Annotated in this window: 44 protein-coding genes and 1 CRISPR repeat array (2 of these 45 running past the window's edge); of the genes, 24 read left to right on the top strand and 20 right to left on the bottom strand. The window is 42.5% G+C overall.

Features of this window, described 5'->3' with window-relative positions:
• The 3 genes in view from cas9 to cas2 are tightly spaced (at most 7 nt apart) and all read left to right on the top strand, a layout consistent with a single transcriptional unit that may run on beyond the window.
• Positions 1 to 2,249, top strand: the 3' portion of a protein-coding gene (cas9, locus tag DFQ12_RS09925; RefSeq protein WP_120258765.1) for a type II CRISPR RNA-guided endonuclease Cas9. It extends 2,146 nt beyond the left edge of the window; 2,249 of the gene's 4,395 nt are visible here — the last part of the coding sequence; the start codon falls outside the window, past its left edge; it ends in the stop codon at positions 2,247 to 2,249.
• A complete protein-coding gene (cas1, locus tag DFQ12_RS09920; protein WP_120258764.1) occupies positions 2,246 to 3,148 on the top strand; it encodes a type II CRISPR-associated endonuclease Cas1 in 903 nt (300 codons plus the stop codon). The genes cas9 and cas1 overlap by 4 nt, the downstream gene beginning before the upstream one ends.
• A 7-nt stretch (positions 3,149 to 3,155) precedes the next feature.
• Complete coding sequence (cas2, locus tag DFQ12_RS09915) at positions 3,156 to 3,488, top strand: CRISPR-associated endonuclease Cas2 (RefSeq protein WP_120259302.1); 333 nt, start codon at positions 3,156 to 3,158, stop codon at positions 3,486 to 3,488.
• 116 nt (positions 3,489 to 3,604) lie between these two features.
• Positions 3,605 to 6,078: a CRISPR direct-repeat array (repeat unit 46 nt; unit sequence GCTGTTGTAAATATCGTTATATCAAAGAATGAAAGCAATTCCCAAC).
• A 227-nt stretch (positions 6,079 to 6,305) separates the two neighbouring features.
• Here the strand turns inward: cas2 and DFQ12_RS09910 are convergent.
• Positions 6,306 to 6,752 (bottom strand): helix-turn-helix transcriptional regulator, encoded by a 447-nt coding sequence (locus tag DFQ12_RS09910; protein WP_147420377.1) that lies wholly within the window; start codon positions 6,750 to 6,752, stop codon positions 6,306 to 6,308.
• Positions 6,753 to 7,422: 670 nt separating this feature from the next.
• Here DFQ12_RS09910 and DFQ12_RS09905 point away from each other — a divergent pair.
• From DFQ12_RS09905 to DFQ12_RS09895, 3 genes are read left to right on the top strand one after another with little or no spacing between them, the layout of a single operon-like run.
• Entirely contained in the window at positions 7,423 to 10,770 is a 3,348-nt protein-coding gene (locus DFQ12_RS09905) for a SusC/RagA family TonB-linked outer membrane protein (RefSeq protein WP_120258762.1), read from the top strand.
• 6 nt (positions 10,771 to 10,776) lie between these two features.
• Complete coding sequence (locus DFQ12_RS09900; protein WP_120258761.1) at positions 10,777 to 12,141, top strand: RagB/SusD family nutrient uptake outer membrane protein; 1,365 nt, start codon at positions 10,777 to 10,779, stop codon at positions 12,139 to 12,141.
• 5 nt (positions 12,142 to 12,146) lie between these two features.
• Entirely contained in the window at positions 12,147 to 13,412 is a 1,266-nt protein-coding gene (locus DFQ12_RS09895; protein WP_120258760.1) for a TlpA family protein disulfide reductase, read from the top strand.
• Between the two features lie 98 nt (positions 13,413 to 13,510).
• Here the strand turns inward: DFQ12_RS09895 and DFQ12_RS09890 are convergent, their stop codons facing one another.
• Complete coding sequence (locus DFQ12_RS09890) at positions 13,511 to 13,738, bottom strand: hypothetical protein (protein ID WP_120258759.1); 228 nt, start codon at positions 13,736 to 13,738, stop codon at positions 13,511 to 13,513.
• Positions 13,739 to 14,007: 269 nt separating this feature from the next.
• Positions 14,008 to 14,622 (bottom strand): cyclic nucleotide-binding domain-containing protein, encoded by a 615-nt coding sequence (locus tag DFQ12_RS09885; RefSeq protein WP_120258758.1) that lies wholly within the window; start codon positions 14,620 to 14,622, stop codon positions 14,008 to 14,010.
• 240 nt (positions 14,623 to 14,862) lie between these two features.
• On the opposite strand from DFQ12_RS09885, the gene DFQ12_RS09880 reads away from it, so the two are divergent.
• The 10 genes from DFQ12_RS09880 (at position 14,863) to DFQ12_RS09835 (ending at position 23,803) form a co-directional block, all read left to right on the top strand.
• The gene (locus DFQ12_RS09880; protein ID WP_120258757.1) at positions 14,863 to 15,867 is read left to right on the top strand and encodes a hypothetical protein; all 1,005 of its coding nucleotides are present in this window, start codon (positions 14,863 to 14,865) and stop codon (positions 15,865 to 15,867) included.
• A 170-nt stretch (positions 15,868 to 16,037) separates the two neighbouring features.
• Positions 16,038 to 17,090 (top strand): hypothetical protein, encoded by a 1,053-nt coding sequence (locus tag DFQ12_RS09875; protein ID WP_120258756.1) that lies wholly within the window; start codon positions 16,038 to 16,040, stop codon positions 17,088 to 17,090.
• 108 nt (positions 17,091 to 17,198) lie between these two features.
• Positions 17,199 to 17,540, top strand: a complete 342-nt coding sequence (locus tag DFQ12_RS09870) for a hypothetical protein (RefSeq protein WP_120258755.1) — start codon at positions 17,199 to 17,201, stop codon at positions 17,538 to 17,540.
• A 498-nt stretch (positions 17,541 to 18,038) separates the two neighbouring features.
• Positions 18,039 to 18,683, top strand: coding sequence for a DUF6266 family protein (locus tag DFQ12_RS09865; protein ID WP_120258754.1), 645 nt, complete (start codon positions 18,039 to 18,041; stop codon positions 18,681 to 18,683).
• Positions 18,684 to 18,772: 89 nt separating this feature from the next.
• Entirely contained in the window at positions 18,773 to 19,327 is a 555-nt protein-coding gene (locus DFQ12_RS09860) for a DUF6266 family protein (RefSeq protein ID WP_147420376.1), read from the top strand.
• A gap of 36 nt (positions 19,328 to 19,363) precedes the next feature.
• Positions 19,364 to 19,750 carry a hypothetical protein gene (locus tag DFQ12_RS09855; protein WP_120258752.1) on the top strand — a complete coding sequence of 129 codons (387 nt, stop codon included), beginning with the start codon at positions 19,364 to 19,366 and terminating at the stop codon, positions 19,748 to 19,750.
• Positions 19,669 to 20,259 (top strand): CHAP domain-containing protein, encoded by a 591-nt coding sequence (locus tag DFQ12_RS09850; protein WP_244211707.1) that lies wholly within the window; start codon positions 19,669 to 19,671, stop codon positions 20,257 to 20,259. The genes DFQ12_RS09855 and DFQ12_RS09850 overlap by 82 nt, the downstream gene beginning before the upstream one ends.
• A 37-nt stretch (positions 20,260 to 20,296) precedes the next feature.
• On the top strand, positions 20,297 to 20,719 hold the full coding sequence (locus DFQ12_RS09845) for a hypothetical protein (RefSeq protein ID WP_147420375.1): 423 nt from the start codon (positions 20,297 to 20,299) through the stop codon (positions 20,717 to 20,719).
• A 582-nt stretch (positions 20,720 to 21,301) separates the two neighbouring features.
• On the top strand, positions 21,302 to 22,084 hold the full coding sequence (locus DFQ12_RS09840) for a LuxR family transcriptional regulator (RefSeq protein ID WP_208642497.1): 783 nt from the start codon (positions 21,302 to 21,304) through the stop codon (positions 22,082 to 22,084).
• A 138-nt stretch (positions 22,085 to 22,222) separates the two neighbouring features.
• Complete coding sequence (locus DFQ12_RS09835; RefSeq protein WP_120258750.1) at positions 22,223 to 23,803, top strand: murein L,D-transpeptidase catalytic domain-containing protein; 1,581 nt, start codon at positions 22,223 to 22,225, stop codon at positions 23,801 to 23,803.
• Positions 23,804 to 23,904: 101 nt separating this feature from the next.
• Here the strand turns inward: DFQ12_RS09835 and DFQ12_RS09830 are convergent, their stop codons facing one another.
• A complete protein-coding gene (locus DFQ12_RS09830; RefSeq protein ID WP_120258749.1) occupies positions 23,905 to 25,509 on the bottom strand; it encodes a coiled-coil domain-containing protein in 1,605 nt (534 codons plus the stop codon).
• Positions 25,510 to 26,308: 799 nt separating this feature from the next.
• Between DFQ12_RS09830 and DFQ12_RS09825 the strand changes: the two genes are divergently transcribed.
• Positions 26,309 to 26,500 carry a pinensin family lanthipeptide gene (locus tag DFQ12_RS09825; protein WP_120258748.1) on the top strand — a complete coding sequence of 64 codons (192 nt, stop codon included), beginning with the start codon at positions 26,309 to 26,311 and terminating at the stop codon, positions 26,498 to 26,500.
• 48 nt (positions 26,501 to 26,548) lie between these two features.
• On the opposite strand, the gene DFQ12_RS09820 is transcribed toward DFQ12_RS09825, so the two are convergent.
• Genes DFQ12_RS09820 through DFQ12_RS09805 form a run of 4 tightly spaced genes read right to left on the bottom strand, consistent with a single transcriptional unit; the run spans position 26,549 to position 34,258 of the window.
• Positions 26,549 to 28,495, bottom strand: a complete 1,947-nt coding sequence (locus DFQ12_RS09820) for a lanthionine synthetase LanC family protein (RefSeq protein ID WP_120258747.1) — start codon at positions 28,493 to 28,495, stop codon at positions 26,549 to 26,551.
• Positions 28,492 to 29,337: a thiopeptide-type bacteriocin biosynthesis protein gene (locus tag DFQ12_RS09815; protein ID WP_167457235.1), complete on the bottom strand. Its 846-nt coding sequence runs from the start codon at positions 29,335 to 29,337 to the stop codon at positions 28,492 to 28,494. The genes DFQ12_RS09820 and DFQ12_RS09815 overlap by 4 nt, the downstream gene beginning before the upstream one ends.
• A gap of 8 nt (positions 29,338 to 29,345) precedes the next feature.
• Positions 29,346 to 32,021, bottom strand: coding sequence for a lantibiotic dehydratase (locus DFQ12_RS09810; protein ID WP_120258745.1), 2,676 nt, complete (start codon positions 32,019 to 32,021; stop codon positions 29,346 to 29,348).
• A gap of 32 nt (positions 32,022 to 32,053) precedes the next feature.
• Positions 32,054 to 34,258, bottom strand: coding sequence for a peptidase domain-containing ABC transporter (locus DFQ12_RS09805; RefSeq protein ID WP_120258744.1), 2,205 nt, complete (start codon positions 34,256 to 34,258; stop codon positions 32,054 to 32,056).
• An 86-nt stretch (positions 34,259 to 34,344) separates the two neighbouring features.
• Between DFQ12_RS09805 and DFQ12_RS09800 the strand changes: the two genes are divergently transcribed.
• From DFQ12_RS09800 to DFQ12_RS09785, 4 genes are read left to right on the top strand one after another with little or no spacing between them, the layout of a single operon-like run.
• The gene (locus DFQ12_RS09800) at positions 34,345 to 35,775 is read left to right on the top strand and encodes an ABC transporter permease subunit (protein ID WP_120258743.1); all 1,431 of its coding nucleotides are present in this window, start codon (positions 34,345 to 34,347) and stop codon (positions 35,773 to 35,775) included.
• On the top strand, positions 35,772 to 37,205 hold the full coding sequence (locus tag DFQ12_RS09795) for a DUF3526 domain-containing protein (protein WP_120258742.1): 1,434 nt from the start codon (positions 35,772 to 35,774) through the stop codon (positions 37,203 to 37,205). The genes DFQ12_RS09800 and DFQ12_RS09795 overlap by 4 nt, the downstream gene beginning before the upstream one ends.
• A gap of 27 nt (positions 37,206 to 37,232) precedes the next feature.
• Entirely contained in the window at positions 37,233 to 39,404 is a 2,172-nt protein-coding gene (locus DFQ12_RS09790) for a TonB-dependent siderophore receptor (RefSeq protein WP_120258741.1), read from the top strand.
• A 5-nt stretch (positions 39,405 to 39,409) separates the two neighbouring features.
• Complete coding sequence (locus DFQ12_RS09785) at positions 39,410 to 40,108, top strand: ABC transporter ATP-binding protein (protein ID WP_208642496.1); 699 nt, start codon at positions 39,410 to 39,412, stop codon at positions 40,106 to 40,108.
• A gap of 320 nt (positions 40,109 to 40,428) precedes the next feature.
• On the opposite strand, the gene DFQ12_RS09780 is transcribed toward DFQ12_RS09785, so the two are convergent.
• From DFQ12_RS09780 to DFQ12_RS09760, 6 genes are all read right to left on the bottom strand, one after another.
• On the bottom strand, positions 40,429 to 40,719 hold the full coding sequence (locus DFQ12_RS09780) for a helix-turn-helix domain-containing protein (protein ID WP_120258739.1): 291 nt from the start codon (positions 40,717 to 40,719) through the stop codon (positions 40,429 to 40,431).
• On the bottom strand, positions 40,709 to 41,062 hold the full coding sequence (locus tag DFQ12_RS09775; protein ID WP_120258738.1) for a type II toxin-antitoxin system RelE/ParE family toxin: 354 nt from the start codon (positions 41,060 to 41,062) through the stop codon (positions 40,709 to 40,711). Before DFQ12_RS09775 ends, DFQ12_RS09780 begins: the two co-directional genes overlap by 11 nt.
• Before the next feature lie 104 nt (positions 41,063 to 41,166).
• The gene (locus DFQ12_RS09770; protein WP_120258737.1) at positions 41,167 to 41,511 is read right to left on the bottom strand and encodes an immunity protein YezG family protein; all 345 of its coding nucleotides are present in this window, start codon (positions 41,509 to 41,511) and stop codon (positions 41,167 to 41,169) included.
• Between the two features lie 349 nt (positions 41,512 to 41,860).
• Positions 41,861 to 43,492, bottom strand: a complete 1,632-nt coding sequence (locus DFQ12_RS09765; protein ID WP_120258736.1) for a hypothetical protein — start codon at positions 43,490 to 43,492, stop codon at positions 41,861 to 41,863.
• 142 nt (positions 43,493 to 43,634) lie between these two features.
• Positions 43,635 to 43,808: a hypothetical protein gene (locus tag DFQ12_RS28120; RefSeq protein ID WP_167457234.1), complete on the bottom strand. Its 174-nt coding sequence runs from the start codon at positions 43,806 to 43,808 to the stop codon at positions 43,635 to 43,637.
• A 530-nt stretch (positions 43,809 to 44,338) separates the two neighbouring features.
• The gene (locus tag DFQ12_RS09760) at positions 44,339 to 44,806 is read right to left on the bottom strand and encodes a PA2169 family four-helix-bundle protein (protein ID WP_167457233.1); all 468 of its coding nucleotides are present in this window, start codon (positions 44,804 to 44,806) and stop codon (positions 44,339 to 44,341) included.
• 405 nt (positions 44,807 to 45,211) lie between these two features.
• Here DFQ12_RS09760 and DFQ12_RS09755 point away from each other — a divergent pair, with 405 nt between their 5' ends.
• The gene (locus tag DFQ12_RS09755; RefSeq protein WP_208642494.1) at positions 45,212 to 45,610 is read left to right on the top strand and encodes a DoxX family protein; all 399 of its coding nucleotides are present in this window, start codon (positions 45,212 to 45,214) and stop codon (positions 45,608 to 45,610) included.
• A gap of 42 nt (positions 45,611 to 45,652) precedes the next feature.
• Here the strand turns inward: DFQ12_RS09755 and DFQ12_RS09750 are convergent, their stop codons facing one another.
• From DFQ12_RS09750 to DFQ12_RS09725, 6 genes are all read right to left on the bottom strand, one after another.
• A complete protein-coding gene (locus DFQ12_RS09750) occupies positions 45,653 to 46,042 on the bottom strand; it encodes an SDR family NAD(P)-dependent oxidoreductase (protein WP_120258733.1) in 390 nt (129 codons plus the stop codon).
• A gap of 79 nt (positions 46,043 to 46,121) precedes the next feature.
• Positions 46,122 to 47,357, bottom strand: coding sequence for an MFS transporter (locus DFQ12_RS09745; RefSeq protein WP_120258732.1), 1,236 nt, complete (start codon positions 47,355 to 47,357; stop codon positions 46,122 to 46,124).
• Positions 47,358 to 47,369: 12 nt separating this feature from the next.
• On the bottom strand, positions 47,370 to 49,748 hold the full coding sequence (locus DFQ12_RS09740) for a hypothetical protein (RefSeq protein WP_120258731.1): 2,379 nt from the start codon (positions 49,746 to 49,748) through the stop codon (positions 47,370 to 47,372).
• A 21-nt stretch (positions 49,749 to 49,769) separates the two neighbouring features.
• Positions 49,770 to 50,960: an alpha-L-fucosidase gene (locus DFQ12_RS09735; protein WP_120259299.1), complete on the bottom strand. Its 1,191-nt coding sequence runs from the start codon at positions 50,958 to 50,960 to the stop codon at positions 49,770 to 49,772.
• 54 nt (positions 50,961 to 51,014) lie between these two features.
• Entirely contained in the window at positions 51,015 to 52,691 is a 1,677-nt protein-coding gene (locus DFQ12_RS09730; RefSeq protein WP_120259298.1) for a RagB/SusD family nutrient uptake outer membrane protein, read from the bottom strand.
• Between the two features lie 40 nt (positions 52,692 to 52,731).
• Entirely contained in the window at positions 52,732 to 55,743 is a 3,012-nt protein-coding gene (locus tag DFQ12_RS09725; RefSeq protein WP_120258730.1) for a SusC/RagA family TonB-linked outer membrane protein, read from the bottom strand.
• 187 nt (positions 55,744 to 55,930) lie between these two features.
• On the opposite strand from DFQ12_RS09725, the gene DFQ12_RS09720 reads away from it, so the two are divergent.
• Both DFQ12_RS09720 and DFQ12_RS09715 read left to right on the top strand, forming a co-directional pair.
• Complete coding sequence (locus DFQ12_RS09720) at positions 55,931 to 57,241, top strand: hypothetical protein (RefSeq protein ID WP_120258729.1); 1,311 nt, start codon at positions 55,931 to 55,933, stop codon at positions 57,239 to 57,241.
• 276 nt (positions 57,242 to 57,517) lie between these two features.
• A protein-coding gene (locus tag DFQ12_RS09715) for a hypothetical protein (protein WP_120258728.1) crosses the window boundary here: on the top strand, positions 57,518 to 57,671 show its 5' portion. 485 nt of this gene lie beyond the right edge of the window; the window shows 154 of its 639 coding nt (coding positions 1–154); its start codon is at positions 57,518 to 57,520; its stop codon lies off the right edge, out of view.

The following is a 57,671-nucleotide window of genomic DNA, read 5'->3' as shown; positions in this document are numbered from 1 at the left end:
TTCGTAATCCAATAGTCGAACAAATTGTCACAGAGACTCTTCGTGTCGTAAAAGACATTTGGAATAAATATGGTACAGGGCGTCAGGACTATTTTTCCGAAATTCATATCGAGTTAGGACGCGAGATGAAAAATCCTGCGGATGAGAGGAAGCGGATGACCAATATTGTTACAGAAAATGAAAATACAAATTCACGCATCAAATCGCTATTAGCGGAACTGGCATCAGACCATGGAGTGGAGAATGTGCGCCCATATTCTCCTATGCAACAGGAAATCTTGAAAATTTATGAGGAAGGAGCGCTAAATTCAGGGGTAGACGTTGATGACGATATCTTAAAGATAAGTAAAACTGCGCAACCGTCCAACTCAGATCTCAAGCGCTATAAGTTGTGGTTAGAGCAAAAATATTGCTCCCCGTATACAGGTCAGCCGATTCCGCTTAATAAACTGTTCACTCCCGATTATGAAATTGAACACATTATACCACAGAGTTTATATTTCGATGATAGTATGAGCAATAAAGTAATATGTGAAGCAGCTGTCAATAAATTAAAGGACAATAGGATAGGCCTTTCATTTATCAAAACACATCATGGTCAGGTAGTTGATTGCGGATTTGGACGGCGCGTTAAAATCTTTGAAGTTGAAGACTACGAAAAGTTTATCCAGACTTGTTACTCAAAAAATAGGGGGAAAAGAAACAAGCTTTTGTTAGAAGACATCCCCGAAAAAATGATTGAGCGTCAATTGAATGATACACGTTATATCAGCAAGTATGTCACAGGCCTTTTATCTAATATCGTTCGTGATAATAGTATTACGGGGAATGATGATGGTATCAATTCTAAAAATGTATTGCCAGGGAATGGTAAGGTGACTTCAATACTTAAACAGGACTGGGGCTTGAATGACGTTTGGAATGATCTGATTTTACCTCGATTTGAGCGAATGAACGCTATAACAAATTCTACTTCATTTACTACATGGAATGACAATCATCAAAAATTTCTGCCTACAGTTCCTATCGAGCTTTCCAAAGGATTTTCAAAAAAGCGTATCGACCACCGACACCACGCAATGGACGCGCTTGTAATAGCCTGTGCTACTAGAGATCATATTAATTTACTGAATAACGAATCAGCGAGAAGTACCACAAAGCGCCATGATCTGAGCCGAAAATTACGTCACTATGAGAAAGTTGTCTATACTGATCCTAAGACTGGGCAACGGATATCACGAGAAGTGCCAAAAGATTTTATTAAGCCTTGGGATAAGTTTACCGTAGAAGCGCATGTAAGGTTGCTAAGTATTATTATAAGTTTTAAACAAAATAATCGGGTTATTAATAAGGCAACAAATTACTATGAAAGTTATTATGATGAGGATGGCAACTTACGTTTGGATAAAAATGGAAAGCCAGTTAAAGGCATAAATGCTCAAAAAGGTATTAATTGGGCTATTCGGAAATCGCTGCATAAAGAAACGGTGTCCGGAAAAGTCAATCTGCCGAGAGTAAAATTGGCGAAGGGAAAGATTCTGACAGCGACAAGGAAGACTTTGGATCCTTCTTTCGATGCGAAGTCTATTTTATTAATAACGGATACAGGAATTCAGAAGATTCTTATTAATTATTTAAATGCTAAAAATAATAAGCCTGAAATTGCTTTTTCGCCTGAGGGAATTGAAGAGATGAACCAAAATATTTCTCTTTACAATGACGGAAAGAATCATCAACCGATTAAGAAAGTAAGAGTTTTTGAGCAAGGTAGTAAGTTTGCTCTTGGAGAGATTGGAGTTAAATCCACCAAATATGTGGAAGCAGCCAAGGGCACAAACCTATTTTTTGGTATATATGTGGATGACAATGGTAAGCGTAGTTATGATACTATTCCTTTAAATATTGTAATTGAGCGGCAGAAACAAGGTTTGACCTCCGTACCCGAAACTAATGAAAAAGGGCATAGGCTTTTATTTTCTTTGTCTCCTAATGATTCGGTCACTATTTATACTAGTGAAAATGTACGTAGTGAAAATATCTGTTCAGCTGAACAGATTTATAAATTAGTGAGTTTTAGTGGCGCCCAAGCCTTTTTTATTAAACAAACGGTTTCAGCTTCGATCGTAAATAAAGGTGAGTTTTCAACTCTAAATAAAATGGAACGTTCAATAGAAGGATTGATGATCAAAGATGTATGTGAAAAAGCCTGTTTAGATCGGTTAGGAAATATTTTGAAAATAGAACGATGATTAAACGTACTTTGATATTTTCAAATCCAGCTTATATTTCACATAAGGATAGGCAGCTGACAATTACTTTTCCCAATAGAGAAAGGGAAGGAGTGACGATTCCAATTGAGGACATTGGAGTGATGGTTTTAGAGAATCATCAGATTACTATTTCTCATGGATGCATAGCTGCGTTATTGGAGAATAACGTAGCTATCATATCCTGTGACCAATCACATATGCCGACAGGGTTAATCTTACCATTGGATGGTGGGAGTACACAAACGGAGCGTTTTCGTTATCAGATTGAAGCATCGATGCCTTTGAAAAAACAATTGTGGATGCAAACCATTCAACAAAAGATTTATAATCAGGCCAGAGTGTTGGAAGAAATAGGTGTGGACGTTGATAATATGAAAAGATGGTCTAGATCTGTAAGATCAGGCGACCCTGATAATTTTGAGGGTAGGGCAGCAGTTTATTATTGGGCGAATATTTTTTATGGATTTACTGAGTTTAATCGTGGTCGGAGCGGTCAGCCACCTAATAATCTATTGAATTATGGTTACGCTATTTTAAGGGCAATAGTTGCCAGGGCACTGGTTTCTTCTGGATTATTGCCCACACTCGGTATTTTCCATCGAAATAAATATAATGCATATTGTTTAGCAGATGACATTATGGAGCCCTATAGACCCTATGTTGATCAGGTTGTTTATAATATAGTAATAGATCGAGGAGTTGAGGAAATTGAAGAACTAACTACGGATATAAAAAAAGAACTATTACAGATACCTGTATTAGATGTGAAATTTGAAGATAATACCAGTCCCTTATTGGTTGGTGTTTCGCGCACAACCGCTTCATTGGCGCGTTGTTTTGAGGGAGTAAGTCGAAAGATTGTATACCCTGAAATTTAAAATATCGTTGGATCGTTTAAATCAATATCGAATTTTGTGGATTCTTGTTTTTTTTGATTTACCTACGGAGACCAAAAAAGACCGTAAAGAACATGCTCGATTTCGCAAGCAAATTATGCAGAATGGCTTTACTATGTTTCAATTTTCGATATACATTCGGCATTGTAATAGTCGAGAGAATGCTGATGTTCACTTAAAACGGGTAAGGAAGCTTCTCCCTGAAAAAGGAAAAATTGGTATTTTGACAATAACTGATAAGCAATTTGGTGAAATTGAACTTTTCTCTGGGCTGGAGATTGCAATGCGACCTGATACCCCTCAACAGTTGGAATTATTTTGAAAATTAGAAATATCAAAAATGATGAAATAAAAAAATCCAGAAGTACATTTCTGGATTTTTTTATTTTCTAATAATTGATTTAACGACTTGATTATTAGTTTTTTGAATGATGGTACGCTGTTGTAAATATCGTTATATCAAAGAATGAAAGCAATTCCCAACCGGTATGGAAAGAGTATATACAAAAGCAACGCTGTTGTAAATATCGTTATATCAAAGAATGAAAGCAATTCCCAACGACAGTGATAGTACTGTTAGAAGAAAAGTAGCTGTTGTAAATATCGTTATATCAAAGAATGAAAGCAATTCCCAACACATACCAGTTCTTTATCTTCGGTCTTGTGCTGTTGTAAATATCGTTATATCAAAGAATGAAAGCAATTCCCAACTCCTGAATCTGTTTAGATAAGTCTATCGTCGCTGTTGTAAATATCGTTATATCAAAGAATGAAAGCAATTCCCAACAGTGATACAGTCAACGGTGATGACGCTGTTGCTGTTGTAAATATCGTTATATCAAAGAATGAAAGCAATTCCCAACGTTGTATGGCAAGACCAAAGAAGAAGATTGGCTGTTGTAAATATCGTTATATCAAAGAATGAAAGCAATTCCCAACGATGAAGTACCATGGCATGAACTACGAGAAGCTGTTGTAAATATCGTTATATCAAAGAATGAAAGCAATTCCCAACGGGTAAACAAGTAAGGCTAAGTGTAGATGGGCTGTTGTAAATATCGTTATATCAAAGAATGAAAGCAATTCCCAACGGTATGAAAACAGCACAAAAAACACTAAGAGCTGTTGTAAATATCGTTATATCAAAGAATGAAAGCAATTCCCAACACTCCCAATGAAAGAGGAATCAACAATTGAGCTGTTGTAAATATCGTTATATCAAAGAATGAAAGCAATTCCCAACAACGGAGGTAAGTCGTTATAATCGGAAGTTGCTGTTGTAAATATCGTTATATCAAAGAATGAAAGCAATTCCCAACAATTACAAATATTTTTGAAAAATAATTTAGCTGTTGTAAATATCGTTATATCAAAGAATGAAAGCAATTCCCAACGGACTGGATTCTCTACAGTCACTAAAAAAAGCTGTTGTAAATATCGTTATATCAAAGAATGAAAGCAATTCCCAACGCTATCTCACAATAGCCGCCTGTCTTCTCAGCTGTTGTAAATATCGTTATATCAAAGAATGAAAGCAATTCCCAACAAGTGAACCCCGACCGCCCCAATTACTGAGCTGTTGTAAATATCGTTATATCAAAGAATGAAAGCAATTCCCAACAGTTAAGTATGATGATGTATTTGGATATAAGCTGTTGTAAATATCGTTATATCAAAGAATGAAAGCAATTCCCAACACATAACATAAAACACTTAAATATCAACTAGCTGTTGTAAATATCGTTATATCAAAGAATGAAAGCAATTCCCAACTGGCGATCCACTTTGGCATCTTATTGAAGTGCTGTTGTAAATATCGTTATATCAAAGAATGAAAGCAATTCCCAACAATTGACACCACAGGAACATATTTAGCAGGGCTGTTGTAAATATCGTTATATCAAAGAATGAAAGCAATTCCCAACATAGGTTGTTGTGTTGTAAAGCGTGGTAAGGCTGTTGTAAATATCGTTATATCAAAGAATGAAAGCAATTCCCAACTATATAGTGTTTCCGTTGAAGCCGAAAAAGCTGTTGTAAATATCGTTATATCAAAGAATGAAAGCAATTCCCAACTCTATCATCAAAATAGCCGATACGCCATTGGCTGTTGTAAATATCGTTATATCAAAGAATGAAAGCAATTCCCAACCAGTCTTGGCTTACAGTGTACACGGGGTGTGCTGTTGTAAATATCGTTATATCAAAGAATGAAAGCAATTCCCAACATTTAATCCCATGGTAATTTTTTCTTTTCGGCTGTTGTAAATATCGTTATATCAAAGAATGAAAGCAATTCCCAACGAAAATACGCGATAAGCGTGTTGTAAATTGGCTGTTGTAAATATCGTTATATCAAAGAATGAAAGCAATTCCCAACGATATGATGATGTGGCTGTTTCTGGTAGATGCTGTTGTAAATATCGTTATATCAAAGAATGAAAGCAATTCCCAACATATGAAGCTACTGCTCAAGATAAAATAGAGCTGTTGTAAATATCGTTATATCAAAGAATGAAAGCAATTCCCAACAAGGACATGTTTGCAATACATTTTTTTGCTGCTGTTGTAAATATCGTTATATCAAAGAATGAAAGCAATTCCCAACAGGCACTTTAAATTAAGTGCCTTTGTTTTAGCTGTTGTAAATATCGTTATATCAAAGAATGAAAGCAATTCCCAACTACGCGCGTTGCTAAGATGGCCGCGTCTGGGCTGTTGTAAATATCGTTATATCAAAGAATGAAAGCAATTCCCAACTAAAACTGTTAACGGTTTTTCAAAGATGTCGCTGTTGTAAATATCGTTATATCAAAGAATGAAAGCAATTCCCAACATTGCTATAAGACGCTTAAATCAAGAGAATGCTGTTGTAAATATCGTTATATCAAAGAATGAAAGCAATTTCCAACCTATTCCTCTAGTGTGATCTCTCCCCAAATTTAAGACTATTCTGCTTTCGATAAAGATTTGAGGTGTCAAATATCCTAAACAGCTGTAGAGGCGAAGGTATTGTATTCCTCCCTCCGAGAGTTTGTGGTAAGTTTTCGTTAGGACTGTATGTTATTTAATATCAGTAAATCGGTATATCAGTAACGTGGCGTATGCATCCATAAAGTGAATAAACTTTCCGTATATCTTAATTTTCTTTCAACCTCTTCACCTCTTCCGCTAAATCAGCAACCACTTTTGTCAAATCCAAAATCGCCTGAGTTTTAACAGAGTCGTCTTGAACGAGTTTTTCCAAGAGCGAAGTTAATTTCGAAGTTTCATTGAATATTGGTTGGTGATTTTGATGCGCGATGGCATGATCTTTAAAATCATGATTATGTTGGATGTTATATATTGCATTATCATCATTAAAATTTTTGATGAATTCAACAGTAACACCTAAAGCTACAGCTAACTCTTCAAGAGTGGGTTCTTCAATAACGATTTGACTTTCAATTTCTGATATTTTCTGTTGAGAAAAATTGCTTGGACACATTTTACCCAATGCCTCTTGCTTAATTCCTTGCATCCTACGAAGCTTTGCTATGACTTCACCTTGTTTAATTTTTCTTTCATCTTGAAATACAACACTCATAATTAACTTGATTAAATAAGTCCGTAACATACGGGTAAGTTACCCGTTTGTTACCAAAATCTAATTTGGTACCTTTGACCTAAAGGTACGATTATTTGTCGATAAAATCAGTCTTAAGAACATTTAAAGCCACTTTTAAAGCAAATAATTTGTCTTTGGTATATTAAAACAATACATTTGCACCATCTTAATAGGTGGTAGCACTTATGAGTCTTGTCTACGAAACCTGAGAAATTTCAAATGGAACAAGGCGATAAGTGGATCAAAACGCCCGTCGGTAATGGCGCGGCGTCCGCTTACTCGTTCCATAGGCTTCTCAGGGCCGCGTAGACAGTAGGTTGGATGCCGCGCCATTGTTGGTTTCTACACTTGCCACAAGACTCGTTGCAATAAACAAACGAGTTATGAACAAAAAACAAATTACTAAAAACAAAATCAGGCCAGCGGAGTAGCTCTGCAAGCAAAGTCATATGATGACTTCCTCTAATCTTGAAGAGCGTAGCGACCCAATTATTTACCTAGAAAATCTCAATAAAACGCTCTTAGGTTGCAATTATCAATTATTTTTTATTTGTGACCTAAGCTAGGCTTAGGAGCAAAAGCGATGCGTTTGTAAGTATCAAAGAGGATTCTAATCCAAGCAGGTCACAGCCCATTAACACCTTTAAAAATGACTCATTTTTACAAGGGTGGAAGTGAACTGCCTATTGGTACGCAATGCTCCTGCCCACAACTAACTAAATCGAACTGCTTAAAGTTGACAATCCTTTTCTGGGGTATTGTAATGTCTTCTATGTTTAGTTTATCAGCTCAAACGCCCCGCAAGGACAGCGGGGCCGATGGGCTAAATAATCTTATACTACAAGGTACTGTGGTTTCAGCTACAAATGGTAAGTCTTTGCAGGGAGTATCTATACGTGTCGATGCTCAAAAACAGCGAACAACATCCAAGGAGGATGGTAGTTTTACACTTCCGGTCAAACATAGAAACGGATTAATAAAATTTACTTACATAGGCTATAGGCCCTTTGAGGTCGAATACTCCACGGAAGTATCATTAACAATAAAAATGATACCGCTAGAGAATCAATTGGAAGAGGTGGAGGTCGTCTCCACAGGCTACCAAAAGATTCCTAAAGAAAGGGCAACAGGCAGCTTTGAATTCGTTGACAATAAACTTCTCAATCGTAAAGTATCCACCGATTTTGTGAGCAGGCTGGAGGATGTGGTGCCCGGGCTTTCCAGTGCAAAGATGTCACCTGACCTGAGAGGGAATTATTTGAATATCAATGTCAGGGGCGAGAGTACCTTGTCGCCAGATAAGTTCCCCTTGTTGGTCATCGATGGTATCCCCTATGAAAGTAAGTTCGCCGCCTATGGCTTAGCAAATTTTAATAATATCAATCCCAATGATATCGAAAATGTCACGGTTTTAAAGGATGCCGCCGCTGCATCCATCTGGGGTGCCCGTGCTGGAAATGGTGTTATTGTAATTACTACTAAAAAAGGCAAGTTCAATGAAAAGACCAATATTGATTTTAATATGAACGTCAGCATAAAAGACAAGCCTGATCTCTATTATTACCCCCAGATAGGAACTTCCGACTATATTGATCTGATCGGCGACCTGTTTAACCGGGGCCGGTACAATGCTACGCTTGGATACTGGGGTAATAATGTGGAGCCTATCGTACAGCGTATGAAAGACCACAAAGACGGCGAAATCTCCGAAGAACAGCTAAAGGCTGAACTGGATCAATTAAGGGGCTACGATATGAGGGACGATTTTCGCAAATATATCTATCGGAAGGCAGTCAACCAGCAATATAGTGTACGGATTAATGCAGGTGGTGACAAAGTCAATGCCTCAATAGGGGTAGGATACGATAAGAATCTGAATGAGCTGGTGACCTCAAGCTATAATCGGATGAATCTGCAGGGCAACATGCAGTTTAGACCTATTCAAAATCTGTTGATCAATCTCGGGCTTACCTATTCTGAATCAAAGAAGAATGATAGCTTTTATGGGGTCGGGTACAATGCATTGGGCAATGGTATAGCCAATGCTCCCTATATGCGGCTTGCGGACGATAATGGAAATCCTTTGGAAGTATACATTCCGGCATTCAATCCTACCTTTCAGGACACCGTCGCCGGGGGCAGGTTACTTGACTGGAGCTATAAACCCCTGAAAGAACTGTATGATTCTAGATCAGAACAGATCAACAGAGAAATAATGTCCAATCTTTCCGTGCAATATGCATTTCCATTTGGACTCAGTATTCAGGGGTTATATGCCTTACAGCGAAATATAAATCCCATTGTCGAGTGGAAGGGAATAAATACGTTTCAGCAGCGTTTCGAAATCAACAATTTCGTTACCTGGGATGATAAGCAGGTGTATTGGAATATGCCTGTCGGAGATTACCGCTATGAACTGAATGCGTCAAGTTTTTCCCATCAGGGAAGGTTGACTGCCGACTTTAACAGGTCTTGGGGCAAAGGGCATCAAGTATCTCTGTTGGCAGGTTTTGATATCCGTGAGGTGGGGCAGGATATGCGTGCCTCCCAATATTTTGGCTTTGATCCTGAGGACGGGACATTTCAGCCTATGCAGTTGGGACGTGAAATACAGATGATGAACGGGCTGCTCGGTGTGAACAACCTGCCCGACCGGAATGTCTTTGATCAGCTTCGAAATCGCTTTGTCTCCTATTACGGAAACGGTTCGTATAGCTACCTGAAAAGATATATTCTGAGCGGCAGTTTCCGCAAGGATGCATCCAATCTGTTTGGGGTGAAAAGCAATAATAAGGGGCAGCCATTCTGGTCGCTGGGTCTAGCTTGGGTGGTTACGGAAGAGGAATTTTTGAAAGATAGTCCATTCTCACTGCTAAAACTGCGCTCCACATTTGGGTACAACGGCAATGTGAATAACACCATTTCGGCCTATCCGGTCATGAAGGTGGAGACCATTCCGAATGGGGCCACCGGACAAAATTATGCACAGATCAATGTACCACCAAATCCCAAATTGCGATGGGAACGTGTAGGTATTCTCAATCTGGGAATGGACTTTGGCTTAAAGGGCAACAGGTTGAACGGAAGTGTACAGTATTATCATAAAACACCAAAAGATCTGATCGCAGACGGTCAGGTAGATCCGACCGTTGGGTTTGCATCACTCATGATGAATGTAGCAAATCTAGATACAAAAGGCTGGGATATCTCGCTTAATGGAAAGCCTTTTGTAACTGGGAACTGGGAATGGAACAGCAATTTGGTATTTGCCTATAACCGTACAAAGGTTGTCAAAGCATTTCTGTCAAATGACAATGCGCAATACAATGTGAGCAAGGCGCTTTCTTTTCAAAAGACAGCTATTGAAGGAATGGACCTCTATAGTCTCTTAACGTATAGATGGGCAGGGCTGGATCCTGAAGATGGTGCTGTCAGGGCTTACTTAAATGGAGAAGTGTCGAAAGATTACATCGCTATATTAAATGCCAAGGTGTCTAGTTTACAAAATCATGGCTCACAGATGCCGTTATATTTTGGGTCGTTCAGAAATAGCATCCGCTTTAAAAATGTGGAGCTTTCGTGGAATATTTCGTATCAGCTGGGACACAAATTTATTCGTACTACTTTTAATAATTATTCCTTTTTAAATGTTGGTGCCGGCCATACTGACTATGCCCATCGTTGGCAAAATCCGGGCGATGAACAGCATACGGATGTCCCTGCTTTTATCTATCCAAGTAATTCTGCGGCAAGCAATATTTATGTGAGCTCCTCTGCATTGGTGGAGAATGCCGGACAGATTAAACTGCGTGATATCCAGTGTAGCCTGCAGCTGCCCCAATTGGCCAGATATGGTTTTAAAAATATGAGAATTTATAGCTACATACAGCATGTGGCGACGCTATGGCGGGGTAACAAAAAAGGGATAGATCCTGAATATGGTAAGTGGATCCCTGATCCGATGATGATCTCCTTTGGTCTTAATTTTAATCTTTAAACCGTTATGATGATGAATAGAATTTTTATTTTGATCCTAGCAGTACTGGCTATCACAGTTCTTTCCTGCAATAAATACCTGGATTTAAAACCTGATATTAAAATGGCCATACCCAATACACTGGAGGACGCCAATCTATTACTGAATGATTATACCAATCTGAATGGTGGCTATCCCATATGGGGCGAAATTGGAACTGACGACTATTACCTCACTAAAGAGCGCTGGGAATCAGCTTCCAATGTCGAACAGCGAAATGCCTATCTGTGGGCTGATGAGCCTTATCTGGATATCGTGCAATGGCAACGCCCTTACAAGACGGTGTATATTGCCAATCAGGTGTTGGATGTTCTTTCTAAACTCAATCCCGCAGAAAATACCAAAGAATATAAGCGCCTGACAGGTGGTGCTTTTTTCTATCGGGCATTCGCCATACAGCAACTGGCGGCGGTTCATTGTCCTACTTATGTTCAGTCGCGAGCAGCAAATGAGCAGGGGCTTCCCCTGCGATCTAGCCCAAATCTGGATGAGGTGTCCCAAAGGTCATCCCTACAGGAGACTTATGCCCAGATTATCGCTGATTTCACGAGGGCTGCTGCCAACCTTCCTGAAGTTGAAGCAGTAAAGGGGCGCCCCTCGAAAGCAGCCGCCTATGCTGCGCTTGCAAGAGTGAATCTTGATATGGGAGATTTCGCCGGAGCTTATCTATTTGCAGATTCCTGTCTTAGGTTGAGTCCGGACCTATTGGATTACAACTCCCTCAAAATCACAGATGCATTGCCGATTCCGCGATTTAATATAGAAGTGCTGTTCCCCGCTTTAAGTGTAAACCTAGGGATCCTCGGTGCGACAAATGCATTGATCGATACGTCATTGTATCAGTCGTATGATGCGAATGATTTGCGAAAATCAATATTTTTCAGAAGCAATGCCAACCCATCAGGATCCTTTTATTTTAAGGGAAGCTACGATAAGAATGCTGCTACAATGTTTGTGGGGATTACGACAAGTGAGATTTACCTGGTTAAAGCGGAGGCGGCATGTCGGATAGGGAAGGTAAGTGAGGCGTTGTCTGCATTAAATACATTATTGAAGATGCGATGGAATAAAAATGTGCCCGTCGAAATCAAAGAATCGGATCCAGATAAGTTGCTGAAAATAATTTTGGAGGAGCGAAGGCGTGAACTGGTTTTCCGGGGACGGAGATGGGCGGATCTGAAAAGATTGAATCTGGATCCCCGATTTCAAAAGACACTGGAACGGAGAATTGGAAATGAGGTATACAAACTTAATCCAAATAGCACACAGTATGCTTTTAGACTAGCGGAGCCGGTGATCATCATCGGTGGATTAGATCAAAATAAACGATAATTAACATGAAAACAACGAACAAAAATATTTTAGTATTTATACTGTTATTATGCTGTGTTTCCCTCGGCGCACAGCCAAACTTCAAACCAGATTTGGCGAAAAGTTTAAAAGTAGGTGATACCTTCATTGCTCCAAAAGCTGTCTTGTCCATGCGAGGTGATGGCAAAGCCATCGACTGGAAAAAATTGGAGGAGAAAGTTATCTTGCTTGATTTTTTTGACTCCTTCTGTGCAAGCTGTATTAAGATCATGCCCAAGCTACAGAAACTGCAGGAGCAATATGGTGACAAAATAAAGGTGATCACTGTGACCTGGCAAGATAGACAGACGATGGAAAAATTATTTGCAACGAATGGCTATCTAAAAGAACATCAGGTCAATCTTCCGGTGATCTATAATGACAGCTATTTAAAGGGACTGTTTCCGCATCAAGGAGTGCCGCATGAAGTGCTTTTATATAAAGGTAAGGTGCAGGCCATTACTTCAAGTGAATTTATCACACAACAAAATCTATTGCAGCTCTATAATGTAGGGAAAATTGATCTTCCCCTTAAAGATGACTATGGGAAAGCTGATCTTTTCCATAAGACAGATCTAAATGCTGAAAAATTAAAAGCTGGTGTAATGATTTCAGGGTATCAAAATGGTATTCCCTTTCAGGCTTGGGAATTTGTGCAGGATACCGTAACCGGGCAGTATAAAAGTTCATCCTATAATAACTCATTATTGGCTTCCTTAAGGGCACTTGCTAATAAAGCAAAGATTAATACCAGTATCTATATGCCCAGAAAAGAAAGAGTAATATTAAATGTTAAGGACACAGGTATTTATGACGATTTTGAGAGAAAGGGCTTTGAATCATGGCTCATTAATAATGGATTTTGCTATGAACGGTACGATCAATTTAAACGGTCAGACTCTGCTCAGGCGAGGGTAATTTTGGAAGATTTTAGAAATTTCTTTGGTATAAATGTCTTCGAGACAAAATGTAAGATCAAGACATTGGTACTCAAATCATGCTCACCGGCAAAAGGCCCAAGGGTAATGGCACCGAAAATCACCCGAATAAATACAAGTGAAGCCTTGGTGCTTTCTTTGGATTATTCAGAAAAGTTTCCGCCTGCTAAAGATAAGGTGAATTACAGAGGAACAATAGAATTAAATCCCTTTGACACCCTTGACCAATTAAACGGCCAGTTGGTTTATTATGGTATTAAAGCTGAAATTGGTATGGAAGAAATGGATGTATTGGTCATAGAGGAAAGCAAATAGATTGCAGAAATTTTCAGTCTATCAATATTTAATAATAAAAAGGAGGATCTGGTGCGCCAGATCCTCCTATAATAAGCATTATGCTGCTATCCTCTTAATTAAGCGGGACGAACTTTTAATTTCACATTAGTCGTGTTTGCCTGATTGTTCAGTGCTTGCACCATTTCCGAAAGGATATTTGTATCCAAATCGGGGTGACCACCGTCATTAGTAGCTTGGATCGCACACAGTTGTTGTGGCGTCCCGGTACATGATGGTTGTGAACCTGATAATGTGTAGTCGGCTGGATCAGCTGGATCCGAGCCTGTAAAAGAAAACCATGCCATAAGGACTCCGTTCTTTAAAGATTAAAAAATATCATAATTTACTCCATATTGGTCACGCCCCATTATTGGAACGGCTGTGCTGCCTCGGTCCTCGAGCTAGCAATCAGCTTTGTATTTTGGCTGTACCCCTTGGGGAAATACTGCAAATTTATACCGAAACCATTTTCTGTTTTTCCCCATGTCCTAGATCTTTCAATTTTTTCTTCTTTCGTTAATTTAAAGATATTGCAGGATTTTTGGCCAAAACGAGGACATAAGATGACCTATAATCACCTCCGTCGCACATATAATTGCTTGGCTCGACGAATAGATCGCACCGACATATGTAATAGTCGAGCCTGCTCGGTCTGACTAAGCGCTTGACAGAGCTGCGGCAAGTGATCCGCGAAATAGAAATAACGGTCTGTGGATATAAGCAATGAATCCATTACCCGGAGATGGTCAAGCTGGTATTTTTTCTTATTGACCAAGAGATCAATCAAGGTGTCAATAGCCTTTTCTTGATTGCGAAAGGGGCCTATGGCTTTGTAAGGAATCTTGAGGACTAATCCCGATTTTAAACAGACAATATCCCCCAAAGCAGGACTTTTGCTAAAAAAATGCATGGTCGTAAAGAATCCCATATGGGGTAAGGCCACGGTCATGATCAGTCGTTCGTCTCGATCAGGGCAATAACGCTCTTTTGCCAATATACCTACCAATACAATGTAGAGTGTGGATTGCATATGTGGTGTCTCCGATAGGATCTGACCTCTTGTCATCGGTATAATCTCCCCATTTTTCAATAGCCAGCGTTTATGGAAGTCCTCGAGCTCCGGATGCAATTTTTCCCAATAGGTATAAAATGTCAGGAGTGCTTCTTTTTCAGAATAGTATGTTCCCATTTAGTCAACTCGTTGTTATAATATGGCAATGGCATGCTCAGTAGTAGGCCGTTTGCGCATAAGGTTTATATATGTTCTCGATATTCATCAGGAAATGAATTTCGAATAAAGTAAATTTAGGCCCTTAGTAGGTCATTCGGAAGGTAATTGTTTTACCAAAGAGCCAGCATTTAGGTAAATATATTACCTATGTTGGAGCTGTTTAAAATAATATATTTACAGCCAATTATTTGACCGATTATGATTGAAACAAAAAGTAAACCCAGGTGGTATGATTATCTTATCTGCATTGTTGTCGGTATTCTAGTGGTGGCTAGCTGTAATTTTGTGGCCTATATCCCTGCGCTCCGGTCTTTACCTGAGCCCCTTTATGATAAAATGATTGTCGATCGGATAAGCTGGTCTCTATCATTTGCAACCATTTTTTATGGATTTTGGTTTTGGATAGTCGTTATGATGGCACAAGCAGATTTTAAACATAAACCGCCCAATGATCTCGTATTATGGGCTATTGTCCCTTATACATTCTCTAACTTATTCTTTGGATATGGCCTCTTTAGTGACAGACGGAGTAGTAGTGCACTGGCGGAAGCTTTAGATGAAGTGTATATTTCTAGGGTCGAACCAGAAATCATGGCTTTTTATCAACAGGCTGATTTAAAATATTACTTATCCGCAATACTAATTGGCTATTTTGTATTGATCTACTTCAGAGGATACCGAAAACGAATGTTTGCAATTTTGAGTGCCCAATCAAAAAAAACACCTAAAAAAATGAAATCAAAAGATCGTGAAGACAAGAAATTAATAGACGAAGCACAAAAACTTGCCAATACATTTGCTGATACAGACAAAGTTAAATCTACTGATCCAGCTAGGGAGGGAGTAGATGTGGACTTCTTTGCGTTTATTTATGGGGAAGGTTTTGATTATGTCATCATTAACGAAGGGCATGTCGTCCCTTTTTTTAATAAGGACGATGAGCCGCTTGACACCATCTTTGAAGGAATTTTTGTACAGATTAATAGGACGCTTTATATTCGTGCTGACCATATTATGTTATTTGACCTAGAAAAGCTCTATATTATTATATCTCCAATGCTTGAAGAGCTGTTTGAGAAGATCACCAAACAAAGTGTACAAAATAAACTTTATTCTTACCGCTGTCTGCATAAGCCGAAAAGCTATTACCAGATCGAGCCTAGGTTGGTGGAAAAAATAAAAAGTAGATTCAAAATGGATTAACAAAAGATCAAAATTTTACTTTTAGCTGCCTGTTGGTAAAAATTTTACCGTTAGATAAATCGTTTGGTAAAATAGTTGTATCATATAAAGTTTTATTTTTAATCAATTAAGGTTTGTATTATATTTAAAGTTTATTATTTTAAATAATTAACTTTAGCGTTATCCAGTTTATGCAACCTGATATTGATATACAACTTATCCTGTTTCAGATTATCGAAGAAAAAATAAAAGACCCTGATCGAACGACATCGGAAATGATGGAATTGCTTTGCATTGAAAAGCGTTCGCTGCGCAATCGGCAAAGGGGTACGACGTATTTGACTGGTCCCGAGTTTTATAGGCTTGCTCGCCATTTCGATGTCCGTATGTACGATATCGAACGACAATTGCAACAGCAGGCAGCAGCAGAAGCCAGACCTGAAAAATCATCGGGTTTTGCACCACAGACTGTATTGTCAATCGACTCCAGTTATATACCACTGTTGCGCCTCGAATTTACGGACCTTCTGCAATATATCGAGGCCCTCTGCGAGGAAATGGAAACCTTGGCCAGCAGGGACAGTCCCTGGATAAAAATGGTATGTTCCGAGGTGCCACTGTTTCATCTGGTGGGCTTTGAGCAACTGGCTTTTTTTAAGATCTTTATGTACTATCATCATATTGTGGATGAAAGAATCACCTTTGAAGAGTTTCTGAGAAAAGTAAAGCACTTTGACTTGTCATTACGCTTTCGTACCATATTTGAAAGCTATGCTGCTATTGGCAGTGAAGAAATATGGGATAGACATACTTTTGAAAAACTGCTCCGGCTCATTGATGAGTGTTATGTATATGGTAAGTTTGAACAGCAAGAGACTGTTGAAGGGTTGCTGGCTGAGGTCGATGAGCTCGTGAAATACCTCAATCCCATCATTCTGGAAGGTAAAAAAATAAAGGGAGCATGGATCGAACTCTATGATTTTGAATCTGTCATGCGCGAGGGTATTACACTAATGGGAGCGGGTAATAAGCCCAAAAAGGCATTTTTTACCTTATTTATGCTGCAAAATGTCAGCACCACCCATCCAGAAATCCTGTCCTTTCTGGAGCGGGTATTTCATGCAATTTTAAGACGGTCCAATCTGATGGTCAAAAGCTCAAGTCGGCTCAAAAGTAAATTTCTCAATTTACTTTCTGAACAGGCTATGCAATACCGAAATAAAATTCTTAAAAGTCATGAATAATGGGATGGGGTAAGTGGTGTAGGTATGAAAATCTTCAATTATTATAAACCCGATCAATTGGTTTTCCGACTGTGAAAGGGGAGGGCGATTGATCCTAAATTCCAGTCTATGAATAAATATTTACATTGTGAGGGCTGTTTTGACATTTCTGCTAAGCCAAAAGAATGTCGCCAGCCCTGTTTGCACGACGCATTCAGGTATCTTGTTGACAAGATCACCGATTCTTCCGAGCAGATCAAAGCGTTGATTCTCCGAAAACTGCCCGATCCTCCGCTGGAACTGGTGCATAGCAAAGAAGTATGCCGCTACGTAGGCATTGTTTCAAAAACACTCTACCGCTGTGAAAAACAGGGCTTGATACTTCCATTCAAAAAAGACCATACCGGCAAGTATTTTTTACATACGGATATGGTAGCCTTCAAAAAGAAATACCACCACCTCGCGGATTAATTTTCCCAAAATCCGAACACTTTTCTTCTTTCGTTTGATTTCGTTTTTTTTAGATAGCAAAGCTTTCTCCTTTCAATTTCCCGTCCCTTATTCAAGGCTTCTTCGCTACGGCTTCATACCATGTTCGCATTCACTGCTATATTCCGCTACATATCCTCCACTAATTCCCTACCAAAAGAGTAGGAAAACAGTAGATAATAAGTAGAGAAACAGTTAATAAATGCCGAATCAGGTACGGATAGGGCACGACGCAGGATTGAAGCAATATCGCGGCAATAGCGGATTGGCCTGGTTACAGAGACCTTTTTGGCAGGGACAGCGAACGGACAATTGTATGCCCTGTAAATCCTAGGAAAACTAGGGCTAGGACAGCGACCGGACTATCCGATTTTCTGCCTTGAAATTGCCAATTATCGATTTTATGTTTGTTGCTGTAAAGCATGATATACCGGTAAAAATCAAGTTTTTACATGTTTTAAACTTTAAAAAAATAATAACATGGGAACAATTAGAAAAGGTGCAAATGGTGGATTCAGTGGTAAGGCTGGATCAGTAATAGGGGCCAGCTGGAAAAGCATTGATTACATCCGTGGGCTTTCAAAAAAGAGCAACAAGCCTGCGACTGAGGAGCAACTGATTCAGCAGGCTCGGTTCTACACCATTGCCAAATTTATTATGCCTATCGCGCCCTTTGTGCAGGTAGGCTTTTCGCAGATCAATGCGAATACGATGACGCCAACAAATGCGGCGCTGCAGGCCAATATCAAGACTGCTGTGGTGGGTACATACCCCAACTTTGTGCTTGACTATGCTAAGGTACAAATTTCCCAGGGGAGTTTGCAACCCGGCGGTACAGTAAAGGCAGAGGTAGCCACCGGAATGTTGATGATCAGTTGGACAAATAAGGCGATTGCCATTCAAAACGGGCAATTGGACGACCTTGTCTACATCTTATTATACCATCCGGAGCTGGACGAATTCCTGACAGCTCCCGAACCTCCAACTCGGGGCTTGGGGACGGTAGATATCGAGCTGCCAGAACACTTCCTCGGAGGTAAAGGACAGCTTTGGCTCTTCTTTGCTGATCGCAAGAACAAGCGAATCAGTCGGACAAACTATCTAGGTGAACTAGACCTGGTCTAGTGAGTTAACGAGATGGCCGGTACAGGGTGCCGGTCATCTTATAATTATTGTTTACCCTCGCATAGATGCGGGAGTTAATATTAAATAAAATGAAAATACTAGCGAAACAAAAAGAAAGTAAAGCTTTTGTGGTTAATGGAACTGAAACGGTTCGGATGAAATTCACCAAAGCAAGAAAGTTCCTGAATCCGGTGAATTATATCGTGCAGATGGGCTATAAATCACGTAAAAATAGAAAGACGCCTATCGGTCGGGCGATGTCCGCCATATTGCAGAGTGCCATGATCGGTACTTATCCCAATATTGAGGTAGACCCTGCCAAAGCGAAACTGAGTGCCGGCGTGAAGTCCGCGTTGAAAGTATATTCATTAGAGCGAATAGGAGCAGATATCGCGCTCAGCTGGAATCCGGTAACGGATAAAGTGAAACGCAATGAATGGGATGATGGGATCATCCTATGTGCTTACGCTATCGCGCATGAACTGGCGGCGATCAATGAAGAAGCAGCCCTGAGGTATGATGGCAAGTTGCAGCTGCGGCTGCCAGAAGGAATGGAAGAGCTGCCCGTACATCTGTACTTGATTGTACATGATAGAGACAAAGCTAATTTTTCTGATAGCCAATACTTAGGGCTATTTGCTTAGGTACTATACATTGGATTATTAAATAATTTATTACAAATGAAAATATTACAAAACGAAATGGTCACTGGTATCGAGGATATCTATTGGCCTTTAACAAGTAGGCAGCTGCTCGGAATAGTGCTGGCCAGTCTGCTCGTATTTTTTATTTCAGCAGGAATTTTGCTTCAGGCAATAGATCCCACAGCTGGCGTACTGGATATCGGTATTCTCTCCGTGCTGTTATTTGGTATTCTAGCAGGATTGCTCGCAATTTACTGCTGTTACTGGTTGCAAGAGATTCTTTGGCAGCCTTTTAAATTCTTTAGGCAAGACCTTAGTTATCACTTTAATCAATTGACATCATGGCAACAATGTATTCTTTATTTTACGGTGTACTTTTTATCACTGTTCTCTTTCTTGGCGGTATTGGCTATCGTGCTGTAGAGCGAGAAATAGCAGAAGTTCAGCCCAAGTCTATGGCTATGGGGGCCAGACCTGGACCTCAGGATCGCATGGTCGCTCTTCGCAAACGTATTGTGGATATCGCCGTAGGAGAGATCGGTGTCCGCGAAGTGACAGGCAGCAATGATGGCTCAAAAGTGGAAGAATATCTGGCCTATACAGACCTTGGGAAAGGGCACGCCTGGTGTGCGGCTTTTGTATCATGGTGTTACAGTCAGGCTGGGCATTTGGTACCACGCAATGCCTGGAGTCCAGCGCTATTTCCCATAGCTCGGCGCTATACCAGTCAGCAGATCCGGGCGGGGAGCATCCGGCCGGCGGATCTATTTGCCATCTATAACCAAAGGCTGGGACGGATCAACCATGTGGGGATCGTCCGGAAAATCGAAGGCAACTGGCTGCTGACGATTGAAGGAAACGTAGCGGATCGGGTACTCTCCAAGCGGCGGCCTCGGGCTACGGTCTATGCATTTTCAAATTGGCTGGACTGAGGGGAGGGAGGCTATGGAAATAAAAAGAACTCGTATTTTGTCTATACTCATTGGCGTGTTTACGCTAGCTTCCTGCAAGATATATGAAAATAAAAAGCGCGATAAACGAGAAGAATTTGAAATGGACTGGCAGCATAGCGAACAGCGTCAGCGGCTGTATACCTTCCGGCAGGATACGCTTTCCCGCTTGTGGTATTTCTGGACGGACAGCGCTTTTCGCTTCCATGCAGATAGCGGACTGTTCGCAAAGGCTGGGAACTTAATAGCGCAAGAATCGGGAAGAAGTAGGAGCAAACATATGCAGGACTTGGCTGAAAAAAACGAACATGGAAAACAAAAAGATAACAAGCAGGAACGCAGCATCAACAAGATGCTATCTGCTACGTATTTTTGGTTTGTTGGCTTTGCCCTGGTTCTGCTTCTGCTTTGGAGATGGACCAGATCTCGTCTGTTGGTCTAGAAGTTCTTGGTAAGGAAACCTAAGGAGGTCGCTTCCAGATCTGCTCACTGGCATTTAAGGAGACAATTCAATCGTTGTCTCCTTTTTATTCTAATAGACAAAATAGTGAAATCTTTTTTAATTTTTACCGCTATGCTGCTAAGTATACGAGGTGCTTCTGCGCAGATGAAGTACGAAATCATGATGTCCAAATCTGAATTTGAGAAAACCAGGCAGCTTTATATTTTAAGCACAGAATAGATCATTAAAGACAGTATTGATCAATGGCCGCTGCTGAAGCTCAAGCTGATTGATTATGCAGACAATAAAATCAAGTATTATTTGGCCTTTTTGTATTTTATCTGCTAATCAATTGCCGCTCTGATTTTATGTCAAAGAAAATTGCATTGAAACTTGAAAATGTCCTTATAAAAACCAATATTTGAAGAGCCAAACGTTGAGCTTTAGTTAAATTATTTTGACTGATTCATTATTACCTTTGACTGCTTCAAAAAAGCAAAAAAAGGGATTTTGCCAGATACTGCTCAACTCGTAACCTGAGATAGCGATATAAACATTTAATAACCTTTGATTGACTGATTGATGAAACCTGAACAAAATGAGGACTTCTACCTTGAAGTACAAAAATATTGGAAGTCTGTTGTCCACAAAGCAGCAGTAATCGATCCCCTGCAACTTCATCAGCAGCTCGAAATCTATAGACGGCTATTCAATATCTTTCAGGCCGGTGATTATTATTTTTTGCTATTTGATATCTATCACGGGACCATTGCTGAAGCGAGCGCCGAAATGATGACGGTATTGGGCTTTGAGCCAAAAGAGATCAACATGGCTTTTTTTATGGATCACATACATCCACAGGATATGCCTTATTTTCTGACTTTCGAACGTCAGGTTACTGACTTTTTCAATCAGATCCCGGTAGATAAAATCTGTCATTACAAGGTACAATATGATTTAAGGGTCCGGAAAAAGGATGGTCATTATGCCCGTTTATTAATTCAGTATGTGGTGGTCAATCATGAAGAACGAAACATTTATCATAGCTTGCATGTGCATACCGATATTACGCATATCCAAAAAAATAGTCATCCCAATTTTTCGATTATCGGCCTGCATGGTGAACCGTCTTTTTACAATATTCAGGATGGGGCCATTACTTTTGCCCAAAAGTTACTTTTTACCGATCGGGAAAGGGAAATTCTAAAAGCCATTGTCGAGGGGTTGAATAGCAATGAGATTGCAAAGCTCCTGTGCTTAAGCATCCATACCATTAATTCTCACCGTAAAAATATTTTAGCAAAGGCGGCTGTCAAAACACCACTACAACTGATCAAAAAATCCATTGAGGAAGGCTGGATTTAGTTTCTATAAAATATCACTAGGACTAGCTATTTTCTTGTGCCATTGCATTTGGTAAATTTATAGGACCAGATAGATCGTTTGTGATCTTGGGGGTATTAGCCATATATAAATTGTGTCAAGCATATTAAAACCAGTGTTATGAAAACAATTTCAATAATTCCTTCATTTGGAGACAAAGGACAACATGTAGAGGCTGTCCAGATCAAACTGACCGAATTAGGTTACAGTTTGGGCAATATTGATGGGGCCTATGGAAACCAGACCAAAAATGCCATCAGTTCCTTTCGGGAGGCGCATAATCTGGACGGAAATGGGCAACTGGACGCCGCAGTATTGAAGCTGCTGGGCCTCACGGTGGAAAAACAGCTCAGCGATGATCCCTTTGTCGCGATCCCAAGCTTAGTGGACCGGACGGGCATTTCAAAAACAAGGTGGGAGAATGGCAATCGGGGACAGGCTCCATACGGCTTTTACTATGGTATGGGATTGCTCTACGCAAATCTATACGAAGGGCTAAAAAAGGAAGATCGCGTAGCACAAGAGGTGGCAAAGCCTCTAGGGGATAAGCGCGATAAAGACGCGCTCTTGCGTTTTAAGGAGTTGATCAGCAAGGAGACAGCAAATGAATTGGGCACGGCGGAGGATCGCCTACGTGGATTGTTTGTGATGCTTTTCGGTCTGGGGCTGATGGAAAGCAATGGAAAGCATTGTTGTGGCTGGGATCGCGGTAAGCTCAAAGGATGGGGCGATCCGACAAAGATAAAGGTGCCGACAGCCGAAAACTCGGAGGCAGGACTCTTTCAGACCAGTTATGATATTCTGGAAGCTGTTTCGGCATCCGGCCGGAAACTCATGCTGGAAATTTTCAAGAAATATCAATTGTCGCAGGATGGTACCATTGCGCTGTTTGCTAAAGGTGCGCAGTGTAGTCTGCAGGATGCGGAAAACTACGGCGAAGGGGAGGGTAAGGTGTTTCAGTACTTGTCCAAAACGAGTCCGGCCTTTTCGGTCGAGTTTACTGCGGTAGGATTGCGTAGTGCTGCCCGACATTGGAACCCGATCATCAATGTCGGCGATCACGAAGATGGCCTACAGATAAAAAAAGGATGTGATGACCTGTTAAAGGATATTCAAGCCTATGTGGATCATTACCTCGATGCTGAACCTCAAAATATGTGGGTATTACCAAAGTTAGGTACAACGCAAAGCGATCCGTTAAAACAGCAGGCATTGGCGCTAGCAGGAGAAATTGGACAAAAGGATCAATTGCAGGCGCTATTTGACTTTGATTCAAAAAGCAAGGCCAACTATTGGGCGATTGTGGATTACAATAAACCGCGCACCGAAAAACGATTGTTTATTTTTGATCTTCAAAATAAGGAAGTAAAAAGCTATATGGTGTCACATGCTAAAAATTCGGGTGACCTATATGCGACTGAATTTTCGAATGAAATTGGCTCCAATAAATCCTGTCTGGGAATTTTTAAGACAGGCAAAACGTATATCAGCGACAAAAATGGTCGTTCGCTCTATCTGGATGGATTGCAGGAAACCAATAGCAATACACGTGAACGATATATTGTGCTGCATCCCGGCGAGTATGTTACCGATAAAAATGCGGGGCGGTCGCTGGGCTGTTTTGTGGTAAGCCCTGTTTATATCAAGGAAGTAATTGACCACCTCCAGGGTGGATCGTATCTGCTGGCCTGGCGTTCTTGATCGGCGAGGTGGGCAACCTTTACGCTGTTATAACTTCCACCGTTACCTGAACAGTGGAAGTTATTTTTGTAGCAGATGATAAAAGCGGTTCTCCGATCTGCTTATTTGGCTGGGGTTTCTTTGTTGACCTTTCCAAAATTATAGGAAATCCCAAAGAAATGGCCAAAAGTAAATTTGTCGTTTGTGGGGACAGTACCGCTTGTTCCCAGATCGTAACTGACTGAACCGTCGGTTTTGTAATCGCCCATGATGCTGGAAGTCCGGCCCATACTCAGACCGCCCTGAAGGATAATGCGCTCTTCCTTACCTAAAATAACACCTATTCCGGTCAAAAGCTGAAATTTTTGATTGGTTGTAAATAACGCGCCCAGACTCAATGTTGGACGCACCCAATCCGCACTGCGCAGGGAAAGATTGACCGTCGATCCAAAGCCAAAATCATAATTTCCTTTTTTCTTATCCCAAATGGTTTGATTTGCGCCTGTGCCTCTGATCTCATACTCCTTGTCCATTAATGAGGAAATAAACACACCGGCGCTGACGTCAATTTTGACGCCGCCTTTTACCCAGATGTTGTAGGTATATTTATCCAAGGAGGGGGTAGCTTTATTACGGGCATAACGCTCCACGGTCACTTCGACGGCATCGATATTTTTGCCGTTGATATCCACGGGCAGCAGGTAGTTGTGAAGTTTAAGCTGCTGCATTTCGTTTACCTTTTCTTTGATCTTGTCCGAAACGGGCTGGATATTTTTAAGCGTTTCTCCATAGATTTTCTTGGTTTCGTCAAACTGGTTGGCTTCATTGCTGATTTCTTGGCTGCTGCTGATCACCGATGCAAAGGCGGTCAAAAAATCGCTTCTCTTAGTTGAAAAGCTATCCGCTTGAAGAAAATCTTCGGCAGCGATCTTCCCTATATATTTGTTCAGCTCCAGGTCCAGGTCATTGAACTTTTGGCTGAGTATGCTGATCGCTGTTTTAATATTTTCGATATCATCGCTTTCTTTTTTTGCCGTGCCAAGCCGCGTTGTACCCAAAAAATTATTGAATTTAACCGTATTGACAAAAGTGGTGGAATAAGCCGAACGCGATAGATAAATAGCTTCCAATTGTTTTTTTAATTTATCACGATCTGCAATCAATGAGTCAATTTGAAGCTTCTTTTGCATGATCTGCATATCTATAATAAGATTTTTGTTTTGCGCATCTTTATTTTTCGTATCGGCTGACTTTTGCCCTAAAAGCTCTTTGATTTCATTGTTTACGCTGTCGATTTTCGCCTCCGTTTCCTTGATTTGTTGATCAGTGATAGCGGCTTGTGTATCTTTTGGCGGGACTGGGACAGCTTTGCCACTGAGGATTTTTCCGATACTGTCCAATGGATTGGGACCGCTGTTTTCAAAGAGATTGACCAATCTGTGATTGATTACATAGGTATACTTGTAGGGATTTGCGTTAATCAGATTGAAGGCTAAGGGCTCACGGCTCCGTATATCCAGTCTGGTTGAAGGACGATGGCCGCGTTTATCTGGCTTGGCTGTAGTGTCACCACGCTGTTTATCTTGTTTGGCTAAAGTGTCGCTGCTCGTAAGCGAATTTCGGGAAGGACTGCCCAAGTCCAATGTGAAAACTTTTGTGGCAACTTGGCCCAGGACAGGAGCGGTAAAGCTCAGTGCCAATGCGGTTAATAGGAGTTGTCTTTTCATATGGATCCGTTTATTATGGTTAACATCATTTCATTGGATTAATGACAATTGAAATCAATAACTCCAAGTGCCATCTGCTGGCCTATGGTATGGCGTAATATCGTGTCGGCTAATTAGTTTCAAGATAGTATAAAATTGGATGGTGGTCAATCACTAGTTCTAGTGATTTTTATAAAAACAGTCTGTTCTTTGGGCCTCGGATGAGGTTGGATAGACAGTAATTTTCGATTTCATCCGGATAGTGGACTGACCGGTTAGCGAGGGAGACTTTTTATGCAGGAATCAAAGTCAAATAGGATAGCAAACAGGAGCCTTTCCACCAATGTCAATGCGCTTAGCGCGCAAAGAGCACAAAAGTCAACAACCGATAAACACCGATCAGGTTCCACTCCAGATCTTTGGTTCATTGGTTTAATAGTGATCTTACTTTGTATGGGCTGGAAATTTCGAAAATTTTTTAAAACCTTCCTGCCCTGAAAATGGTTCTTCAATTACCTTAGGCAGGTTAGATTATTGTATTTTTTATAGGCTAGGTGTTGATTCCCTAGCCTATTTTATTTTATATACTTTCATTGGCAGATACCTATTGCTGCTAAATATCAACATGCCTGAGTTCAGTTCATGCCTAAAAAACCAACCTTATTAATTTAAAGCAAGCGCCATGGTGTTCAAAGGGAAATAAATTAATTTAAAAACTTCTTGCAACTATGTTGCAATAATTATAACTTAGTACTGTTGCAACCGGGGATAAGCTGAAAACCCGTTATCACAGTAGGCATTACAATTAAACTTAGTAGTCATGAAAGATTCAGTAGAAAAAATCAAATTAAATCTGGAGGATCTCCAATTAGAAAGTTTTGTAACAAGTATCGATAGCGAGGTGGCAAAACGCCTCTCTGGTGGTTTGGGAAATGTGTCCGAACCAACACATACCGAGCCTACAGATGATCATCATAACCCGCCGGTCAGATGTACTACGGTAATCTGCTAATGCAATGATAAGGATTGGGAAGTCAGGTCGCGTACCTGACTTTCTTGTTTATACATCCACGGTGGTCAGTATACCACTTTCAAATAGCAGTCGGATCTGCGCGGATATGTGGGCCTTTAGGGAATGATCCGCATCCAGTTCCCCGATCATGGATCTCAGTTTGTTGCTGACCTGATCACATAATAAGGCTCCTGTTAGCGGTGTATTTTCCACCTGTTGTACAATCAGCATACTGATCAACCCAATGTAGCTGCTGCTGACACCCCATTCGTCAGCTATAAATAGGACGGCCAGCTTATCTGAAGGGAGTGCCAGAGCTCCCCGTAGCGCTTCGTCAAGGAGATATAAGCTGACGTGGTCGGCCAGCATAAGGGAATGCGGGCTTAGGTCCAGCATTTTTCCATCCGTTAGCTGCTGGATCTTACTTTTGATATAGGCATTTTTCTTGCTGTAACACAGATGGCCTTTATGTTGTTTCCACAGCTTATTTTGGGTCTGCTCCAGTGCAAAAACAGCCTGCAAGCTAGGGGCTGGATCAGCCTGAAGGAGCTGTTCCGTCAAGCTGTTTTCAAAATCATGGAGACCGTTCTCCTGATCAAGGATCTTGCGCATGGCAGGTTGCTCCTCCAGCTGTTGTAGGGTCAGGGGGTAGTACTTTTTCAAAAGCCCCCGCTGAAGGTCCCTAAGGTTTAGCTTGATTGCTTGTTGTATTGATTTATGAGGAGGCGGGAGGCTCGGGCAGAAGATAGAAGACATATCGCTGTCGAGCAGCTGCAGGATACTGTAGCCAATTCCGGCCGCGCCGGAAAGCAGCCCATAGTCGTCACGGCCAGCAGAGATATAGCTGTTGTAACTGCCGGTAGTCTGGTACTGCAGCTGCGCTTTATCAATGACATGCAGGAGCAGTTCACCGCTGTATTCCTGTGCGGTATGTGGATAGTCGCGCATAAAGGACAGCAGACCGGCATATCCGCTGCAGACGGTATAGTCCTGCCGGTCAGCCCGAAGGATAGTCGTGCTGCATTTTTTGGCGATGTTGCGGCATTGATCCAGGTATACTGTTTTACCCGTTGCCCGCCAGGCTGCGAGCCGGGCCAGACCGATCCCTGCGGCACCATGTGCCCAGGAATTGAGCTCCTGGATATGAGGCAGAAAGTTTTTCAGCTCCCAATGCTGTATATTGGCGGTCTGGAGACGATGACTTCCGAGGCGCAGATCGAGCCAGTTGTCAAAATCGGCATGGAAATATTGCATTTCGTAGAGCAGCGCCTCTTCGGCAAGGTACAATAGGGCCTTATTGTCAAAATATTCGGCTACTTCCAGTAGTATATAAGCGATCCCCGAGGCGCCATGGGAAAATCCGGTCAGGCTATCGTAGGCGGATTTGGATTGGTTGTAGTCCCATTTTAAGCCTTTTTCGGATGGACGTGCCTCCGCGACCAGGCGGTCAATCAGCTCTTGGATTAGTTTGATCAGCGCTGGCTCGGGGTGATAATGTTGCAACAGGGTCAGTACAAATAGACTGCCCGAGTAACCGCTGAGCAGATCGGCTTTAATGGTCTGCCGCACAAGTTGATCCTGATAGGTTAGGGCAAGTGCATAGGCCCGGTCAAGATATTGCTGACCGCCGCCAAGTTCGAATAACCGAATATAGGTGTAAATTACTCCCGAAAGTCCTGTAAATAAACCAAAACCCTGCGGGCTGTTCTGCTCCAGATGATCAGAGACAAAATCCATTGTCCGTTGGGCGATATGCAGATCGGCTTGCGATCCGCTATACGAATAACGGGCAAGGAAGAAAAGTGCAATACCGCTATTGCCCTGAAATAGGTCGGTCGTGACCTTAAAATCGTAGGTCGTTTCACTTGTATAATAGGGGCTCAACCAATATAGCCCACTTTGGTGCTGCCGGCAGGCCTGGAGGATATGTTGGGTCACCTGTTCGAGATGTTCGGTCAGCCGTTGCCGCTGGGTACTGTTAAAAAGAGTTGTCATATGGGTTTTTGGGAAGATAAAATAGCCTGTAAAGAATGCCGAAGGCAATAGGAAGCATAGGCTTCATCCAGATTGGACAAGCCTACTCTGTTGTTGTTCATGTGGATCAGGCTCGCACATATAGCAATCTTTTTTTGGGGATGATCCACGGCTGCTAAGTAGCTGCGGAGCAATTGTGTACTCGATGTTAAAAAGACCGTGGTGTCATCAGACTTTTCTTTGCTGTCGAGATCGCTCCAAAGCTGAGCAATAGCAGGTTTGAAAGCGGCTGCTTTATGATTGAAGTTTTTCTCGAACTGGTCTGACCAAAACCGATGCTCCGCCTCGGGATCCTGCAAAGGATCAAACAGGCGGCGTATCCAGCCGGCGATAAAATGATCGAGCAATTGGCACAACTGGGGAATCTCCCAGCCGAGTGCCTTGAGCAGGATCAGCTGCAGGTGTATGGCCTCAGTCGAGGGCGACCCACGCTGTGGTTTTGGGACAACATGGGCTAAAATATAGCGGGAGGAAAGGAAAAAATAATGCTCGGCAAAATGGATCGTGTGGGCATTGCCATAGCGGTCTATTTCGGGTTCGTAAGCAACAACCTTCAGCTTGCATCCCAGTGATGGTACCGACCGGATCTGTTGGTCGAGCGCATCCAGTAGATCGGGCTCCCTAACAGCTGGTACCTGCATCCGCAAACGGATATGGCTTCCTTCATCCCAATAACGGATAAAGAAAAAAGAATCAGCTGATGGTATAAAATAGTCTGCGAGAAAAGGCCTGACAATATGGAGCAGAATCAGGTCTAAACTCACGGCGCTATAAAGGTGTACAGATAACCAATTGTCTCTCATCTTTTTTGTTAATAGTTGTACCATTGGATAAGGTGTTCTTTGACCTGATCCTGTGCTGGGCCTGCTGTCGGATCGAGGGCAGGGAGTACTTCCTCAAGGATAAGGTACTGACCGGCACGAGCCAGTAGCCGAACAAAGAGATCGACCAGAATCGGCTGCTCAAACGAGATATACTGGGGCTTGTAATCGTCAGGCAAAAGTTTTTGTGCTTGATGACCCTTGACGACTTCTTCGATAGCAAAGGACCGTTTCCGTAAAAATAAAAAAACGGCAGCAGGTATGCCTGCATCCACTCGCCAGCTGTTGATGCGTACAAAGTACTGCGCAGCGGTCTCCTTCCCTTGCGGCGCGGGTATAACGCGCCGCTGGATGCACCAAGTTTTGCGCCGGATAATGACTGTTTCGGCATACACAATACGTGGTAGCAGTATCAGGGGCAGGGTGGCCGGATCCTGGGGGAGATATTGTCGGTCGATGCAGTTAATAAAAGGCTGCAGGTAAACTTTGTCATCGCTGTTAAAATGTGCCATCAGCTGATAGAAATTGGAGCGGTTGTAAAAGGATTCCAGACAAAGGTCATAAGCAAATACTTCCTGCTCCCGGTAAAATAAGGACAGAAAGTCTTCGCCTTCGGTATGGCAAACAGATAACTCGTGTACCGGAATCTGTTTCTCTGGGGGGTAATGTCGATGTTCGTCCGAAAGGCTGCATTCCTGAAAGAGCAATGGCGGATGGATGTTGGCGTTAAAGAATGAACCATCGCTCAGCTCGGCTTTCAGCAGGTCGGGATGGAGTCGCTCATTATGACTACGGATACTATCGCTCATGGCTGGGGGGAATAGGTGCAGAAAGCGACCGCTGACTTTTCCCATCCCCGGTAACACGGCATTGATAACCCCAGTAAGGGGGCTCTCCAAAGCCTTATCTCCAGGCTTCGCGTAAAACTGGACGAATACACCACGCGAGTATCCTGTTTTTTGATTGCCATGTTGAGCTGGGGACATCGCGTCGAAAAAATGTGCGTCCAAATCGAGGATGTCCTGACCGGGGACCGCAATTTCTTTGAGCTGCCGGTCAAGGTTTTGAATCCATGGACCGGAATTTGTGGGCTGCGGCGGAGCCGCCTCTTTTTCCTGCTTTTTGACATTGGAATAATAGTCGAAATAGAAATCCAGGATATTGACGCTAGCCCGGACAGGATAATGCTGTTTGAAAAAGGAAAGCATTTTTTCTCTTTCGGGAGCCATGGCCTCCATGGGTCGAAGGTACTGCAGCAGTGCGTCTGTTTTTTCGATAAACTGGCGGACAGCGGCTTCCGAAAGGCTGTCTGTTGTATCGGTGTAACAATCCTCGTAAATAAGCTGTCGTCCTGAAAAATGCAGGGGACCGGGATTTGTTTTTTTGAATGGCGCTGTTGCACCATTGGCAGTAATCGCTGTGGCCGCGGCGCCTGTTTCCCTCTGGAGCTGTTTAAGGGAGCTGTTAACTTCTTTTTCCGCGATTTCCAGCAGCTCTTTCCGTAGCATGACATTGGCCTGCGGGTAGGCCGCCTGAACCGTAGCAAGGCTGTCGAGCAGCCGAATGAGAAGCATCATATCGGGATGCTTGCAGTTTGTCGCGCTTAAAAAATGCTTTAAGGCCTGGCTCCAATGGTGGTCCATCGCCGAAATATCGGTACTTAGCTCCAGAAAACCTGTATCCACCAATTGCATAAGATGTTGTTTTAACTGGTGCCGGTCTGCAGGAGCAACTATAGGTTCCAGCATTTGAATCAACGTGGAAAAAGTCATATTGGAAGTGCCCGCGGTACGCAGCTGTTCTAAAATATAACGTTGCAGCCCCACCGCGGGAAGCTTCTGGAAGGATTCGATATTGTGGTGGTTAAATAGAAAGGACAATTTATTCTCTTCGAGCCGGACGGTATTGTTGAGCCTTACCAGCAGATATTCGTTGAGGACAGGATGCTGATTAAGGATGGATTTAATGTATTCAAATAATCCGTTATGGAGGCGGATGCCGGATCGGATCGACGGTTTTGCACTGTCGAAAATAGCGTTGTGGGTGCCGATAAACTGTGCCTGTCCAGTATAGGTGAAGCTGCTAAATGGCGATGTTTTAAAGGTCATTCGCGTCAGGTAACGGAGCAGGCTAAAGATCAGCCGCCATTCCTTTGGCCCGAAATCTTTGGGATCTTTGCTGATATAGTCGGGGAGCTGGCTGTACAGCACCGGACTGGACAATAGGAGTCCATTTTGCAATAAGGGGTTGCCCGCCAGCTGTTGAAGGTAGCGATGACTGTTGCTCAGATGTTGCTGGTAATGTGTTTCCTGATTGCTTTCGGCAATATTTATAGCTGTTATCAGATCAAATAGTTTGCGCAGTTGTGCCTGTAATGCGGGCGGCAACAATGGGTTACAGTCTGCGAATAATTGAACACCAACGGTTTTATTGTTGTAGATCACCCGTTTGAGCCGAATCAGATTGATACGTTCGGTATCACCTGGCGCAGTTTGCACCAATTCGTACAGGCTATCGCAGATGGCCGTCTGCAGCAGCGAACGCTCATGCTGCATGTGATTTATACGCTGTAGCCGCTGCTCCAGATCTGCAAAGTGAAATGGGGCAAAAGCGGCGACGGGCAAACTCGCATAGCGGACGAGGGAATAGGGAAGGATTTCAATCATGATGCATGGATTTAATAAAGTTGTAATAGCGATCAATTTGTTAACTCAAGCTGATTTTTGATCAGTTCGTAGTAGCTGCCTTTTTTTTTGATCAACTCTTGGTGCGTGCCTTGTTCGACAAGGGTGCCTTGATCGAGCACAATAATCTGATGGGCATTTTTCACGGTGCTGAGGCGGTGTGCCACGATCAAGACCGTCTTTTCCTCAAAAAAATGGTTCAGGTTATTGACGATCGTTAACTCATTATGGGCATCAAGTGAATTTGTAGCCTCATCAAGGAAAATATAGGGTGGATTGCGGTAGATCATCCTTGCGATCAGGAGGCGTTGTTTTTGACCACTGCTCAGCCCATAGCCGTCCCGGCCTATAATGGTTTGGTAGCCGAAGGGCATGGTTTGGATGAAATGGTGCATATTGACCAGTTGTGCGACCTCCTGCAAGCGTCTTTCGTCCTTGACTGATGCACCGGCGTAAATATTGTTGGCGATGGTATCCATAAAGATGTAGCCATCTTGCATAACAACACCACAACGGGCACGCCAGGCCTTGGCATGCAGTTGGTCGAGTGGGGTATTGCCGATTATGATTGATCCCGGATCGGTCCGATAAAATTTGAGCAGTAGCTTGATCAGTGTTGTCTTGCCGCTGCCGCTAGTGCCCACTATGGCTGTGATCTTGCCGGCTGGAATATGGAGGTTGACATCCTTGAGGACTGCTTCGCTGTTGGCGGTATCGTACCGAAAAGTTAAATTGTTGACATGGATAGGCTGCGGACTGGCGGCGATAGGCTGGCTGGGGATATCCTGATCTTCAGCGGCCTCCTGATGTACCTCCGCCATACGCTGCAGGCTGAATTTGGTGTTCTGAGAGACTCGGGCAAATTCAATCAATTGGGTCACGGGGCCATTTAACTGCCCGCAGATATAGGTGATGGCCAGCATACCGCCCAGAGTTACCTGTCCCTCAATGACGAGCATCGCTGCCGCATAGGTGATCAGTACATTTTTGATCTCGTTGAGAAAAAAGCCGACGCCCTGCATGAGCTGGTCCAATTGCAGGGACTCCATTTTCAAACCGTAGGACTGATCTTGGATGCTGGCCCAGAGTTGCTGTTTCTCCTGTTCGCTACCCGTCAGCTTGATCTCCTGCATCGCATAAAAGATTTCCAGCAATAGCTGCTGATTGGCGGAGAGTACTTTAAACTTACGTTGGTCGATCAACTTTCTTTTATGTTGGAAGGAATTGGACCAGAGCACACTCAGCAGTGCACCGATCAGAAAGATGGCAAAAATCTGCCAGTTGTAGTAAAAAAGAACACCTCCAAAAACCAGCAAGGTGATGGCGGATAGCATAAAATTGATCAGGGAATTGGTCAGAAAATCTTCGACACGCTGATTGTCATTGATACGTTGCATATTGTCGCCGGCCTGCCTGTTGTCAAAAAAAGAAAACGGAAGTTCCATCAGTTTGGCGAGAAACTCCTTGAGCATCTTGATGCTCGTCCGGGCGCCGATAGCAAACAGGAGTCTCGCCCGAAGGTAATCCATGAGCATTTTGCCACAGAATAACATCAGCTGCCCCAGGCAAATTAGCAGCAGCAGATGGGTGTTTTTATAGGCGATGCCTTTGTCTACCGTGAGCTGTGTCAAAAAGGGAACTGAAAGGGAGATCAGACTGGCAATCAGTAAGCTGATACCGATGGGGATCAGTTTTTTGCGGTGGTCTTTGAGCAGGGGCAGCAAGGACCAAACAGATGCAGACGGATCAGCGATGCTGGCTTGGGATTCAAAATCAGGGCTCGTTTCAAGCAACAATGCCCGGCCGACAGCTGTACCTGCGGCAGTCTCCCAGGAGCGTAGGAAATCCATTGTTTTGATCTTCACTTTACTGTTCATTGCCGGATCTGCAAGGTAGGCATACTTGGCTGTGATCCGATAAAGTACCACATAATGCTCACGCTCCCAATGCAGGATGCAGGGTAGAGGAGCCTGTTGGCTCAGTACCTGATAGGATAATGATGCCGACAGTGTTTTGAAACCAAGCTGCTGTGCGGCCTCAGCCAGCTGATGAAAACTGGTGCCCTGCTTGCCGATGCGGCACAAACTTCGAAAATGGGACAATGGAAATGTTTTTCCGAAATATTTTGTGATGATCTTGAGGCAGGTAGGACCACAATCCATGGCGTCGGGCTGCTTGTAAAATGGAAATCTTCGCTTTGGTCGAAAGGACAGGATCATATACCAACAGTTTAAATAAGTTTTAATGCATCAAAGTTGCAAATATTATTATTTATTTGCAACTTTGATGCATTAATTAATTTACGATGAATAAGTCCCTATCCCTTAGCTTTAGCTTGATCAAAAAAGAATTTCAAGTTGCTTACCGCGACCGGACGATCTTTATTTTTACCTGTATCGTATTTGTATTGCTGACTTTAAGTGGTCTTTTGGGGATATTGCAATATCAGCAGGATGCGCAGGACCGACAGGAGAGCAACAAAAAATTTAGCAGCGAGCTGCGGACATTCCACGCAGATGCGCATGATGTGGCCCATTATGGTACTTACCTTTTCAAGCCTTTGAGTCCACTGACGGTTTTTGATCCTGGGCTCAATGATTATTTCGGTACGAGCTATCGGGTGGAGGCGCATGTGCAGCATGAAGTCGATTACAGCAATGCGGAGGGGACAGATGCACAATTACGTTTTGGAAGCCTGACATTGACCTTGATCTTGCAGGTATTGCTTCCCTTTCTCTACCTGACGATGTGCTGCACGATGCTGACACAGGAGCGCGAGCAGGGCACCCTAAAGATGCTACTGACGCATGGCTCCAGTCTTTCCAGACTACTGTGGTCGAAAATCATCGCGTATTATATGTTTGCAATACTCTGGTTGCTACCTGTCTTTACGGGTATGCTGGTATTATTATGTTTATTTGACGCTGGGCATCTGTTGCTGGGCAGATTTGGCTTTATGATGCTGGCTTATCTGGTCTTTTATTTTTCCCTGACCCTAATTGCTGCGCTAATTTCTTTGTACTGTCGTTCGTCGCGTTCGGCTATACAGCTCGCGATGGGAATTTGGCTTTTGGGAGCGATTGTGCTGCCAAAAATCGGAGCGACATGGATTGATCAGCGCTACCCTTTGTCCTCAAGGGCCGAATTTAATAATCAGGTCCGACAGGGCTATCTTAAAGGGATCCATGGGGAAGGGGACAGTAGATCCCGTGCAGAGAAATACCTCGAACAGCTGTGTAGCCAATATGGAGTCAAAAAATTAGCGGAACTGCCTCTGAACGTCGATGGTCTGGTCTTGCAGTATAATGAGGATTATCAGCAAAAAGTATTTGACTATTACTATGCTAACGTGGAAAAGATAATTGATCAACAGCAACAAAGCCTATCTGCTATGGGACTGTTGAACCCCTTTACGGCATTGAAAAGGTTGTCCATGACGCTGTCGGGAACAGATTTTTTTCACCATCAGCTGTTCTTCCAGCAGGCCAGGGATTATCGAAATACCTTTATTCGCCGACTCAACAATGAAGTTGCTAAAAAAACGAAACAACCGGAACTGCATAAGGTCTTGACAGAGGCGCCGGCCGCACTGTTCCCCGCTTTTCACTATCCTTTTCCGAAGCTAGTCGTTCTGCTGTGGCGGGAGGGTATCCCTCTTTTTGGGCTCCTGATCTGGCCATGTGTCCTGACCCTTGTGTTAGGCTTCCGTCTGAAATTTTTTAAAAAAAGGCTATGAATCTCCTTAAACTTATATTTCGATTCGAATGGAAGCAGTTTATTGCACAGCCCCTGCAACTTGCTTTACTATTTTTCTTCATTTTGCTTGGGGGATACAGCCTGTACACAGGTGGGCATTTTGTCGAGCAGCAGCTTAGGGGGCTCGATACCCTCCAAAGGAATCAGCAGCGGCAATTCGCTGAGTTGATACAGCGGTTTGACAGTGATACCAGTACCATAGAAGGGAAAAATTTGGCTATTCAGGCGGGACTACCGCAGGTCATCGAATACCGGGCATCACCAATCGCTACCAATCCCCCGTCAGCACTGGCGCTGATGGCAATCGGACAACGGGATATCCTGCCATTCTATGATGTAGTCAATAGTAAAAGGGACTTTTTTACGCCTCCAAATACCGCTATAGCCAATCCCGAAAAATTGGCTGCAGGCAATTTTGATTTATCTTTTGTGCTGGTCTATTTGATCCCGCTGCTGATTATTGTGCTTTCCTATGACTTATTTTCCCGGGAGAAAGAACAACAGACGGATCGCTTGCTGCGCCTACATGGAGGAAGTCTGCGACGCATTCTTTTCTATAAATTACTCTTTAGGCTCGGGTTGCTTTGGCTGCTGCTAACGGCATTCAACAGTATCGGTTTTATGCTGACGCCTGCGGCTATACCAAAAGATGGCGTTGATTTTCTGCTCTGGAACCTGGCGACTCTAATTTATCTGTTGTTTTGGTTTGTGCTGGCCTGGATGGTCGTCCTCCGTGGAAGCTCATCCCGCAAAAGTGTACTACTGCTCATGGGCATCTGGCTGGGACTGACGATTGTGCTGCCTGCGCTCTGCAATCGGCTGGTCGCACTAAAACAGCCTTTGCCACTACGGACGGAATTGGTGTCCAAACAACGGGCGACGATGCTCGAGACTTGGGAGATGCCTATACCTCAGATTGTTGAGCAATTTTATAACAATAATCTGCAATATGTGCCGTTGCGGCGACCCACAGATACCGCACAATATGGAAATAAAAGATTTGTAGCTTACTATGATCTGCTGGGGCGAAGAATGGATAAAAATATCCGTGCATACCAGCAAGAAGCACAGCTGCATCAGCGCTGGCTGGATAGGACCAGCTGGCTCAATCCTGTCACCCAGATGCAGTCCCTGCTCAATGAAATTGCCCAAACGGGATTGGGCGACTACCTGCATTATCAGGGGGATGTCGCTCGATTTCAGCACCACTGGGTGCTGCATATGAATGGCTTTTTGCTGCGGGATGCCAAACTTTCGAAAGAAGACCTAAAGCACCTTCCACAATTTTCTCCATCTACTGATCCGGGAAGAATAAGCTCCATTGCCTGGAAAATAGCTGGCATACTGTTCCTCACCTTAGCTATCTGGGCTGTAGCAGGGAAAATGCGACCGATGGAAAAGAAATACTAACAACGAATCATATCAAAAACGAAAAGCATGAAAATAAAGCATTCCCTAATGGTATTTTTATCTTTATACCAACTTGCCAGCCATGCGCAAGCGACAAAGCAGGATACCATCTACCGTACATACAACCTCAAGGAAGTCCGTGTGCAGCAATTGCGAAATACGAAGGTAAAATCAGATACCTTGTCCAATACGATGAAGCTGCAGTTGCCACTGTTGGAAATCCCTCAAAATATCATCAGCATCTCCTCGGGATTGCTACAGAGCCAGGGGGCGCTCGAATTGAAGGATGCCGCACGAAATGTAAGTGGTGTATACTTTGGTTACAACAGTACACCATTCGATAATTCGGCTATAGTGCAGATGCGGGGTTTTATGGGATATACGACCCTGAATGGGATGTCCCGACGTTTTAACTACGGTGCTGTAATAGACGATGAAGCGCTGATCGAAAACATCGAAATCGTCAAAGGGCCAGCCGGTTTTTTGAATTCTTTTGGTGAACCCGGCGGTTCGGTCAATATTGTGACTAAAACACCCAAGCATAAACTGCTGAATGTGAGTCAGTCACTGGGCAGTTTTAATTTCTTCCGTACCACGGCCGATCTGGGCTCTGCGGTAAAAGATAAAGGGCTTTCATATCGTTTAAACCTAGCTTATCAGCATCGTAATTCTTTCCTCGACTATTTAAAAACAGATAAATATGCCCTGGCTCCGGTAATCCAATACAATTTCAGTCCCAATACCTATATGCTGGCGGAATATAATCTGGTGCGTGGTGAAACAAAAAATGGAACAGCAATTGTTAAAGTGCGCAATGAAGCCGATAAACTCAAAGGACCGATTGCTGTGAATTACAGTGCGGGGCTTGGTCTGCCACGAAGTTATGCCCAGAATCAGACCGCACGATTGTATGGAGTGCATAAATTCAATAAATCCTGGCAGCTGACTTCCCAGTCTTCCTTCCTCTGGTCACCTTATCGCTCCTGGAATATGACATCTGCAGGAAGTCTGGTGAATTTTAGGGATGGCGATACCACACGCCGACGTAGTTCGCTGACGATGGGTGCGGGGAAGACCTTCTCCACTCAGTTGTTTGCCAATGGAACGGTCACAACAGGTGCAATAAAACATCAGCTTGTATTTGGAGCCGATTACATCAATAGTAAGGACTCTCTATCCCTCAACAACGGAACAGCGCAATTTGTATACCTCCGAAGCAACCCGGATAATCAGGTCGATGCAGCGGTGAGCAAGACGGTAAGAGCTTCGCGGCTCGATCGAAATACCTTCCTCAAATCGGTTTATGCCTACGATAATATTGATCTGCTGGAAAAATTGCGACTCACACTGGGGGCCCGATATACCTGGTACAAAAGTGATCAACAGTCCGTCAACGCCAAAGGCGTTGTTCGCACAAATACATACCATCAGAAGGCTTTATCGCCACGTGTGGCACTGACTTATCTGATGGATAAGGCTACAACCTTTTACTTGCTCTATGATGAGACATTTATTCCGCAGACTGGGCAGAAAGCGATTGTAAATGAAGGGAATGAAGTGGTGGGCTCTGAAGCTGTCAACCCTGAATACGGAACAAATATGGAGTTGGGAGTCAAGCGGAATTTTTTCGGCTCCCGGTTGTATACGGGGCTGAGCGCGTTTCGGACGGTCAAGCGAAATGGCGTTATCACCGACCTCGAACATGAGGGCTTTGTCAAAGAACTTGGTCAGGTGATCAGCAAAGGGATCGAACTGGATGTCATCGGTCATGTTACAGATGCGTTATCCCTGGTTGCGAATTATACTTTTGTGGATGCTGTAATTACTAAAAATAGTGATGAAAGCCTGATCGGGAAACAAACGCCCCAGACGCCACAACAGATCGTAAATACCTGGGTACAATATGGTTTTCCCTTGAAAAATAAGGCAGTACTGAAGCTCAGTGTTGGTCAAAGTACACTGATAAAACGTAGTACCTCCGAAAAAGATCTGTTTATTCCTGATTTTACCAAATTTGATGCCGGACTAAATTATACGCACAACAGGCTTTCTGTACAACTTATCGCAGATAACCTGACCAACCGGCGCTATATGGCCTCTGGCGATATCATTTCATCGTACCCTTATGAAGGACGTAATTATTACTACATCGATGGCGATCCCTTTAACATTAGGGCAGTAGTAGGTTTTAAATTTTAGCAGATATGATGTTAGAAGCAGTTGAATTGACGAAACACTATAGCGGTCATATCGTATTGGACCACCTCAATTTGCAGGTGAAATCTGGCGAGGTATTCTGCCTGATGGGGCAGAATGGTGCTGGAAAAACGACAACCCTCAATTTATTTCTTGGTTTTATTGCCGCTAGCTCCGGTCAGGCCAGGGTGGACGGAAAGCTGGTGGCACTCGGGCAACAGGTGCCGGATATCGCCTATATTCCTGAAGTGGTGATGCTCTACCCGTATTTGAGCAGCCTGGAAAATCTGGATTTTTTTAGCCGGCTCGCGGGCTTCAGGTATCCGAAAGATAAACTCTGTGATTACCTGCGTCAGGTGGGACTGCAGCCCGAAGCTTTTGAAAAAAGAGTGGGACAGCAGAGCAAAGGCATGCGACAAAAGATCGGGATTGCAATTGCCATGGCTAAAAATGCGAAAGTGATATTGATGGATGAGCCTACCAGCGGGCTGGACCCACAGGCGATGTATGAGTTTAATGAAAATGTGCGCGCGATGAGGGAGGCCGGAAAGGCAATCTTAATGGCTACGCACGATATTTATAGTGCTGTCCACAGCGGTACACGTATCGGCATCATGAAACAGGGAACTCTGGTGAATACGCTTCGTGCGGATGAGATTTCGGCCAACGAGCTTGAAAAGATCTATTTAACGATCATGCGAAGCTGACCGCTATATCTGGCTACTCTAACTTCTTGTCATACAGCCTGCGGTATAAACCTTCCTGCCCTGAAAATGGTTGTTCAATTACCTTAGGCATTAGATTTATTGTATTTTTTATAGGCTAGGCGTTGATTGCCCAGCCTATTTTAATGTTTTGGTAATTAAGCTAAAGACCTAATTATTTTGTTTGCCCATTTAATTTACTCGTTCGATCACTTGGCAGATAATTGCATAGTCCATTCTGGATATAATCACGTCGGGTTTGTCCGTTTTTCGGATAGATGGCCTCTCAATAATTTCAATCACGGGTATAAAAATTGACGAGATTAGAATTCAAATGATATTTTGACTTTGCCTCCCAATCCCTTTTCAACAACATCAAACAATGTTTTTAGTGTAATGTTACTTCCGTTATTTTCAATTTTCGAAATATACTCTCGTTTTTTATCGATGAGTTCGGCGAGCTCGGATTGGGTAATATTTCTTTCTTCGCGCGCTTTTTTCAGGAGCAGCCCAATTTTAAAAGATTCAAAATCCCTATCCAGCTCATCTCTTCTTTGGGAGCCTACTTTTCCGTAAACATCATCTTTAATATTTTTCCAATTCTTAGTTTCCATTTTCTCTACCTTTCTGTTCGTAATATTCAGACATGATATTTAATGCTTTGTCGATCTGATTCTTGGGTGTTTTTTGGGTTTTTTTTTGAAACCCATTCATTAAAATAACGAGTTTATCCCCGTCAAAAAAGCAAAATACACGCCATATATTGGATCCAAGCTGAATCCTTGCTTCATACAATCCGTCGGTTCCAGCTAAATGTTTTAAATAGTTACTTGGAACTCGCTCGAGGGTTTCTATAGCTTCAATTATTTTAAAAATCTTGTCCTGTACCTTTTGGGGTTGATCCAAAAGGAAGTCTTCAAAATAATTTTTAAAAGCGATGACCTCTCGAACTCTCATATTACAAAGGTAATTTAAAAGTTACTTTTTGTCAAGTTTTTTATGTGTTTGTTTTAGCGTATTCCTCCCAAAGACTTTTATGTTTTCTTTTTCCTTAGCCTATTTTATTGTTTTGATAAACGATCTACTTCATCATAGTAGCATTGATCCCACAAAAACGCTATACTAAACTTTCCTGCCGATGTCAAATGGACGGTGGCCTTATTCCATTTGTTACTTTCATCCGCTGTGGTAATCCGGTGAAGTTCAAGAATGTCAAATGTCAGCTGGAAATCGAACTCATCCACGTTGATTTGTTTTTTATCCATAGTTAGATCTGCATACTCGCCAGTAAAACTGACCATAGTCCCAATGGTTTCAATATTCAGCTCCGCAGAGACCCATTCTTCTCCGATGACAGCTTTTATATTAGCAGCAATAGCGTGATATATTTCGTCGATTGTTTTCATCTCTTTAATAATTTGGGGCAATGTTTTTATCTCATATAAATGTAGCAATTGTTTGCAGGATTACTTATAATATTTACTATCTACTGTACTATCGCTAATAGATATCGCGTGTGCTTCAGCAGCCTATTGAGCTGCTGTTTGAACTTGAGGATAAAGATTAGCGGCGCCAGGGAATAGCTATAAAAAAACGCTTGAACCGGGGAGATTCAAGCGTTTTAAACTAACCAATTATAAACCTAAATTATGAGTTTAAAGTAAGGCACTTTCTGTGCCAAATTAAACCGCATGACAAAATTACTGTGATTATTTTTGCCTATGTGAATAAAGTCTATAAAACTAGTGCGCTGAACTATTTATTTTTAACACAACGGATTCTAACAGCTTCACTAGGAGCTGATGCGCTCGGCCTAAATGTCAGCGGCTTGATCTCATAACTACCTAAAGTAGTCCGTTTGTCGTCGCTATAGGGCTGCTCAAAGGCTAGGTATTTTTTCCCCGCAAGCAGATAGGCACTTTGGGTAGTTGGAGCAAAACGATACATCCCAGCAGATATAAAGTAGAAAGACCGGAAATATAAATACTTATCCATTTCGGGTTTTTCAGGCTGATAGTCAACGCCAAAAAACAAGCCTGTCTTCAGATAACTATTATTTCCTGTATCATATTTTGCATGATATATTTTAGTATTACTGGACATTAAGTTAACGATTTCGGCACTGGTCGGAAGTCGCCATGCATTTAATGGTTTTACCGATGCACAGGGGTCTTGATTTGCTACTGCAAGTGGCTCTTGTGCATAGGATCCGTTTACACGATACATGCGCATACCTTTGACGCTGTCGTCAAAATCCGTATACCAAAAAGCCTCCGTCTGATCGGTCGGTGATGGCGACCAAGTATAGTAAATGCTCTCATCGCTGGGCGGGGCAAATTGATAGATTCCGTCCCTGTAAATTAGATCGCCTATACTCCAATTCGTACCGGCCACTGGTATAACGGGATCAGCTGGTGCCTTGAGATTAATCTCCAAAGTGTACTTTACCCCAGGTCGTAGATTCCAGCCTTCTTGTATCACATCCTTAGGCGTACTACTATTGACGGAAACATCACGTAGTTTGATGATACCATTTGCAGTTGCTGGAGTTACGATAAAAGTCGAATCCGAAGAAATTACTTGACCACTTTTGTTTTGGAACACAAGCGGTACGGATTCTACTGCTCCACGATAAGAGATGGCTCGATCTGCAAGTGAGATATCGATGGATTTTTTCGGATGTGAGGGGGATATTGCGCCCTCTCCAATACGAATTTCACCCACTGCTGAGGCATCCAGTTTCAATGTAACTTGTGTGAAAAGATGCGCTAATTGGGCATTGAGTTCGTTCTGGCCATCTTTTACCTCAAAAGAAACTTGATCCATCATCAGGTCCTGATCTGCGCTCAATTGTTCAAATTTTGCGGTATTCAATTTAGTTCCAGAATTTAGGAAGGACAAGGGGGCATTGGTGCCAGAAGCATAGATGACGAAAGTATATTTTCCATTATTTATTGTAAAATCCTGAACGCTGCTACCTTGTTTAAATGATTTTGTCTCTTTGTATTCACCTGAGGCATCGAAAATCGCTACGTAATACGATGTACCTTCTTTTAGCGCATGCTGTTCACTTGTTCCGGGCACTGTTGCTCGGTTATTGGAAGCTTTGGGATAGGAGGCTTGTGGTCCTACTTCTCTTAGCGTAGCGACTAGTGTGTATTGGTCATTATAAGCGATTTCTTTTGACTGGGATGCGTCGGCTGTACGTCGTCCCGTTACAGCGATTTTGCTCTTGTCATCCGGCAAAGAAAATGTCTGTCCGATTTTTAATCGTACAGTGGAACCATTTACATTGCTGATATCGGAGCGCTCTTTACTACAGGCATTGATAAGTATAACCAGAACAAATAAAAGGCTACTATAGCTATACCTTATGTTACTTTTCATATTTTTACTTTTCTTAAAAAAAAATCTTAAATTCTGCTATTTTATATCCAGTTTAAACGAATTGCAGCCGTCTCCAAGACAGCTGCACTGGTTCATTAAATGGAGCATTTTGGTATTGGATAGGCTAAATTCCCTAAAAGGGCTACCAGTCCAATTCTTTTGTCTGGGTTTCGGTTTCCCAGGATTCTGTGAGTGCTGGCTGTACTGAACCTGTCGAAATACTGTACTCTAATGCAAGCTGTTGAACCTGGATGCTTGGTGCTTCATAAACAGGTGTATTACAGCCAAGGACCAAGTTGTTTTCGTTCTTTTTCATTTTGGATTTATTAAATTTATGTTAAATTATTTTTAATTTTATTGTAGTTTTAATATTTATTTGATTAATAAAAACAAATTTAAAGGAAATTTTAAGAGTGATTTCTCTATTTATGTTTAAACATATTTGTTGTAGCGATACAGCTACAACAAACCTTCTCTTTTCTGGAAAATAGAACAGAGCGTATCACTTCCATGCGGATAGCGGACTGTTTGCACAACCGGGGACTGTACTCCTACAGGAATCGGAAGGGTATAGCAGCAAGCAGCTACAGGAACTGCTGGGAAAGAATGAGGAGGGAAAACAACAGGAGACTAGGCATGAAAAGGACCATAACACGTTGCTATCTACGAAGTCCTTGTGGGCTCTTGGTTTTGTCTTGGTACTGCTTCTCGGTTGGAGATGGAGTAGATTTCGTTTGTAGGTATAGAAGGCTTTGTAGGATGGGGGCGGGCTTGGTGCGGCACACAAACTAAAAACAACCACCGCTGCGATTTAGGCAGCGGTAGTTGTTTTTTTAAACTTTAAGCTTAGATTTTTTTACTGTCGCGCATCATTTTGATGATATTATGTGATTCAAGTTGTTTACTAAGCTGGGTGTTGATCAGACTATGTACATGTTGCGAAAGTTCGTTCGATCCTTCAGCAAGGACGGTCTGATAAGTCGATTTGAAGGCATCTTCTCCTTGTTCACAGGTTTCCAGCAAACTTCTTTCGTCGTCACCAGTGATATTTACTTTTATACCCATCCAAACCCTAAATAGTTTACCGCTAAGCATTGTACTGTCTGTCGGTTCCTTGCCTTCAAGTTCCACATATGGTGTCAGTTCGGCGATAAATTCGTTTGATTGTTCAATGCAGTTCTGAAATGTCGGCAACAATTTATCTAAACCATGGTTGGTGGCTAGATCAATGGCTTTTCGGTAGCCTTCAATACGATCGTTATTAATTTTGATAATATCATTGATGATTTCGGGATTATTGATGTTATTTTCCATAATACTGTTATTTGTTATCATTTTTATCTATTCAAAAAACAGCCTGTAACCAACGATCGTTTGAAAAATCCAAGATTTAGGTATTTAATTCAGACCCCGTATTTAATACATTTTATTAGCGTTTGGTAGAATTGAATAGCAAAAGCAATAGATAATGCTAGCAGGACCAGGGATCTTTCTCAACTATAATCTCGGTTTAGTTGGGCAGGTTAGCTAATTGTATTTTTTATAGGCTAGGTATTGATTTCCTAGCCTATTTTATTTTAGTTTTTAAATAGATCTTGCGGCACTGCAAAAGTTAACATTTGTTCATTGTTTCAGGAAGTGAAAAATTGCAATTTTAAAAATAAAATGCCTGAAGCTATTTTACCAATTGTTTTTTTGATATCCCTCATCATCTTAAAGATGATGACCAAGGAATATCGTTTCGCGTTAGCAGCGCGTTTTGCAATGACCATCATGTTGCTGGCGACGGGAATTGCACATTTCGTTTATGTCAAAGGGATGCTCTTGATGATTCCGGAATATATACCTTTTAGACCTACCATTGTTTATGTCACTGGAATCGTTGAAATAATAGCGGGAATGTTACTACTGATTCCTAGATACCAAAAAAAAGCGGAGGTTTTCCTTATCTTATTTTTCGTTTTGTTACTGCCTTTTAATATTTATGCATGCATGCTACATGTCGATATGGAAAAGGGTAACTATGAGGGTGATGGCTTACTCTATTTGTGGTATAGGATTCCGTTACAGGTATTTTTTATTGCATGGGTTTATTTTTCTGCATGTAGATCCTCCTAATGATTTACTCTTTTTACAAAATGCATGAATCTTGTCTGATTGCTAGCTAACCGTCAACTTAAAACCACCATCCACATCGAGAATGGCTCCGGAAATCCAGCTTACCTGATCACTGGCTAAAAAAGCGACAGCATCGCTAATATAGGATGGTTGTCCCAATATTTTTAAGGCCTGATCTTTCAGTAGTGTGGCCTTGCCCTCGTCCGTTTCAAACCAGGGATTGAGTCCGGTATTGATAGCTCTCGGCGAAATTGCATTAACGGTAATTCCTGTGGCGCCAGTTTCTCCAGCGAGGTACTTGGTGAAGGCCTGACAGAAAGAGTAAAGAGTATGTCTGCCTCTGGATCGAGGCAGACATATTATTAGCTTTTTTGTTGTATAGTACTGGAAATATTTAAACCCCACAGATCGCTGAAAACGCTTGGTTCCCATGCTCGCCAGTACAATTATTTTTATAAAATAACTCGACAACGAAAGAGATCTCCATAAAAAAAGAACAGGTGTTGGGCAGCTACTCAGGTTCAATAAAATTTAGGTCCTTATTATGTGTCTCGGGGACTGTGTTGATGCAATAAAAACCAATAGCAAAACAGATTAGACCGACAATTGCAGCAGCATGCAATTCAAAAACAACAGGCTTCAAGAAAGCATATAAAGTTGTCATGCCAATCACTGTACCACGCACGATATTCGGTATGGTCGTCGCGGCGGTAGCGCGGATATTGGTGCCAAACTGCTCGGCAGCGATCGTCACAAACATCGCCCAATAACCGATCCCGAAACCAAGCCAGCCACACATGATATATAGCCCGTTAGCACTTTGTACACCGCCATAGAGATAAATAACGCTGCCCACGAGGGTAAAAAGCATAAATAGGGCAATCGCGCGCCTTCGTGAGGCAAGATAATAGCTAATAAATCCGCTCAAAAAGTCTCCTGCCGCCAGACCGACATAGCACCACATCACACTGAGACCAGGTTTGATCTGTTCGTCGATATCCATTGCTTGGCCAAATTCATTGCTAAATGTTGTTAGGATACCAATGACATACCAGGTGGGTAAACCGATACCAATACACTTGAGATAGAGTTTCAGCCGGTCCTTATTGGTGAAGAAAGAAGCTAAATTACCCTTTTTAAGTCCGTCAAAATCTTTCATGGACTTATATAGGCCGGATTCAAATACGCCAATGCGCAGGATCAACAATAATAAACCGAGACCACCACCAGCAAAATAAGCGTATCGCCAACTAAATAGTTCAACGGTAAAATACGCCGCCACTGCGCCTAATAAACCGACACCCGCAACAACGGAAGTGCCAATGGCACGCAGCTTTTTAGGTAAACTTTCGGAAACTAACGTAATTCCAGCACCGAGCTCACCCGCCAAACCAATACCAGCAACAAATCGAAATAATTTGTAGGTCGTGACATCCTGCACAAATCCACAAGCGAAGTTGGCAATGGAGTAGGTGATAATGGAACCAAAGAGTACCGATAGACGGCCTTTTTTGTCTCCAAGTACACCCCAAGCCACGCCGCCGAGCAGTAGACCACACATTTGCCAGTTGAGAATGCTGGCACCCTGCGTCGAAAGACCTTGTTCGTCAAGGCCCAAGTCTGTAAGACTTGGGATCCTGACGATGCCAAAAAGCAAAAGATCGTAAATATCAACGAAATACCCCAATGCTGCTACGATAACCGGAGCACCTAGCAGGTATTGGATGGCTGTTTTTTCGTTTCCCATACTGCATCCAATTTATTGATAGATAAATGAAACCGTCGCCTGGCAATCCTGATCTGAAACTGCCCTGACCCAATGTGCACTAAAACCCTTCGGAAATTGATGCTCAATAGTAGTCTTCGCTGGGATATGGATGGTTTTGTATGTACTGAAGCCCGTAAGATCAAAGTCTACTTCTAGGGTAATATAGGTGTCCTTGTCCGCACTGAGCTTGACTGATTTTTGGTCGTAGCCTGTCATTAGATAGGGAAGTGAGGGACTGTGGGCTTTAACGCGTGTATTTTTCCATACGGCTCCCACTCCAACAGGTTTGCCCATTTTCCACATATCATCCACAGCACCATACCACAGTCCATTACCGTGATCACCAAAATACTGACCGTCAGGTTGTGCATCTTTTCGGGCTCCACTGAATATCAACAATCCTCTCCAGGTACAGAAGTCTACAATTTTTTTGTTGTGTGTGGTCACAGGACGAAGTGCAAGAAAACCGCTTTCTCGCCCTACTTCATAGAAAGTACCACTGATATTGAGCATAAATCTCTCCGACTCAATCTCTCGCTTATCGCGATAAGCAAAGTCTTCATAATGAGCAGAACCTTTGGGAATACGGAAAGTACCAGTGCCATCATTTATGATAATTGAGGCATCGTCAATGCTGTAGCCCTTAACAAATTTTCCAAGGCGCAGAAGCTGGTCGCTACTATCAACTGGGTTTCGAGCTACAGTAAGGTTTTCCGTGATCTCGGAATATCTCTTTGTGTCCGTCTGCAATACCTGAAGATTTTTATTGAAATTGGATGGCCGAATAATATTGGCATGAATAGCAGCAGAACTGTTGATGTCAGCCAGTGCCTTGAACATATTGGTATTGGCGGCATGAGGCTTATTTGTAAAATGCATAAAGGCGGTCGCTTGACAATCCTTGTCTGTTTTGAAGCGTATCCAGTTGGCTTTAAGGTCAGCGGGTAATAGGTAATACTGATAAATATTGCCTTTTAAGGATATTGTTTTATAATTTTTCCAATGGTTGTTTCCTTTTTCATCAACTTGGATCGTAAGATTGGTTGCTTTATCTGTGAGCAGGTGAAGCACCTTTTGATCAAAACCATTAATCAGGTAAGGGTCAGAGGCGATGTTGGCTTTAACCTCATCTTTCATCCACGGACCACCCCAGCCCGTAGGACTACCCCAGGTTTGGAGGTCATTCCATTGACCAAACCACAAATTGGATTGCGAACGGCCGGCCAATGGATTTTCGAGAACAGTGGTCTCATCGGTTGCGATAACGATTTGATCGTTCCAGCTGCAGAAGTCGGGGATATAACGTAAGTGACTGTTGAGCGGTCTAATACCGCCACTATTGGTCCTGGAAAAAGTCTTTGGAAAGTCGTACATCATGGCATGCATATCCATCAGCATTTTGCCATTGCCCACCTCCCGTATACGAGGCCATTCGGTATACCAGCCGCCGCGATGGTCGTAGGTATGGGCTGCTTTTGGAAGACGATAGGTGTACCACTGGCCATTGTCCAGCAGTTTAAGCAGCACCGAACGCTTATCCCAACCAATACTCCACAAAGGAGCTTTGTTGTCAGGGTTTCCGTAAATACCACCTGGTCCTGTGACATCTGTAAATTGCCGGCGTTCGATTATTTTCCAATTTTTGCCATCCCAGCTGGCTAACACGCCTTTGTCTTCCTCATGCTGTGGCGGACTTCCTGCTTTAAGCATATCTTTCCCGATTTTAAAAACGGCCTCTTCGCCATTATTGGCTACCACCAACCTGTTTTGGGCCGTATAGGCACCTTTGCCGTGCCAGCCTGGTACGGGCTTGTGAAAGAGCTTGTTAACAGCAAGGCTATTGACGTTCACTTCGTAAAGCATCCCTTCCATGTCGTAAAAATAGACCTTATTTTTGGGATCATTGAGGTGCCGGGCAGTGGCGGTCATCCGCCCCGGCATCACCGTGAAGGGGATGACGCGCACTTTACCTTTGTCGTCTATAAAATAATTACTGGTAATCAATTGATTCGACTCTCGATGAATCATTCGATTGGCCGGGGTGCCACCAATACTTTCGGGATGAATTGTCACTGTTAGATTTTGATCGATGCTATAGAGCTTGTCTGCACTGCCATGAGGTTCATGAGGTGAATAGGTCACCATCCAGAGTTTTCCGGCCCATGGAGTAATGGCACCGATACCATTTTCATAACCTTGGCCACCTTTCTTTTTTTCTTGTTCAGTTTTGGGCCAGCCCTCATTGAAGGTGGCCAGGTGAGGATATACACCACTTATCTGTAAAGGCTTAGTTTGCGCGCTGGCTTGTATGCTTAGAAATAGGAATGTGCCCAAAAATGCACTCTGCTGTACTATTGATCTTAATTTCATCTGTCTGTTGCGTATATATAATTATTTTGCTGTCTCTAAATCTCTGTCTGTAATTTGTTTGCTTCCGCCATCGCGATAGTCCATATAGGTACTTGTATTTAATTTTGGAAATCCTTCTTTTTTGATGCGTTTACCAATCTCGGTCAGCACCTGACGGTCTATCGGTACAATGGATCCGTCTGGATAGGGACCGATATTCAAAAGCAGATTGGCATTATTTGCAGCGGTATTTTCTAGTATGGCCCATACTTCTTGGGCCGTTTTGTGTTTCGCTCTGCTTTCGTAACCCCAGCCCATGTTCTGCATTGTAGTACACATTTCGGCTTTTTTAGATCGATTGGACTGCCATGCTTTATCTGCCAACATAGCTGTCTTTTCACCTTGTACTTTGCGCATCAGGCTGGTGAGTGATTTTATTTCATGTTCGCAAGAGATAAAATCCTCGTTTCCATTAAAACCTGTTTTGAACGAAATCAATGCTTGTGGTTGTAATGAATGGATCTGGTCGTAAATTGCTTGTATGTCAAATAAATCGGGGTTGGTATAAGCCCCTCCAATTGGATCAAACCAAAAGCCTGCAATAGTGCCATATTGGGTGCACAGTTCAGTAATTTGGGCTTTCACGGTGTTCCAATAATAGAGGAAGTCCGACTTGTCTTTGAACCTGATTTCGGGCTGTTCGTTTTTGTATGCAGGCCTCGCTTCATTGTAATACGCTTTTGTGAGGTAAAAAGGGTGTGTCCAGTTGATCCCCAAAGAATAATAGATAAACAAGCCGATTCCTTCTTTTTGGCAGGCTAGGACAAGTTCTTTTAAAAAGTCGCGATGTGATGCTGCCTTCATACTATTGAATGGCCAGGCTTTTGAATCATACAACGCAAAGCCATCGTGATGCTGTACCACAAAGGTGATATAACGCATCTGTGCATCTTTGGCAAGATGGACCAAGCTGTCGGCGTTAAATTTTTCGCCCTTAAACTTCATGGCCTGTTCTTTATATTCATGGATGGGAATCGGAGCGTAAAACATGTTCCATTCGCCTTTTTCATAGTAAGTAGAGGCTCCCCAGTGCACGAAAAGTCCATATCGGGCATCATTAAACCATTTTTGTGCGGCTAATTGTGGGTTTTTTTGATATAATTCCTTATAATGAGCAAGGTAGGTGGGTACCGAGCTGTTTTTTTGTGCCGACACCAACTGATATAATGCCATACTTATTAGCAAAAAGGTAATCTTGAATATGCTGATATTTTTTATCATATTGTTTTAATAATTTGGATTTTGTTCAATATTTGGATTTTGACGGCGCTCGATTGCTGGAATTGGCCACAGATACTGTTTGGTTTTATCGAATTTCCGTTCGTTGAGAATTTTGATATCCGTACCAAAAATGCTGTAATCTGCAATGCCATCATCATCGATGGGGGTGACACCCGGAAAAGGCCATTTTGACCTATTTTGGGCGATAGGGTCGGGGAGTCCGATGACAGGCCTAGACAGCGCTTTTTCGGCGATTTTCCATCGGATCAGGTCCATATACCGGAGTCCTTCACGAACAAATTCGACTCGCCTTTCGCGACGGACAATTTTCCGTAATTCAGCTTGTTCCATGCTTGTTACAGCAGGGTAAGAAGTGGTTTGAGAAACGGAGACCCCATAAGCTCGCGCGCGAACCTGATTGAGGGCGTCAAGCACTGTTGCATCAATTTCGTTACGCTCAATCTTCGCTTCGGCGTAGGTCAACAGCATCTCGGAATAACGGATAATGTAGATATCTTGGTCTTCAACCAAGCGATCAGCCCAAGTTTGATCAATTCCCTTTTTCCAGAGGAAACCTGTATAACTGGCAAACTGTGCGACGGCCCGGCTATCGTTATTGGTCACTTTACGGCCTAGTTTATTGCTCCACACCTGTAAAGAATCGGGATGGGGATTGTAATTGTTGCCCAGCCAATAGGAATTAAATTCTACAACAGTTGCTCCTAGACGCGGATCCCGGTTTTTAAAAGGATCTAACGGATTATAATGTGGCGACTCATCGATAGGCAGACCGTCTGTACATTCAAAAGCATCCACGACATCTCTGGTGGGAAGATCAGCACCATATCCGCCTGTTGTCCGAGATAAAAAATCTTTGACATATTCTGAACCGTTGAAAACTTTTTGAGCCTGATCTCTTGGGATGCTTAAAATAAGCTCTTTGCTAGTTTCACCGGATTTTAAAAATAAGTCCCTGAAACTTGAGTTAAGGGCATAGATACCTGCCTTTGCCAATGTCATGACTCCTTGTGCTGCATCTCTCGCTAGATCGTATTTGCCTAAATATAGGGCCGTCCTTGCCTTGACTGAAAGAGCAACTCCTTTGGTCAGCCTTTTAATATCTGAATTGAGATAGTTGGCTGGAAGGTTGGCAGCAGCAAAATCCAGTTCTGAAAAGATAAAGTCCGCAATTTTTGTTCGATCTGTTTTGGTAATGCTGCCGGCTTCTTCCAAGCTCAGTGTTTTGGTAATAAAGGGAACATCTCCAAAATGAGTGATCAATCTGGCGTATTGATATGCTCGAATCAATCGCATTTCAGCTTCAAGCCTTGTGAGTACGGCTGCGGGTGTATTACCTGCGGCACGGTCCTTATTTTCCAGAAAGGAGCAGGCTCTGGCAATAGCCTTATAGCAGTTGAGCCAATAGGTTTGTACGGTCGTGTTGTCGGCATTCATTGTTCCACCAATGACTGCATTGGTCAACTGTGCGCGATGCCAGTCGTTGTCGCTAAATAGCTCATTGTCATTCTCCCAGAAAACGGATCGATACAAATCATTAACCGCTAATTCCAGCTCGGCTTGATTTGCATAAAAAGTACCTGTTGATGGACCAGTTAGTGGATTTAGGTCTAGTTTATTGCACGACATTAATCCTAATGTCATAAAAATGAATATCTTTCTCATCGGATTGTGTGTATAATTATGATGTTGGTTTTCTGACTGATTAAAAACTAACGCTTGCACCGACCATGTAGGTGGTGACAATGGGATAGGCAAAATCGCCAGCTTCAGGATCTATGTACTTCGGAAAATGGCTGAGTGAAAACAGATCATTGGCTGAAGCGAATAATCTAAGGGACTGCAAGCCTACTTTGTTGATAAATTTTTGTTTAAGGGTATAACCTAAAGTGAGATTTTTCAATCGGAAGTAGGAGCCGTTCATCAACCAATGATTTGAAAGTGCATAATTTTGTGGGTTTGAATTATTGGATAATCTTGGGTAAAAGGCTGCTAAATTTTGTGCTTCGGTATTGTTGGCGCTCCAAAACTTGCCTACCATTTCGGCTGGTACGTTGCCAAATGCACTCAAAAATGGTTGTATGGACTCGGAGGTTCTTCTTGTTAATTTTTTTCCTACACCCTGAAATACCAAAGCAAAATCAAATCCCTTGTAATCCAGTCTGATATTTCCACCAAATTGGTATCTTGGCAAAGCTCCTCCAAGGGTGACCTTATCATCAGGTGTGATCTTACCATCTCCGTTTATGTCTTCAAACCGAAAATCACCCGGCTTGGTCGACGCATTGGCTACTGGTCCTGCAGTCACTTCGGCCGCATTTTGAAAAATTCCATCATAGCGGTAGCCAAACCATTCGTTGTATTCACTACCTTTTCTGATAAGCTGATCGCCCAGTGTCTGTGTGCCTTTTAGATCCCCAATTCTGCTTTTTGCATCGGAAGCATTGACTGCAATACTATACTCCACTTGACCAAGTTTTGATTTCCAGGTCGCTTCAAATTCCCAACCATTGACGGCCAATGTTCCAGCATTTTGATCTGGTTTGTCATAGCCGACATACAATGGAATATCTAAGGGTAAGAGGATGTCAAATGTTTTTTTGCGATAATAGGTTGCAGCGATATTCAGTCTGCTGTCGAAAAATGAGGCATCTAGTCCGATATCGGTACTTTGTGTGGTCTCCCAGCTAATGTCTGGAATGGCATAGACTTGCTGACCGGCACCCACTACAGGTACAACAACACCGTTTTGGTATACTAGTGCGGTGGTAGTTGTCAGATTTGCTTGGTATGGATAATCACCGATTCGCTCGTTTCCGGCGCGTCCCCAGCCCCCTCTCAGGCGCAAGAAATTGATCGAACGTATACCCTTCAAAAACTTTTCTTTGCTAAGAACCCAACCACCTGAAAAGGAAGGAAAGGTTGCGGTCCTATATTCGTTCGCAAAACGGGAGGACTGGTCGATACGAATATTTCCCTGCAAGTAGTATTTGTTTTTGTAGTTATATTGCAAGCGCGAGAAGTAGGAATGTAAGCCTGCTTCTCTTGCGTTGCCAGAATTGCTCCAAAGCTGGGTGCTTCCGGCATCAAGGTAGGGATATCCCAATAGCGGAAATCCATCCCGGGCGGCGCCAAGGTTTTCCGTATTGTCGTAATTTTCTTCGTAGCCAATTAGTGCGTCCAGATGATGGTCATTGGCAATACTTGCTGTATAGTTGGCAAGCAACTGCCCATTGATTGTGTAGCGTTCGGTTCGTGATTCGGACAAGGTAGTAGACGCACCACGAACGTAGATTTGTCGCGCATGGTCCTCCTTATCGTAATACTTTATCTGTTTGTTATAGGTTTTACTTTTATCAAAATCAAAGGTAGGGGAGATGAGCGCTGATAGCGTTAAGCCCTTGGTAGGCTTATAATTTAAACCGATACGACCTTGAAGTTGGTTGAGTTTACCATCTGCAGTACCGCCTTCTAATACATTGGCAATGGGATTGGCGCCTTCCTTACCAGGGGCATATCGTCCGTCGCTATAATAATCATCGTAAAATGCCGGATAAATACGTGAATCGTAAACCGGATTGTAGGTCGGCGTTTGTGTATTGGTCCGCTTATAGGAAAGATCGACATTGGCTGACAATGTTGAACTGATCTGAAGGTCATTGTTTAGGCGGAACAAAAAACGCTCATAATTGTAATTGTCATATAGGGCATCTGAGTTAGCATATCCAAATGAAGCCTTGGTTTTTAACTTTTCGGTACCACTCGTTAGGACTAAATCATGGCGCTTGCGCGGCGCATATTTTTTGTGGAAAATTACATCTTGCCAATTGGTGTTGGGAAAAGCGTCGGGATCTTTGGCGTTGTTTTCTAAATACGTGTCGATAAATTCATCAGTTCGGATATTGGTACCACCATCATTTCTTGACCTTTCGTTGAAATAGCGGAAATAATCCTGTATTCCTACGTACTCAGGCATTGCGGTAGCTTTTTGTAGGCCATATTCGAAGGTATAATCCAAGCTACTTTTGCCACTTTTTCCTCGTTTGGTTGTTACCAAAATTACGCCGGCAGCTCCTCTTGAACCATAGATGGAAGCCGAAGAAGCATCCTTTAAAACGCTAATGTTATCGACGTCATTGGGATTGATATTGTCGATATTGCTTACTGGAACCCCGTCAACAATAATAAGTGGAGAGTTGTTGTTCAAGGAAGTAATACCGCGTATCAAAATACTCGATCCAGCACCCGGCGCACCATTTGAGCGTGTCACCGAAACCCCGGGTACAGCACCCTGCAAAGATTCGGAAATTTGTACGGTTTGTCGTCCGCCGATATCTTTAGCTCCGATGGTAGAAATGGAGCCCGTGACGTCTTTTTTCTTTTGGGTGCCATAACCGACAACAACAACTTCACTTAATTCATTTTGTTGGCTAGTCAAGGTAATCAGCAAATTTTCGCCGGTAAGTCGAACAGTCTGTGCTTGATAACCGATATAACTCACACGGATATTCGAGGTCTTTGTTGGCACGTCCAGACTGAACATACCTTCGGCATTGCTACTTGTCCCCTCCTTTGCGCCCTCAGCCGTTATACTAACACCGGAAAGCGGCCGCTGTGTAACAGCATCAACAACCTTGCCCTTCACCTCTCTGCTTTGAGCCAATGCAGCATATTGCAAGACCAAAAACATAGCCAATAGTAATAGTTTTCTTTTCATTTATTTATGTTTTCGTTTATATTTGGTTAACTTTTAAAAAGATTGTTATTCGCCAACCTGATTTAAGTTTTGTTTAGTTTAGTAAAATTATAAAGGGTTCAACGACAGATTACAATCTTGTCCTGTTCAAAGTGTTGTCCAAATGTTTGAGCAGTTTAAGTATTTATAAAACAATCAGTTATCGTTAATGAAAGACCAATCTGAACAAGCCGTAAATTCATCGTTTTTCAAAAACCTTGATGTCTGTTGTCAAATGATAGCAGATATGATTGGAGAAAAGCGGATCGCTGAGTGGACGAATAGCGACTATATTAACTTAAGTAGACAACTCGCACGAAAGACAAAAATCCGTTTAAGTGAAAGTACACTCAAACGGATCTTTGGAAAGTTTAAAACTTCGGAACGCTACTACCCCCAAAAAGCAACCCGGGATGCGCTTGCCCAATTCATTGGTTACAAGGATTGGGACGATTTTGAAAATCGGGATGCGACCATACCTGAACTTGATAGACCCAAAGTTTCAAATAGGGAATACGTACCCGATGTTCGGAATAAAAATCGAAGGATTTGGTTGATGTCCGCCACATTTTTAGGCTTGGCTTTTATCCTAACGTTAATTGTTTTAAAACCTTTAGAAAAAAAAGACGTTAAAATGGACGTAGTCCAATTGGTGTGCCTCAATCCGAATGGAATTACACCTCATTCGGCAATTTTTAAATTGGTCGCAAAACAACCGCTAACAGATTCTTTTAAAAATTTTTCTATTGACTTTGCGGATGGTCGATCAAAGAGAAAGCAATTTTTGAATCCCTTACTTACACATTACTATCAGGTGCCAGGAAGGTACTATCCAAAATTGAGGTATCGAAATAAAGTAATCGATACGGGATATGTGTATCTGCAGACTAAAGGTTGGTCAATTACAGGAGCAAATCAATTTGATACAGTCAGGGTGTATCCGATTCAGTCTCCCGTTAGGGAAAGTGACGAGCAAGCAATAGCAGTATCTGCAGTAGATGCCTTCCGGGCAGGAGTGGACACCCTACGCACTTTTTTTGTTACTTTTTCAAATATAAAGCCTACTCGTATAAATGGCGATAACTACGAACTTTCTTTTCAGCTGCAGACTTCTGCGAATCGAACAGGAGTGCGTTGTTCACAAGTTGATGTAAATATTTATGGACAATTTGATCAGCATCTTTTTAGCATTTTCAAACCCGAATGTACGGTATGGACAAGCTACCAGTTTTCTGAAAATGAGAAATATGGTGAAGAAAATGATCTTCGTCCCTTTGGACATGACTTCACAAAGGGCGGTATTTTGACCCTTCGGGTAGTAGAAAAAAAGGTCAGTTTGCTGATCAATAATAAAGAAGTGTACACAACAAATTACCAAAAATCGATAGGCTATATCATGGGCCTGAATATCACCTTTGCGGGCATAGGCAGCTTTCGCAATGTGCAGCTGAGGGATCTCAAGAGTAATGAACTTTTTTAAAGGATTACGGTTAGAGAATAGTAATTTCTGATTACCTATAAAGGAAAGATAAACAATCAAACCTATCTCTGCTTTCAAGTGTATTTATATCTTTCAATGATGTGGAAGGATGTAGCCACACTACACCATAAACCCCATGTTTGCTAATTGTTAAATCGAATATCCTAAAAGCAAACTATTTTTACGATTGATTGTTGATAAATCGACATACTATTAAATGAAAGTTGGAGGGCAATGAATTCCCTTGGAAAAAACCATTAAACAATTTTGAAAAATATGAAAGCTATTTTGAAACTTACGGTGATTCTTACCATTTTCTTAACGCATATCACAATTGCCCTAGCTCAGACAAAGGAAGACATTATTTATCTGGCTGACGGAAGCCAAAAAAAAGGAAAGGTTGTTTCTATTGGCGATGACGTCATCAAGT

Origin of the sequence: Sphingobacterium detergens, from assembly GCF_003610355.1 — a bacterium.
Taxonomy (GTDB): domain Bacteria; phylum Bacteroidota; class Bacteroidia; order Sphingobacteriales; family Sphingobacteriaceae; genus Sphingobacterium; species Sphingobacterium detergens.
Note: the sequence above shows the minus strand (reverse complement) of the source record. Positions and strands in the feature narration are given on the sequence as shown.

What these genes read in the sequence shown, in the direction of transcription:
- cas1 (WP_120258764.1), top strand. Translation starts at nt 2,246, where the DNA reads ATGATTAAACGTACTTTGATATTTTCAAATCCAGCTTATATTTCACAT.
- DFQ12_RS09910 (WP_147420377.1), bottom strand. Translation starts at nt 6,752, where the DNA reads ATGAGTGTTGTATTTCAAGATGAAAGAAAAATTAAACAAGGTGAAGTC.
- DFQ12_RS09905 (WP_120258762.1), top strand. Translation starts at nt 7,423, where the DNA reads ATGACTCATTTTTACAAGGGTGGAAGTGAACTGCCTATTGGTACGCAA.
- DFQ12_RS09900 (WP_120258761.1), top strand. Translation starts at nt 10,777, where the DNA reads ATGATGATGAATAGAATTTTTATTTTGATCCTAGCAGTACTGGCTATC.
- DFQ12_RS09895 (WP_120258760.1), top strand. Translation starts at nt 12,147, where the DNA reads ATGAAAACAACGAACAAAAATATTTTAGTATTTATACTGTTATTATGC.
- DFQ12_RS09890 (WP_120258759.1), bottom strand. Translation starts at nt 13,738, where the DNA reads ATGGCATGGTTTTCTTTTACAGGCTCGGATCCAGCTGATCCAGCCGAC.
- DFQ12_RS09885 (WP_120258758.1), bottom strand. Translation starts at nt 14,622, where the DNA reads ATGGGAACATACTATTCTGAAAAAGAAGCACTCCTGACATTTTATACC.
- DFQ12_RS09880 (WP_120258757.1), top strand. Translation starts at nt 14,863, where the DNA reads ATGATTGAAACAAAAAGTAAACCCAGGTGGTATGATTATCTTATCTGC.
- DFQ12_RS09875 (WP_120258756.1), top strand. Translation starts at nt 16,038, where the DNA reads ATGCAACCTGATATTGATATACAACTTATCCTGTTTCAGATTATCGAA.
- DFQ12_RS09870 (WP_120258755.1), top strand. Translation starts at nt 17,199, where the DNA reads ATGAATAAATATTTACATTGTGAGGGCTGTTTTGACATTTCTGCTAAG.
- DFQ12_RS09865 (WP_120258754.1), top strand. Translation starts at nt 18,039, where the DNA reads ATGGGAACAATTAGAAAAGGTGCAAATGGTGGATTCAGTGGTAAGGCT.
- DFQ12_RS09860 (WP_147420376.1), top strand. Translation starts at nt 18,773, where the DNA reads ATGAAAATACTAGCGAAACAAAAAGAAAGTAAAGCTTTTGTGGTTAAT.
- DFQ12_RS09855 (WP_120258752.1), top strand. Translation starts at nt 19,364, where the DNA reads ATGAAAATATTACAAAACGAAATGGTCACTGGTATCGAGGATATCTAT.
- DFQ12_RS09850 (WP_244211707.1), top strand. Translation starts at nt 19,669, where the DNA reads ATGGCAACAATGTATTCTTTATTTTACGGTGTACTTTTTATCACTGTT.
- DFQ12_RS09840 (WP_208642497.1), top strand. Translation starts at nt 21,302, where the DNA reads ATGAAACCTGAACAAAATGAGGACTTCTACCTTGAAGTACAAAAATAT.
- DFQ12_RS09835 (WP_120258750.1), top strand. Translation starts at nt 22,223, where the DNA reads ATGAAAACAATTTCAATAATTCCTTCATTTGGAGACAAAGGACAACAT.
- DFQ12_RS09830 (WP_120258749.1), bottom strand. Translation starts at nt 25,509, where the DNA reads ATGAAAAGACAACTCCTATTAACCGCATTGGCACTGAGCTTTACCGCT.
- DFQ12_RS09825 (WP_120258748.1), top strand. Translation starts at nt 26,309, where the DNA reads ATGAAAGATTCAGTAGAAAAAATCAAATTAAATCTGGAGGATCTCCAA.
- DFQ12_RS09820 (WP_120258747.1), bottom strand. Translation starts at nt 28,495, where the DNA reads ATGACAACTCTTTTTAACAGTACCCAGCGGCAACGGCTGACCGAACAT.
- DFQ12_RS09815 (WP_167457235.1), bottom strand. Translation starts at nt 29,337, where the DNA reads ATGAGAGACAATTGGTTATCTGTACACCTTTATAGCGCCGTGAGTTTA.
- DFQ12_RS09810 (WP_120258745.1), bottom strand. Translation starts at nt 32,021, where the DNA reads ATGATTGAAATCCTTCCCTATTCCCTCGTCCGCTATGCGAGTTTGCCC.
- DFQ12_RS09805 (WP_120258744.1), bottom strand. Translation starts at nt 34,258, where the DNA reads ATGATCCTGTCCTTTCGACCAAAGCGAAGATTTCCATTTTACAAGCAG.
- DFQ12_RS09800 (WP_120258743.1), top strand. Translation starts at nt 34,345, where the DNA reads ATGAATAAGTCCCTATCCCTTAGCTTTAGCTTGATCAAAAAAGAATTT.
- DFQ12_RS09795 (WP_120258742.1), top strand. Translation starts at nt 35,772, where the DNA reads ATGAATCTCCTTAAACTTATATTTCGATTCGAATGGAAGCAGTTTATT.
- DFQ12_RS09790 (WP_120258741.1), top strand. Translation starts at nt 37,233, where the DNA reads ATGAAAATAAAGCATTCCCTAATGGTATTTTTATCTTTATACCAACTT.
- DFQ12_RS09785 (WP_208642496.1), top strand. Translation starts at nt 39,410, where the DNA reads ATGATGTTAGAAGCAGTTGAATTGACGAAACACTATAGCGGTCATATC.
- DFQ12_RS09780 (WP_120258739.1), bottom strand. Translation starts at nt 40,719, where the DNA reads ATGGAAACTAAGAATTGGAAAAATATTAAAGATGATGTTTACGGAAAA.
- DFQ12_RS09775 (WP_120258738.1), bottom strand. Translation starts at nt 41,062, where the DNA reads ATGAGAGTTCGAGAGGTCATCGCTTTTAAAAATTATTTTGAAGACTTC.
- DFQ12_RS09770 (WP_120258737.1), bottom strand. Translation starts at nt 41,511, where the DNA reads ATGAAAACAATCGACGAAATATATCACGCTATTGCTGCTAATATAAAA.
- DFQ12_RS09765 (WP_120258736.1), bottom strand. Translation starts at nt 43,492, where the DNA reads ATGAAAAGTAACATAAGGTATAGCTATAGTAGCCTTTTATTTGTTCTG.
- DFQ12_RS28120 (WP_167457234.1), bottom strand. Translation starts at nt 43,808, where the DNA reads ATGAAAAAGAACGAAAACAACTTGGTCCTTGGCTGTAATACACCTGTT.
- DFQ12_RS09760 (WP_167457233.1), bottom strand. Translation starts at nt 44,806, where the DNA reads ATGGAAAATAACATCAATAATCCCGAAATCATCAATGATATTATCAAA.
- DFQ12_RS09755 (WP_208642494.1), top strand. Translation starts at nt 45,212, where the DNA reads ATGATGACCAAGGAATATCGTTTCGCGTTAGCAGCGCGTTTTGCAATG.
- DFQ12_RS09750 (WP_120258733.1), bottom strand. Translation starts at nt 46,042, where the DNA reads ATGGGAACCAAGCGTTTTCAGCGATCTGTGGGGTTTAAATATTTCCAG.
- DFQ12_RS09745 (WP_120258732.1), bottom strand. Translation starts at nt 47,357, where the DNA reads ATGGGAAACGAAAAAACAGCCATCCAATACCTGCTAGGTGCTCCGGTT.
- DFQ12_RS09740 (WP_120258731.1), bottom strand. Translation starts at nt 49,748, where the DNA reads ATGAAATTAAGATCAATAGTACAGCAGAGTGCATTTTTGGGCACATTC.
- DFQ12_RS09735 (WP_120259299.1), bottom strand. Translation starts at nt 50,960, where the DNA reads ATGGCATTATATCAGTTGGTGTCGGCACAAAAAAACAGCTCGGTACCC.
- DFQ12_RS09730 (WP_120259298.1), bottom strand. Translation starts at nt 52,691, where the DNA reads ATGAGAAAGATATTCATTTTTATGACATTAGGATTAATGTCGTGCAAT.
- DFQ12_RS09725 (WP_120258730.1), bottom strand. Translation starts at nt 55,743, where the DNA reads ATGAAAAGAAAACTATTACTATTGGCTATGTTTTTGGTCTTGCAATAT.
- DFQ12_RS09720 (WP_120258729.1), top strand. Translation starts at nt 55,931, where the DNA reads ATGAAAGACCAATCTGAACAAGCCGTAAATTCATCGTTTTTCAAAAAC.